The organism is Shimia ponticola, from assembly GCF_007995215.1.
GTDB lineage: Bacteria > Pseudomonadota > Alphaproteobacteria > Rhodobacterales > Rhodobacteraceae > Shimia_B > Shimia_B ponticola.
The window spans coordinates 1-57531 of the sequence record NZ_VCDK01000003.1 but is presented as its reverse complement, the minus strand read 5'-3'; the positions used below and the strand labels follow the sequence as shown (position 1 = coordinate 57531).

The 57531-nt window shown below is 57.8% G+C and carries 54 protein-coding genes and 2 tRNA genes (1 of these 56 only partly in view); 28 read left to right on the top strand and 28 right to left on the bottom strand.

The annotated features are described in order from the left end of the window. The 5 genes from alaS to guaB all read right to left on the bottom strand — a co-directional run. Window positions 1-2011, bottom strand: the 5' portion of a protein-coding gene (gene alaS, locus FE702_RS03745; RefSeq protein WP_147124933.1) for an alanine--tRNA ligase. 638 nt of this gene lie to the left of the window's left edge; the window shows 2011 of its 2649 coding nt (coding positions 1-2011); the start codon lies at window positions 2009-2011; its stop codon lies beyond the left edge, outside the window. A gap of 209 nt (window positions 2012-2220) precedes the next feature. Further along, entirely contained in the window at window positions 2221-3300 is a 1080-nt protein-coding gene (recA, locus tag FE702_RS03740; protein WP_147124932.1) for a recombinase RecA, read from the bottom strand. A 225-nt stretch (window positions 3301-3525) separates the two neighbouring features. Next, window positions 3526-5844 (bottom strand): ATP-binding protein, encoded by a 2319-nt coding sequence (locus FE702_RS03735; RefSeq protein ID WP_255449577.1) that lies wholly within the window; start codon window positions 5842-5844, stop codon window positions 3526-3528. Between the two features lie 98 nt (window positions 5845-5942). Next, complete coding sequence (locus tag FE702_RS03730; protein WP_147124931.1) at window positions 5943-7094, bottom strand: methyltransferase domain-containing protein; 1152 nt, start codon at window positions 7092-7094, stop codon at window positions 5943-5945. Continuing rightward, the gene (gene guaB / locus FE702_RS03725; protein WP_147124930.1) at window positions 7094-8542 is read right to left on the bottom strand and encodes an IMP dehydrogenase; all 1449 of its coding nucleotides are present in this window, start codon (window positions 8540-8542) and stop codon (window positions 7094-7096) included. Before guaB ends, FE702_RS03730 begins: the two co-directional genes overlap by 1 nt. Window positions 8543-8750: 208 nt before the next feature. Between guaB and FE702_RS03720 the strand changes: the two genes are divergently transcribed. The 9 genes from FE702_RS03720 to FE702_RS03680 all read left to right on the top strand — a co-directional run bounded on the left by FE702_RS03720 (window position 8751) and on the right by FE702_RS03680 (window position 18950). Continuing rightward, entirely contained in the window at window positions 8751-10832 is a 2082-nt protein-coding gene (locus tag FE702_RS03720) for an ASKHA domain-containing protein (RefSeq protein WP_147124929.1), read from the top strand. A gap of 216 nt (window positions 10833-11048) precedes the next feature. Then, a complete protein-coding gene (locus tag FE702_RS03715) occupies window positions 11049-12158 on the top strand; it encodes a LacI family DNA-binding transcriptional regulator (protein ID WP_147124928.1) in 1110 nt (369 codons plus the stop codon). Beyond that, entirely contained in the window at window positions 12155-13507 is a 1353-nt protein-coding gene (locus tag FE702_RS03710; RefSeq protein WP_186826975.1) for an ABC transporter substrate-binding protein, read from the top strand. The genes FE702_RS03715 and FE702_RS03710 overlap by 4 nt, the downstream gene beginning before the upstream one ends. Window positions 13508-13560: 53 nt before the next feature. Beyond that, entirely contained in the window at window positions 13561-14799 is a 1239-nt protein-coding gene (locus FE702_RS03705) for a carbohydrate ABC transporter permease (protein ID WP_147124927.1), read from the top strand. Beyond that, window positions 14796-16016, top strand: coding sequence for a carbohydrate ABC transporter permease (locus FE702_RS03700; protein WP_147124926.1), 1221 nt, complete (start codon window positions 14796-14798; stop codon window positions 16014-16016). Before FE702_RS03705 ends, FE702_RS03700 begins: the two co-directional genes overlap by 4 nt. Then, entirely contained in the window at window positions 16013-17275 is a 1263-nt protein-coding gene (locus tag FE702_RS03695; protein ID WP_147124925.1) for an MGH1-like glycoside hydrolase domain-containing protein, read from the top strand. The genes FE702_RS03700 and FE702_RS03695 overlap by 4 nt, the downstream gene beginning before the upstream one ends. Then, window positions 17275-18324, top strand: coding sequence for an ABC transporter ATP-binding protein (locus FE702_RS03690; RefSeq protein WP_147124924.1), 1050 nt, complete (start codon window positions 17275-17277; stop codon window positions 18322-18324). Before FE702_RS03695 ends, FE702_RS03690 begins: the two co-directional genes overlap by 1 nt. 61 nt (window positions 18325-18385) lie before the next feature. Next, window positions 18386-18459: transfer RNA gene (locus FE702_RS03685), tRNA-Gly, on the top strand. 23 nt (window positions 18460-18482) lie between these two features. Next, entirely contained in the window at window positions 18483-18950 is a 468-nt protein-coding gene (locus FE702_RS03680) for an acyl-CoA thioesterase (RefSeq protein WP_147124923.1), read from the top strand. Here FE702_RS03680 and pgi read toward each other — a convergent pair. From pgi to zwf, 3 genes are read right to left on the bottom strand one after another with little or no spacing between them, the layout of a single operon-like run. Beyond that, entirely contained in the window at window positions 18947-20533 is a 1587-nt protein-coding gene (gene pgi, locus FE702_RS03675; RefSeq protein WP_147124922.1) for a glucose-6-phosphate isomerase, read from the bottom strand. The genes FE702_RS03680 and pgi overlap by 4 nt on opposite strands. A 3-nt stretch (window positions 20534-20536) precedes the next feature. Then, window positions 20537-21208: a 6-phosphogluconolactonase gene (gene pgl / locus FE702_RS03670; RefSeq protein WP_147124921.1), complete on the bottom strand. Its 672-nt coding sequence runs from the start codon at window positions 21206-21208 to the stop codon at window positions 20537-20539. Then, a complete protein-coding gene (gene zwf, locus FE702_RS03665; protein ID WP_147124920.1) occupies window positions 21205-22653 on the bottom strand; it encodes a glucose-6-phosphate dehydrogenase in 1449 nt (482 codons plus the stop codon). The genes pgl and zwf overlap by 4 nt, the downstream gene beginning before the upstream one ends. Window positions 22654-22894: 241 nt before the next feature. Between zwf and FE702_RS03660 the strand changes: the two genes are divergently transcribed. After that, window positions 22895-23848, top strand: a complete 954-nt coding sequence (locus FE702_RS03660; RefSeq protein ID WP_147124919.1) for a radical SAM protein — start codon at window positions 22895-22897, stop codon at window positions 23846-23848. On the opposite strand, the gene FE702_RS03655 is transcribed toward FE702_RS03660, so the two are convergent. The 5 genes from FE702_RS03655 to FE702_RS03635 form a co-directional block, all read right to left on the bottom strand. After that, window positions 23845-24429: an HNH endonuclease gene (locus FE702_RS03655; RefSeq protein ID WP_147124918.1), complete on the bottom strand. Its 585-nt coding sequence runs from the start codon at window positions 24427-24429 to the stop codon at window positions 23845-23847. The two genes, FE702_RS03660 and FE702_RS03655, sit on opposite strands and share 4 nt — an antisense overlap. Before the next feature lie 185 nt (window positions 24430-24614). Continuing rightward, complete coding sequence (locus FE702_RS03650; protein WP_147124917.1) at window positions 24615-25283, bottom strand: alpha/beta hydrolase; 669 nt, start codon at window positions 25281-25283, stop codon at window positions 24615-24617. Next, window positions 25280-25924 carry a DNA-3-methyladenine glycosylase family protein gene (locus FE702_RS03645; protein ID WP_255449576.1) on the bottom strand — a complete coding sequence of 215 codons (645 nt, stop codon included), beginning with the start codon at window positions 25922-25924 and terminating at the stop codon, window positions 25280-25282. The genes FE702_RS03650 and FE702_RS03645 overlap by 4 nt, the downstream gene beginning before the upstream one ends. Then, a complete protein-coding gene (locus tag FE702_RS03640; protein WP_147124916.1) occupies window positions 25906-26646 on the bottom strand; it encodes a cobalt-precorrin-6A reductase in 741 nt (246 codons plus the stop codon). Before FE702_RS03640 ends, FE702_RS03645 begins: the two co-directional genes overlap by 19 nt. Continuing rightward, the gene (locus FE702_RS03635) at window positions 26643-27671 is read right to left on the bottom strand and encodes a cobalt-precorrin-5B (C(1))-methyltransferase (RefSeq protein WP_147124915.1); all 1029 of its coding nucleotides are present in this window, start codon (window positions 27669-27671) and stop codon (window positions 26643-26645) included. Before FE702_RS03635 ends, FE702_RS03640 begins: the two co-directional genes overlap by 4 nt. A 139-nt stretch (window positions 27672-27810) precedes the next feature. Here FE702_RS03635 and cobA point away from each other — a divergent pair, with 139 nt between their 5' ends. Genes cobA through FE702_RS03620 form a run of 3 tightly spaced genes read left to right on the top strand, consistent with a single transcriptional unit; the run spans window position 27811 to window position 31168 of the window. Further along, the gene (gene cobA, locus FE702_RS03630; protein WP_147124914.1) at window positions 27811-28665 is read left to right on the top strand and encodes a uroporphyrinogen-III C-methyltransferase; all 855 of its coding nucleotides are present in this window, start codon (window positions 27811-27813) and stop codon (window positions 28663-28665) included. Beyond that, on the top strand, window positions 28662-29942 hold the full coding sequence (locus FE702_RS03625) for a cobyrinic acid a,c-diamide synthase CobB (protein WP_147124913.1): 1281 nt from the start codon (window positions 28662-28664) through the stop codon (window positions 29940-29942). Before cobA ends, FE702_RS03625 begins: the two co-directional genes overlap by 4 nt. 11 nt (window positions 29943-29953) lie before the next feature. After that, window positions 29954-31168 (top strand): MFS transporter, encoded by a 1215-nt coding sequence (locus FE702_RS03620; RefSeq protein WP_147124912.1) that lies wholly within the window; start codon window positions 29954-29956, stop codon window positions 31166-31168. On the opposite strand, the gene FE702_RS03615 is transcribed toward FE702_RS03620, so the two are convergent. From FE702_RS03615 to cysS, 3 genes are read right to left on the bottom strand one after another with little or no spacing between them, the layout of a single operon-like run. Further along, complete coding sequence (locus FE702_RS03615; RefSeq protein ID WP_147124911.1) at window positions 31165-31893, bottom strand: squalene/phytoene synthase family protein; 729 nt, start codon at window positions 31891-31893, stop codon at window positions 31165-31167. The genes FE702_RS03620 and FE702_RS03615 overlap by 4 nt on opposite strands. 45 nt (window positions 31894-31938) lie before the next feature. Then, window positions 31939-33558 carry a citramalate synthase gene (gene cimA, locus FE702_RS03610; RefSeq protein WP_147124909.1) on the bottom strand — a complete coding sequence of 540 codons (1620 nt, stop codon included), beginning with the start codon at window positions 33556-33558 and terminating at the stop codon, window positions 31939-31941. A 45-nt stretch (window positions 33559-33603) separates the two neighbouring features. Further along, the gene (gene cysS / locus FE702_RS03605; RefSeq protein ID WP_147124908.1) at window positions 33604-34971 is read right to left on the bottom strand and encodes a cysteine--tRNA ligase; all 1368 of its coding nucleotides are present in this window, start codon (window positions 34969-34971) and stop codon (window positions 33604-33606) included. A gap of 205 nt (window positions 34972-35176) precedes the next feature. Between cysS and FE702_RS03600 the strand changes: the two genes are divergently transcribed. The 3 genes from FE702_RS03600 (at window position 35177) to FE702_RS03590 (ending at window position 38480) form a co-directional block, all read left to right on the top strand. After that, complete coding sequence (locus FE702_RS03600) at window positions 35177-35527, top strand: MmcQ/YjbR family DNA-binding protein (protein WP_147124906.1); 351 nt, start codon at window positions 35177-35179, stop codon at window positions 35525-35527. Between the two features lie 31 nt (window positions 35528-35558). After that, the gene (locus FE702_RS03595; RefSeq protein ID WP_147124904.1) at window positions 35559-36734 is read left to right on the top strand and encodes a pyridoxal phosphate-dependent aminotransferase; all 1176 of its coding nucleotides are present in this window, start codon (window positions 35559-35561) and stop codon (window positions 36732-36734) included. Window positions 36735-36920: 186 nt separating this feature from the next. Then, a complete protein-coding gene (locus FE702_RS03590) occupies window positions 36921-38480 on the top strand; it encodes a trimethylamine methyltransferase family protein (protein WP_147126113.1) in 1560 nt (519 codons plus the stop codon). Window positions 38481-38538: 58 nt separating this feature from the next. Here the strand turns inward: FE702_RS03590 and FE702_RS03585 are convergent, their stop codons facing one another. Next, the gene (locus FE702_RS03585) at window positions 38539-40359 is read right to left on the bottom strand and encodes an ABC-F family ATP-binding cassette domain-containing protein (RefSeq protein ID WP_147124903.1); all 1821 of its coding nucleotides are present in this window, start codon (window positions 40357-40359) and stop codon (window positions 38539-38541) included. A 40-nt stretch (window positions 40360-40399) separates the two neighbouring features. Next, window positions 40400-41131: a GNAT family N-acetyltransferase gene (locus tag FE702_RS03580; RefSeq protein WP_147124901.1), complete on the bottom strand. Its 732-nt coding sequence runs from the start codon at window positions 41129-41131 to the stop codon at window positions 40400-40402. A gap of 144 nt (window positions 41132-41275) precedes the next feature. On the opposite strand from FE702_RS03580, the gene msrB reads away from it, so the two are divergent. After that, window positions 41276-41683 (top strand): peptide-methionine (R)-S-oxide reductase MsrB, encoded by a 408-nt coding sequence (msrB, locus tag FE702_RS03575; RefSeq protein ID WP_147124899.1) that lies wholly within the window; start codon window positions 41276-41278, stop codon window positions 41681-41683. Here the strand turns inward: msrB and FE702_RS03570 are convergent, their stop codons facing one another. Continuing rightward, entirely contained in the window at window positions 41684-42145 is a 462-nt protein-coding gene (locus FE702_RS03570; RefSeq protein WP_147124898.1) for an outer membrane protein assembly factor BamE, read from the bottom strand. A gap of 99 nt (window positions 42146-42244) precedes the next feature. Between FE702_RS03570 and FE702_RS03565 the strand changes: the two genes are divergently transcribed. The 8 genes from FE702_RS03565 (at window position 42245) to FE702_RS03530 (ending at window position 47589) form a co-directional block, all read left to right on the top strand. Next, complete coding sequence (locus FE702_RS03565) at window positions 42245-42793, top strand: YceD family protein (protein WP_255449575.1); 549 nt, start codon at window positions 42245-42247, stop codon at window positions 42791-42793. A gap of 154 nt (window positions 42794-42947) precedes the next feature. After that, a complete protein-coding gene (rpmF, locus tag FE702_RS03560) occupies window positions 42948-43157 on the top strand; it encodes a 50S ribosomal protein L32 (RefSeq protein ID WP_147124896.1) in 210 nt (69 codons plus the stop codon). A gap of 31 nt (window positions 43158-43188) precedes the next feature. Further along, window positions 43189-44319, top strand: a complete 1131-nt coding sequence (gene plsX / locus FE702_RS03555; RefSeq protein ID WP_147124894.1) for a phosphate acyltransferase PlsX — start codon at window positions 43189-43191, stop codon at window positions 44317-44319. Then, complete coding sequence (locus tag FE702_RS03550; RefSeq protein WP_147124892.1) at window positions 44309-45307, top strand: beta-ketoacyl-ACP synthase III; 999 nt, start codon at window positions 44309-44311, stop codon at window positions 45305-45307. Before plsX ends, FE702_RS03550 begins: the two co-directional genes overlap by 11 nt. A 77-nt stretch (window positions 45308-45384) precedes the next feature. Continuing rightward, on the top strand, window positions 45385-45687 hold the full coding sequence (gene ihfA, locus FE702_RS03545) for an integration host factor subunit alpha (RefSeq protein ID WP_147124891.1): 303 nt from the start codon (window positions 45385-45387) through the stop codon (window positions 45685-45687). A 6-nt stretch (window positions 45688-45693) separates the two neighbouring features. Then, window positions 45694-46350: a MerR family transcriptional regulator gene (locus FE702_RS03540; protein ID WP_147124889.1), complete on the top strand. Its 657-nt coding sequence runs from the start codon at window positions 45694-45696 to the stop codon at window positions 46348-46350. 51 nt (window positions 46351-46401) lie between these two features. Then, window positions 46402-46478, top strand: a tRNA-Pro gene (locus FE702_RS03535). Window positions 46479-46515: 37 nt separating this feature from the next. Beyond that, a complete protein-coding gene (locus FE702_RS03530) occupies window positions 46516-47589 on the top strand; it encodes a 2'-deoxycytidine 5'-triphosphate deaminase (protein WP_147124888.1) in 1074 nt (357 codons plus the stop codon). Here FE702_RS03530 and FE702_RS03525 read toward each other — a convergent pair. Continuing rightward, window positions 47586-48116: an Lrp/AsnC family transcriptional regulator gene (locus FE702_RS03525; protein WP_147124886.1), complete on the bottom strand. Its 531-nt coding sequence runs from the start codon at window positions 48114-48116 to the stop codon at window positions 47586-47588. The genes FE702_RS03530 and FE702_RS03525 overlap by 4 nt on opposite strands. A 74-nt stretch (window positions 48117-48190) precedes the next feature. Here FE702_RS03525 and FE702_RS03520 point away from each other — a divergent pair, with 74 nt between their 5' ends. Continuing rightward, window positions 48191-49330, top strand: coding sequence for an MFS transporter (locus FE702_RS03520; protein WP_186826974.1), 1140 nt, complete (start codon window positions 48191-48193; stop codon window positions 49328-49330). On the opposite strand, the gene FE702_RS03515 is transcribed toward FE702_RS03520, so the two are convergent. The 7 genes from FE702_RS03515 to FE702_RS03485 all read right to left on the bottom strand — a co-directional run bounded on the left by FE702_RS03515 (window position 49327) and on the right by FE702_RS03485 (window position 56033). Then, a complete protein-coding gene (locus tag FE702_RS03515; RefSeq protein ID WP_186826973.1) occupies window positions 49327-49530 on the bottom strand; it encodes a hypothetical protein in 204 nt (67 codons plus the stop codon). The two genes, FE702_RS03520 and FE702_RS03515, sit on opposite strands and share 4 nt — an antisense overlap. 35 nt (window positions 49531-49565) lie before the next feature. Next, window positions 49566-50258: an SMC-Scp complex subunit ScpB gene (scpB, locus tag FE702_RS03510; RefSeq protein WP_147124880.1), complete on the bottom strand. Its 693-nt coding sequence runs from the start codon at window positions 50256-50258 to the stop codon at window positions 49566-49568. Beyond that, entirely contained in the window at window positions 50255-51037 is a 783-nt protein-coding gene (locus tag FE702_RS03505) for a segregation and condensation protein A (protein WP_147124878.1), read from the bottom strand. Before FE702_RS03505 ends, scpB begins: the two co-directional genes overlap by 4 nt. Then, complete coding sequence (locus tag FE702_RS03500; protein ID WP_147124877.1) at window positions 51027-52037, bottom strand: glycoside hydrolase family 3 N-terminal domain-containing protein; 1011 nt, start codon at window positions 52035-52037, stop codon at window positions 51027-51029. The genes FE702_RS03505 and FE702_RS03500 overlap by 11 nt, the downstream gene beginning before the upstream one ends. Window positions 52038-52040: 3 nt before the next feature. Beyond that, complete coding sequence (locus FE702_RS03495) at window positions 52041-53000, bottom strand: SPOR domain-containing protein (RefSeq protein WP_147124875.1); 960 nt, start codon at window positions 52998-53000, stop codon at window positions 52041-52043. 85 nt (window positions 53001-53085) lie between these two features. Next, window positions 53086-54822 (bottom strand): arginine--tRNA ligase, encoded by a 1737-nt coding sequence (gene argS / locus FE702_RS03490; RefSeq protein ID WP_147124873.1) that lies wholly within the window; start codon window positions 54820-54822, stop codon window positions 53086-53088. Between the two features lie 62 nt (window positions 54823-54884). Further along, window positions 54885-56033: a deoxyguanosinetriphosphate triphosphohydrolase gene (locus tag FE702_RS03485; protein ID WP_147124870.1), complete on the bottom strand. Its 1149-nt coding sequence runs from the start codon at window positions 56031-56033 to the stop codon at window positions 54885-54887. 80 nt (window positions 56034-56113) lie between these two features. Here FE702_RS03485 and FE702_RS03480 point away from each other — a divergent pair, with 80 nt between their 5' ends. After that, window positions 56114-56440 (top strand): HesB/IscA family protein, encoded by a 327-nt coding sequence (locus FE702_RS03480; RefSeq protein WP_147124868.1) that lies wholly within the window; start codon window positions 56114-56116, stop codon window positions 56438-56440. A gap of 33 nt (window positions 56441-56473) precedes the next feature. On the opposite strand, the gene FE702_RS03475 is transcribed toward FE702_RS03480, so the two are convergent. Further along, on the bottom strand, window positions 56474-56770 hold the full coding sequence (locus FE702_RS03475; RefSeq protein WP_147124866.1) for a hypothetical protein: 297 nt from the start codon (window positions 56768-56770) through the stop codon (window positions 56474-56476). A gap of 557 nt (window positions 56771-57327) precedes the next feature. Here FE702_RS03475 and FE702_RS03470 point away from each other — a divergent pair. Continuing rightward, the coding region (locus FE702_RS03470; RefSeq protein ID WP_147124864.1) for a hypothetical protein at window positions 57328-57531 on the top strand (204 nt) is incomplete at its 3' end.

The following is a 57531-nucleotide window of genomic DNA, read 5'->3' as shown; positions in this document are numbered from 1 at the left end:
AATAGGTGTCGCCGGCTGTACCTTTGCCGGAACCTGCCTCGCTCCCCATGGACACGACGCGCACCTCGTCTCCGTATTTCTCACCAAACAGCGCCTGCGCGCCCAAGGCACGTGCATCGTCGGGGGTCATGATCCGCGTTTCGACCGATGAGTTCTGTCGGATGTATGTGTTGACCTCTGCCTCTACCTGTTTGATCTCATCAAGGCTGAGCGCAGAGTTGTGGCTGAAGTCAAACCGTAAGCGGTCCTCGGCATTCAAGGAGCCACGCTGGCTGACGTGATCACCCAGGGCGTTGCGAAGCGCTTCGTGCAACAGGTGGGTCGCAGAGTGGTTCGCTCGAATGGCTGTGCGGCGGTCATGATCGACCTTCAGGGTGGCGGCCTGTCCAACTTCAACGTTCCCCTGAGTGACCCTGCCAGTGTGGATGAACACACCCGCGGCTTTCTTGGTGTCGTTGATCCGAACCGTGCCCGAGCCGGTTGTCAACGTACCAGAGTCTCCGACTTGGCCCCCGCTTTCGGCGTAGAATGGCGTTTGGTTCAGAATGATCTGGACCTCAGCATCAGCGGACGCGACGGATGCGCCGTCTACGACGAGGGCCTTGATCTGGCCTTCGGCGGTTTCGGTGTCATACCCGAGGAAATCGGTCACTCCGTGCTCTTCGGCGATGTCGAACCAAATGGCAGCGTCGGCCGCTTCTCCAGAGCCTGACCATGCGGCGCGGGCCTTGGCTTTTTGCTCTGCCATGGCAGCGTCAAAGCCATCTGTATCAACGGTCATCCCTTTTTCGCGCAACGCATCTTGCGTCAGGTCGAGTGGGAAACCGTAAGTATCGTAAAGCTTGAAAGCGGCTTCACCGGCCAACTGCCCGCCTTCATCCAGACCCGACACTTCGTCATCCAGCAGCTTCAAGCCGCGATCCAATGTCTGGCGGAAGCGCGTTTCCTCGCTCAGAAGTGTGTCTTCGATCAAGGTTTTGGCCTGCTGCAATTCGGGGTATGCGGCACCCATCTGTTGAACAAGGGATGGCACCAGACGGTGCATCAGAGGATCTTTGGCCCCGAGCAGGTGCGCGTGGCGCATGGCACGGCGCATGATCCGGCGCAGAACATATCCGCGTCCGTCATTGGACGGCATGACGCCATCGGCAATGAGGAAAGAGGTCGAGCGAAGGTGATCCGCAATCACGCGATGATGCGTTTTGCCCGGGCCATCAGGGTCGGTGCTGGACGCATCTGCCGAAGCTTCGATCAAGGCGCGCATTAGGTCGGTGGCATAGTTATCGTTCGTGCCTTGCAGCAGCGCCGCAACCCGTTCGATGCCCATGCCCGTGTCGATTGACTTGTTGGGCAGGTCTATGCGCGAGCCATCTTCGAACTGTTCATACTGCATGAAGACCAGATTCCAGATCTCGACAAATCGATCGCCGTCTTCTTCTGGGCTGCCTGGAGGGCCACCCCAGATGTGGTCACCGTGGTCGTAGAAAATCTCGGTGCAGGGACCGCAAGGACCGGTTGGACCGGCAGACCAGAAATTGTCATCCGTTGCGATGCGGATGATGCGGTCATCGCTCAGGCCCGCATGTTTCTTCCAGATGTTCACGGCCTCATCATCGGTGTGGTAGACCGTCACCAGAAGCTTGTCTTTGTTGATCCCAAGTTCCTTGGTCACAAGGTCCCAAGCAAAGGGGATCGCGTCCTCTTTGAAATAGTCCCCAAAACTGAAATTGCCGAGCATCTCAAAGAATGTGTGGTGGCGCGCGGTGTACCCCACATTGTCGAGATCGTTGTGTTTGCCCCCTGCACGGACACATTTCTGAGCGGTGGTGGCGCGCGTATAATCACGCGTTTCGACCCCGGTGAACAGGTTCTTGAACTGAACCATCCCGGCGGCTGTAAACATCAGCGTCGGGTCATTGCGAGGAACAAGCGGCGAACTGTCGACGACCGCGTGCCCGTTCTTTTCAAAGAAGTTCAGGAACGTGCTGCGAATGTCGTTCAAACTGGGCATAGGGATCGTCCGTCTGGAGTGCTGTCTTGGTGTTGTGGGTGACATATCCCTGCACCGCATAGGTGTCCACAAGCGTTGCGGCTGGCTGTTCGACCCTTTGTTGCCAGATTGACAGGATTGCAGGCGACGTACGTGATGAACCACGCACCAAACAGTAAAAAGGCCGCTAGAAGAGCGGCCCTTTCGAAATTCGTCAAATTGTCAGGCCATCAGGCCTCGAGGATGTCGTCATCCTCTTTCTCGGCACCGGGTGGCATATCAAAGTCCAACCCATGTGCCGCGCGGATTTTGTCTTCGATCTCGTAGGCGACCTTAGAATTTTCGCGCAGGAAGGTTTTGGCATTTTCACGCCCCTGACCGATCCGCTCATCGCCATAGCTGAACCATGAGCCAGATTTTTCGACGACCCCGGCTTTGACACCAAGGTCCAGAAGCTCACCCATCTTGCTGATGCCTTCGCCATACATGATGTCGAATTCGACCTGCTTGAACGGTGGTGCCACCTTGTTCTTGACGATTTTGACGCGGGTTGCGTTGCCGACAACTTCATCACGATCCTTGATCGCGCCGATCCGGCGGATATCCAGCCGCACAGAAGAGTAAAACTTAAGCGCGTTACCACCGGTCGTGGTTTCAGGGCTGCCGAACATGACACCGATCTTCATCCGGATCTGATTGATGAAGATAACCATGCAATTCGACCGGCTGATTGCGGCAGTCAGCTTGCGCATGGCCTGGCTCATAAGACGGGCCTGCAAGCCCGGAGCGCTGTCACCCATGTCACCTTCGAGCTCTTTCTGAGGCGTCAGAGCTGCGACCGAGTCCACAACTACAAGGCTCACCGCACCGGAGCGCACCAGCGTTTCCGTGATTTCAAGCGCCTGTTCACCTGTGTCAGGTTGCGAAATCAGCAGTTCGTCAAGGTCGACGCCAAGTTTGCGGGCATATTGCGGGTCAAGCGCGTGCTCGGCGTCAACAAAGGCACAAACGCCGCCTTTTTTCTGTTCTTCGGCGACGCAATGCAGCGTCAGCGTGGTTTTGCCCGAGCTTTCTGGCCCGTAGATTTCGATGATCCGACCTTTTGGCAGACCGCCGATCCCCAGCGCGATGTCCAGACCCAGCGAACCGGTTGAGGTCGCCTCGATTTCTTGTACGGCGTTCTCATCGCCCAGCTTCATGATCGAGCCTTTGCCGAACTGTCGTTCGATCTGTGCCAGCGCACTGTCCAGTGCCTTTTGACGGTCGGAATTACGCTTTGCGTCCATGCTCAGAAGATCCGCTGTTGCCATGATTTGGCTCCTTATGTCACGCGCCTATGCTGGCGGCAATTGCTGTCGATGTTCGCCTCTTGTTCCTGTCTTGATAGGGTCAAAAAGAGAACATATCAACTCAAATTGTACGAGAGCAGCGTGATGCAGCGCGGTTAACAGGGAGTTACCTCAGGTGGAAATTTTCCATCCCCTGTCGCATTCGTTCCGCACGGCACATGTGAGCCGTCTGCACCGGTTTGGCGATCAATGCAGCGCTTCCTGAACCACCGTGGTCAACTCATTGAGAGAAAACGGTTTGGCTAGAAAACGCGAGTTGGGAATTTTGGTTTGCCGATCCGCCAACACCTCTTGCGCATAGCCTGATACAAAGATGACTTGCGTGTCGGGATGCTCTTTCAACGCTTCCCGGACCCAAGACGGGCCATCCTGACCGGGCATGACCACATCGGTGACAAAGATATCCACGTCGAGTTCAGTATCCGCCAAAGTTCTCAAAGCAGATTCGGCACTGTCGGCCTCTAGCACCGTGAACCCACGCAAACGCAACGCGCGGGATGCGAAGGCGCGTACCGGAGCCTCGTCTTCTACCAAAAGCACGACACCGTCGCCTGTCTTGGAACTGGCCTCTGCATGCGCTCTGGCTTTGCTCGCGATAGGGTCTGTCCCTTCATCCCCTTCATGGACCGGAAAATAGAGCGTGAAGGTGGTGCCGTGATCAACGACGCTATCGACAAAGATGAACCCACCGGTCTGTTTGACGATACCATAGGCCGTAGACAGGCCAAGGCCGGTGCCCTTGCCCGTCCCTTTGGTGGTGAAAAAAGGCTCAAAGATCTTAGGCAGTTTGTCGGGCGGAATACCGATGCCCTGATCACGCACTTTGACCACCACATAGTCACCGGCCGGAACAATGGCCCGGCCCATGCGCTTTGCATCGGTCAGGCAGGCATGCTCAGTGATCAACCTGATTTTGCCTCCGTCCGGCATGGCGTCCTTGGCATTGACCACGAGGTTCATGAGAACCTGCTCCAGTTGTCGCTTATCCGCACGAATGGCGGGCAATTCGCCTGAATGGGTTTGCGACATCGTCACCGTCTCACCCATGAGACGGTTCAACAGATGCCCCATATCAGACAGCACATCACGCACATCGAGCACTTCTGGCTGGAGGTTTTGCTTGCGAGAGAATGCCAGCAATTGTCCGACCAAAGCCGCTGCACGGTTGGCGTTCTGATTGATTTGCATCAGGTCGCTGTAGTCCTGATCGGTGGCGTCATGGCGCAACAATAGAAGATCGCAATGACCCGAAATGGCCGTCAGCAGATTGTTGAAGTCATGCGCAACCCCTCCGGCCAACTGACCGATTGCCTGCATCTTCTGACTTTGCACGAATTGTTTTTCGAGCGATTTCAGCTCTGTTGCGTCGTTCAGGACGGCGATCAAAACGATCTCGTCGTTTTCCTTCACGCGATTGAACGTGACCTGCACAAAGGTATCGTCGTCACGATTGAGGACTTGCAGAAACTCGGCATGACCCAGATTGCGCCCGTCTGCGGCCTCTCGGACCCAGTCGGTCACCGACCTGCCAAGAGAGTCGAAGATTTCGGATATCTCGGTCCCAGTCCGCACGGATTGACCAATCAATTCCCGCGCCATCCGGTTGCTGGCCAAAACCTCACCTGATGGTGAGAATTTCAACAAAGCCACCGGCACCTCGTCGAAGAAGCTCCATCCATCCTTTGCGAATTCGGTATCCGGTACTGAGCCGGGCAATAGAAATATCTCTCGCCGACCCGCGCTGCCTTCGACATCGGCGACAAGACACCCGATCTTGCCGGTCGTTGTCCGCACCTCGTTCAGTTGACCATTTCGAACAGGCAGGTTGGAGAACATCCGATCAAGCGACTTGACCCGTTCGCCAACCAACGTCCGCATCGCGGTGTTCATGAAAAGAACCGCGCCAGATGAACTGACCGTCATCATGGGCAAGCTAAGGGTTTGTGCGCCGGTATCACCCGACACGCGGTCAACGATATCCTCAACCCGCCAAAGATAGCTGTCCCGCGCAAGAGCCGTCACGGCAACCCGGACATGCCCGCGTCTGGTTATGATGTCATCCCGCGCGGCCCCAAGAGCCAAAGCCTTGCTCTGCAGCTTGGCAAGGATTGGGCCGGGGTTCGCAAAAAGATCAGCAAGGCAATTGGCCAGTTGGTCGCTGTCATCCATTGTGACGCGGTCATCTGCGGCCCTGTTTCGCATGAGAATATTGCCTGCGTTATCCGTCAGAAAGCTGGCCGAGGCATCATTTTCGATCAGGCACGCGACGGAACGTACCACGCTACGCTGTCGCATCGAATACCAGGCGCGCACAACCTTGACCGAAAACGCAAGCGTCCCGAGCGACACAGCCATCACGAGAATAACAAGCGCCGGAAAGTCAGCGTCCATAAACAGGCTCGCGACCGCGACCATGGACGCGGCAATGAGCACGACGGTTGCCTGCGGTTCCAGACGACGTGTCAGCCGAAACAAACCAGATTGCCTATTCAGTGTCTGAGCCACGCGTCATCCCACGAAGATTCGTTGGCCCGTAACGTGCGGTGCCAACCCTTAACGCAGGATTAAACCACAACCGAATTGCAACCCAAAGTTGTTTTGCACTAGCCTTGGTAAATCGAAACGAAAAAGCCATCTCCGCCATCGAGCGGAATCATTTGGTGTGCCAGTGTTTTCGACACAGGCAAATGCGCGTCGATCCACTCCGCTTGTTCGGCGTTCTCGGCCGAGAAAAGCGAGCAGGTCATGTAAGACAGACGTCCCTCGGGCTTCATAAAACCAACGGCTGTTTGAGCAATGCCGCGCTGTAAATCTATTAGGTCTGTGAGATCCGTTGGTGTCAGCGTCCATTTGGTTTCCAAGGACCGACGCCAAGCGCCTGACCCGGAACATGGCACATCACAGACCACAAGATCGAAGGATTGCCCCTTTAAATCGGCGAGGCTGCTTGTGTTGATGTGTACCTGCGCCCGTTTTGCGCGCTCTGAGAAATCCTTCATCCGACGGGGATCTCGATCATGGGCCGTGACGCTGGCTCCGGCTGCCGCCATGGCCAAGGCCTTGCCGCCGCCTCCGGCGCAAAAATCCAAGACCCTAACCCCATGTAAGTCGCCGAGCGCGGCAATGGCGCGCTGAGATGACAGGTCCTGAAACTCGAACAGCCCCGCCTGCGCGGCGTCGAGATTGGCCAAGCCTCTGGCCGGGCGCGTCACCTGAAGTGCGGTCGGGACATCTTTGCTCGCCTGTATTTCAAATCCGGCATCCGACAGGTTTCTGGAAACAGCAGCGCTATCAGTGCGTTGCGCATTAACCCTCAACCATATCGGGGCCTGTTGGCGAAGGGCCTGAGCGATCATTCTTGCCTGACTGCCGTACTCAGCACAAAGCCTATCATATACCCAATCTTGCAGATCGGCTTGGTCCCCTTCCGATAGATTGTCCCAAGGGGTCAAAGGCGGGTCGTCCAACACGGGCGGCGCATGACGAGTGGCTCCGAATATGTCTGCCTCAGGCGTACCAGTGTCAGACATAAACCCGCGCACAAGCCCACGCCCGGTCAGCGAACCGCCCATTGCTGCATAGGACCGACGGCATCGCAGGCATTGAAACACGATATCACGCAGTGCCGCGCGATCCTTGGACCCCGCAAAGCGACTGCGTCTGGCCCAGCCAAGCAAGGCCTTTTCCGCAGCCGTGCCTTCAAGCACCTGGTCCAGTACCTCAATGGCGGCGGCTATCCGTGCGGCAGGCGTCATTACATAACGCGGTAGTTCGGGCTTTCGCGCGTAATCTGCACGTCATGCACGTGGCTTTCCTTCAGCCCGGCCCCCGTGATTTTCACGAAATTGCAGTCCTTGCGCATTTCATCGACAGTTGCACATCCGGTATACCCCATGGCGGCTCGCAAACCACCGACAAGCTGATGGATCACCGCGCCGGCAGACCCTTTGTAAGGCACTTGTCCTTCGATGCCTTCGGGCACAAGTTTGTCACTCGCCGCGTCTTTCTGAAAATAGCGATCCGCCGAACCGCGCGCCATGGCACCAAGGCTGCCCATGCCGCGATAGCTTTTGAAGCTACGGCCTTGATACAAAATGACTTCTCCGGGGCTTTCATCAGTCCCGGCAATCATTGAGCCCACCATAGCGCAGGATGCACCGGCAGCGATGGCCTTGGCAAAATCACCAGAGAATTTGATGCCGCCGTCAGCGATGACAGGCACATCACCCGCTGCGGCTGCGCAGTCCATAATGGCGGTCAATTGAGGAACACCAACACCAGCAACCATTCGGGTGGTACAGATCGAGCCGGGACCAATACCAACCTTCACGGCGTCGGCGCCTGCATCAATCAACGCCTTGGTCGCATCGCCGGTTGCCACGTTGCCCGCAACAACCTGAACTTCGTTCGATAACCCTTTGACGCGCTTAACTGCTTCGGCGACGCCGGCGGAATGCCCATGGGCCGTATCGATCACGATCAAATCGCAACCGGCATCAATCAACGCCTCGCTACGTTCAAACCCTGCATCACCGACCGTGGTGGCCGCTGCGACGCGCAACCGACCCAGTTGATCTTTGCAAGCATCGGGGTTCAGGACCGCTTGTTCACTGTCCTTCAGCGTCAAAAGACCGGTCAGCTTGCCGTTTCCGTCCGTCACCAAGAGCTTTTCGATCCGTCGCGCCTTCATGAGGCTGCGCGCTTCATCAAGGTCTGCCGGCTCGTTCAGCATCGCGAGACCATCAGATGTCATCATGACTGATACGGGTGTGGTTTCGTCGGTCGCAAAGCGCATGTCACGGTTCGTCACAATGCCCACGACCCGGCCTGAGTCGTCGACCACCGGGAAACCGGTGACACGATAGCGTTCCTGAAGTGCCTTGGCATCGGCCAGTGTTTGGTCGGCTTTCAGTGTGATCGGATTGTAGACGATCCCCGAGACAAAACGCTTCACGCGCCGCACCTCTTTGGCCTGCTCCTCCAGCGTCAGGTTGCGGTGGATGACCCCCATGCCCCCAGCCTGCGCCATGGCGATCGCCATACGGCCCTCTGTCACCGTGTCCATCGCAGAGCTCAGCAACGGAATGTTCAGAGAGATGGACTGCGTTACGCGCGTCCGTGTGTCAGCGGTTGATGGAAGAACCTCGGACGCCCCTGGCACCAGGAGCACGTCATCAAAGGTGAGTGCCTCGCGAATCTGCATCCGTGTGTCTCCTACGGTCATATCACTTGGCGCGTCTCTTTCGCATGGGCAGCCACTGGCGGAAAGAGGCAATCGGCCAATTGAGGACGAATTCGCCAGTCGCGGGCGACACAAAGTCAGTCGGACTGACGTTTCGCGACACTTCCGTGCCGCTTCCACGGTTTCCTTCACCGAAGTCGTCACTATGGTTGCAACACGATCAACACACATGATCCAAATAGAAGAGCACGACATGCCCAAGGACATTCCCAGCACGACCGATCCTCTCGTTGTCTTTACGCCATCAGGCAAGCGCGGACATTTTCCAGTCGGTACGCCGATCCTGACCGCTGCGCGGCAATTGGGTGTTGATCTCGACAGTGTCTGTGGGGGGCGGGGCATCTGCTCGAAATGCCAAATCCAACCTTCGTATGGTGAATTTCCCAAGCACGGTGTCACCGTCGGACAAGACGCCCTTAGCGAGTGGAACAAGGTTGAAGAACGCTACAAATCCAAACGCGGAATGATCGATGGGCGCAGGCTGGGGTGTCAGGCAACTGTCCAAGGCGATGTTGTCGTTGACGTCCCGCCCGAAAGCCAGGTCCACAAACAGGTCGTCCGCAAACGCGCCGAAGTCCGCGACATCACGCTGAACCCTGCAGCGCGGCTGTTTTATGTCGAGGTCGCAGAGCCTGACATGCACGACCCCACGGGTGACATGGAGCGTTTGGCAGCAGCGCTGAAAAAACAGTGGAATATCGATAATGTGCATGCCGATCTACATATTCTCCAACAGCTTCAGCCCACGTTGCGCAAGGGAAGTTGGAAAATTACATGCGCCATTCATCTTGGCGATGAGGAAAACCCACCGCGCATCATGCAGATCTGGCCGGGCTTCTACGAAGGCACGCTCTATGGAATGGCGGTCGATCTTGGCTCCACCACAATCGCCGCGCATCTGTGTGATCTCTCGACCGGTGAGGTCATCGCCTCCTCGGGCTTGATGAACCCGCAAATCCGTTTCGGCGAAGACCTCATGAGCCGCGTCAGCTATGCGATGATGAATACCAATGGCGATCAGGAAATGACGGCGGCTGTGCGCGAAGGCATGAACGCCTTGTTCACGCAAATTGCGACCGAAGCTGGTATCGATAAAACGCTGATCGTCGACAGCGTCTTTGTCTGTAACCCGGTCATGCATCACCTGCTGTTGGGCATTGACCCGTTTGAACTTGGGCAAGCTCCTTTTGCCTTGGCAACGTCGGATGCGCTGCGACTTCGTGCGCGTGATCTTGACCTGAACATCCATCCATCCGCGCGCATCTATATTCTGCCCTGCATCGCGGGGCATGTCGGGGCGGACGCCGCCGCCGTGGCCTTGTCCGAAGAGCCTGACAAATCCGATGAGCTTGTCCTTGTCGTGGATGTCGGCACGAACGCTGAAATCCTGTTGGGCAATCGTGAGCGTGTCTTGGCCTGTTCATCGCCAACCGGGCCCGCCTTTGAAGGCGCGCAGATCAGCGCAGGTCAACGCGCAGCGCCGGGAGCGATTGAACGCGTCGAAATTAACCCCGTCACGAAGGAACCGCGCTTCCGCGTAATTGGTTGCGACCTGTGGAGCGATGAGGACGGTTTCGCTGAGGCAACCGCTACAACGGGCATCACCGGAATTTGCGGATCGGGCATCATCGAAGCCATCGCAGAGATGCGCCTTGCCGGGATCGTGGATCAATCCGGATTGATCGGCGGTCCGGATCAAGTGGGCACGCCAAGGTGCGAACCGGATGATCGCACGTTCCAATACGTCCTGCACGATGCGTCCGCGTCCGGCGGGCCCAAAATCACCGTCACGAACCCTGACATCCGCGCCATCCAAATGGCCAAAGCGGCGCTCTACTCAGGCGCGCGGTTGCTAATGGACAAGTTTGGTGTGGACACAGTTGATCGCGTTGTCTTGGCCGGAGCCTTCGGCGCGCATATCAGCGCGAAACACGCCATGGTGTTGGGCATGATCCCAGATGCCGCATTGGACAAAGTGACCAGCGCGGGCAACGCGGCGGGCACGGGGGCGCGGATTGCCCTGTTGGATGTGGACAAGCGCCACGAGATTGAAACGACCGTGCGCAACATTGAAAAGATCGAGACGGCCATCGAACCGCGTTTCCAAGAGCATTTTGTCAATGCGTCAGCGATGCCCAACAGCGATGACCCCTTCCCCATCCTGAACTCGATCGTCACGCTGCCCGCAGTCAATTTCAATCAAGGCGGCGAAGCATCGTCTGGCGGCCGACGCAGAAGACGCAGGGCCTAAGGCGTTTTTTGCTCATCTTGGTGTATCTCGGATCACACGGCATCCCGCACGGGATGGGCTCGGACCCCGTTCAAAAGCCCTGAAGCGGCCAATTTCGACAGAAATTTTGCCAAGTCACTGGAAAGTAAATAACTTTTTTTCTTGCCGAAACCGGTTTCGAAGCTTTCTTCTTTAGGCACCTAGGGAGGAAACCAAGTGCAGAGCACGCAAAGTGCCATGGGATCCGGACGTCAAGCGAGGGTAACGATCGCGGATGTTGCAAGGCATCTGGGCGTTACCAAAAGCACGGTGAGCCGTGCCTTGAATGGTTATCCGGACATTGCCGAAGGAACGCGTCTGCGCATCTCGCGGGCGGCCGAAGCCTTGGGCTACAGGCCGTTGAGCCATGCCCAAGCCATCCGAACCGGACGCACGCGGTCAATTGGGCTCGTGCTCCAGATCGACTCAGAGGATAGCGCCCGCCCCTTTCTCGCCGACTTTATCGCTGGTGTGACCCAGGCAGCATCAGACGCCACATGGACGGTCACAATCGCTGCAGAACCCACCGAAGAGAAAGTCCGCTCCACGGTGGGAAGATTGATCGAAGAGCGTAAGGCGGATGGGTTCATCCTTCCGCGCACTTTGTGCTCTGATCCGCGCGTCGAACTGCTCCGCGACCAGGATGTCCCGTTCATCATGTTCGGGCGTACGGAGGACTCAAGAGGCTGCGCATGGTTCGACATCCAAGGCGAAGATGCCATGTCCGGCGCGGTCGCACGGCTGGCCGCATTGGGTCATACCCGGATCGCGCATATCCCGGGCGGCCCGCAGTATTTCTACAGCCAGTTGCGGATCGACGGATTTCAAAAAGGTCTCTCTGATGCTGGCCTGCCCTTTTCGCCCGACTTGATTGGCGCACCCGCCATGACGCGCAATTCAGGAGCTCGGGTTGCGCATGATCTACTGACACAAGCCACACCGCCAACCGCCATCGTTTGCGCGGTGGATCGCGCGGCGCTCGGTGTTTACGAGGCTGCCTCGGAATTGGGGCTCACGGTTGGGCAAGATGTGTCTTTGATGGCGTATGATGGCCTGCCTGAAGGTGCCTATGCCACCCCAGGGCTGACCACCTACGCCGTCGACAGCTTTGCGGCGGGGTCACGCCTTGCCGAGATGCTTATTCAACTCATCCGGGGCGCAGACCCCGAAGAGCTAAGGGAGCTGGCGCCGCCAACTCTCGTAGAACGGGGCTCGGACCGCCCCCCATCGCTGACGCCAGCGGAACTGGCACAGCGCGTTATCGACCATCACTCGAAACAACCAGTCCAATGGGAGGACAACCAATGACTTTTCAAACGCGAACGCGGCTGATGACCAGCGCGGCACTGGGCCTTGTGCTTGCTGCCACGGGCGTCAGCGCCGACACGATCCGCTTCTGGACCACAGAAGAACAGCCAGAGCGTCTGGCCAAGCAACAGGAAATGGCGGCTCAGTTCGAGGCGCAGACCGGCACCGCAGTTGAGGTGATCCCGGTCACAGAAAGTGATCTTGGCACGCGTGCAACAGCTGCTTTTGCCGCTGGCGATCTGCCGGACGTGATTTACCACACGCTGCAATACGCTCTGCCGTGGGCCGAGGCTGGCATTCTGGACACCGAAGCCGCGACGGAAGTGGTCGACGGTCTGGGCCGTGACACCTTTGCCCCTGGCCCGCTGGCGATGGCGGCTGTTGACGGCGGCGTTGCATCGGTCCCGGTGGACGGCTGGACGCAAATGCTCGTTTACCGCGCAGACATGTTCGAAGCCGCTGGGCTTGAGCCACCGACCTCTTATGCGAACGTGGAAGCGGCTCTGGAAGCTCTGCACAATCCACCCGAGATGTATGGTTTCGTGGCCGCAACCAAGGTCGACGAGAACTTCATGTCGCAGGTCCTTGAGCACGTGTTCCTTGCGAATGGCGTAAGCCCTGTGAACGCCGATGGCGCAGCAGAGCTTGATCTTGCGGCAACGACCGAAGTTCTGGACTTCTACAAAGCCATCGCAGAAGCATCCCCTCCGGGTGAACTGTTCTGGCAGCAATCGCGTGAGCTGTACTTTGCAGGTCAGGCCGCGATGATCATCTGGTCGCCGTTCATTCTGGACGAACTGGCTGGCCTTCGCGACAGCGCCCCGCCGACCATCAACGATGACCCAACCTCGTCCGAACTGGCTTCGAAAACTGGTATCGTGACCAACTTCTCGGGTCCATCAAACCCAGATGGCGCAGCATGGGGTGACGTCCGTTATTTTGGCATCACCAACGATGCAGACACCGACGCAGCGATGGAGTTCGTGAAGTTCTCGATGGACGAAGGCTACGGCCAGACACTGTCGATCGCACCTGAGGGCAAGTTCCCAGTGCGTGCGGGTACCGCAGACGAGCCGACGAAGTTCAAAGACCTCTGGGCAACACTCGACGTAGGCATCGACCGTCGTGCACCATTGGGTGAGCTTTATGCCCAAGAGATGATCGACGAGATCGTCGGTGGTCTGGACGTCGCTCAGCGTTGGGGCGTAGCCGAAGGCCAGCTGGCATTGGCATCCAAAATGATCAACAGCCAGGTCGTGAACCGCGTTGTGCGTCAGTACATCGACGGTGAAATCGACGCTGCAGCCGCCGTGGCCGCGATGAACGAGCAGCTGGCCGCGATCGAATAAACGATCTTTCGCTCCGGGCATGTCCCGGGGCGAACCCTCCGCAGGAGATGTCAATGCAAACCGCTCATCCACCCAAAGGCACCGGACCGCTGCAAAAGCGCGAAGCGCGTTTGGCGTGGTCGCTTTTGCTGCCGACGATCACAATCGTCTCTTTGGTTGTGATCCTGCCGTTGCTGGCCATTTTCTGGATCAGCTTCAAACCGATTGGCTTGGCGGATCTGCGTCCGGTCGTTCCCGTTGTCCGTGAGGACCTGCGGAATGCAGGAGATCCTGATCAGGCCGTCCGCTACCGCATTCAAAACCGCAGTCAGGACGAGCCAATCCTAAATGTGGAATTCACAGACATAGTGCCGGACGCCGCGACACTTGGTGAATTACCCGAGCAGTGCGAACTGTCAGCCAGCCAATTGACCTGCACTATCGGCACGCTGGAACCCGGCGAACGTTTGACGCTGATGATCCCAGTGACGTTGGACGGCGATGCTGACGCGCTCGAAGATGCGCTGGAGGATGACACCGAGCCTCGCGCAACCGGCGATGCAGACAACATCCTGACGAATACCGAATTCACGCTGGAAAACTTCACCCGCATTTTTGATGCGGATGAGTTCGTCACAGTCATGTGGGCCACGATTTTCTACACGGTCTTCGGCACGGTCGGCGCGCTCGTGGTTGGATTGTTCGCGGCTCTTTTGCTGAACAAAAGCTTTCGCGGTCAGGGGGTGTTGCGGGGCCTTTACCTGTTTCCTTACGTGGCCCCGATCATTGCGGTCGCCTTCACATGGGTGAACCTGTTTGATCCGTTTTCGGGATCGATCAATGCGCTGCTCATCCAGATGGGTGTCACCAATGAGACGATCAACTTCTTTGGTCAGCGCCCCCTCGCCTTGATCATGGTCACTGTGTTCGAGATCTGGCGGTACTTTCCGCTGTCGTTCCTGTTCATCCTCGCGCGGATGCAGTCGATAGACACCGACATGTACGAGGCCGCTGATATGGATGGCGCCTCCCCGTTTCAAAAGTTTTGGTATCTCAGCCTGCCAATGTTGCTTGGCATCCTGTCGGTGCTGTTCCTGCTGCGCTTCATTTGGACGTTCAACAAGTTTGACGACATCTTCCTTTTGACCGGCGGGAACGCGGGCACACGGACACTGACCGTCAACGTTTATGAGCAGGCCTTTGCAATCTCAAACATCGGTGCGGGCGCGGCTGTGGCCGTGGTCATCTTTGGCTGCCTGCTGATGTTCAGTTTCTTCTTCTTCCGATTCATCAGCCGGGAGGAAGGGCTATGAAGCTGTTGCGCAATGGGTTTGTCACCGGCCCGATCATCGGTGCGCTGTGGTTGTTTATCCTCGCGACGACCGTGTCTGTGGTGATGTCCTTTGCGACGGGCAACGCGTATCGACCCACTCTCTTTTTCAGCCTGATCCTCGGCGGTGCGCTCAGCATGGGGGCGATTATGCCCTTGGCACGCGCGCCGATTGTCGGGGTCGTTATGGCGGTCGGGTTGGCCATCATCGGGCTGGTCGGGGGCCAAGTTGGTGCGCCAATAGTGACGAACCAAGGCGCAGGCCTGCAGGCTGTCGTAAACGGTCTTCTCGGCTTCATCTTCGGATATTCGACGGCCATGATTTTCGCCGGGATTCCACGGGGATCTTTGACACGCCATGAAATGGAAGAAGCGTGGATCAGGTTCCTCACCGGGTTTGGCTACATCTTTTTCACGGCAATCGTCCTGATCCCATTCTACGTGATGGTGATGACGTCGCTGAAGTCGCAGTCGGCGCTTCTGCAAAACCCGCTCGATTTCTCGATTGAACTGGACAAAGGCTGGGCACTGTTCCGCAGCTATCATGAGTTGTTCCGCGACTTTAACTTTGGCACCTACATGTGGACGAGCTTCTACGTGTCGGTCCTGACGGTGATCATCACGCTCGCGTTTTCAATCCCGGGCGCCTATGCTGTCGCGCGGCTGCAATTTCGCGGTCGTGCAGCGTTTTCGCGGTCAATCCTGCTGATCTACATGGTGCCTATGATCGTTCTGGCGCTACCGATCTACATCGCGTTTTCGATCACCGGGCTGCGCAACACCATTATTGGGATTGTTCTGATTTACCCTGTCACGACGATCCCCGTCGCGCTTTATATGCTCCAAGGCTACTTCCGCGGCTTGCCTGCCGAGGTCGAGGAAGCAGGCCTGATGGACGGTTTGAACCGCCTGCAGGTGATCTGGAAGATCACGCTGCCGCTTGCCCTGCCCGCGCTTGCTTCGGTCAGCCTTTATGTCTTCATGATCGCGTGGAACGAATTCCTGCTCGCCTTCATGCTGCTGGATGATCCGTCGATCTTTACGCTGACGCGTGGCGTCGCAATGCTGAACAGCTCTGAAATCCCAAGAGAGCATCTGATGGCCGGGGCCGTGATCGCCACGATCCCCGTCATGGTGTTGTTCCTGGGCCTTGAAAAATTCATGACCAAGGGCCTGACGGCCGGGAGTGTAAAAGGATGAATACGCAAGTGTCTCCTTCTATGGACGAACAAGCGCGCGCAATTTTGCGCGGCAATGACCGGGGCGGATATACCGTCCCCACAGCGGGCCTTTATCCCTACCAATGGAACTGGGATTCCGCCTTTGCGGCGTGGGGGTTTGCGACGTTTGATATTCCCAGAGCGTGGCAAGAATTTGAGACGCTATTTGTTGGCCAGTGGCCTAACGGAATGGTGCCCCATATCCTGTTTCACAAACCCGATCCTGGGTATTTCCCGGGACCAGACGTCTGGGGCGGAATTGGTCCCATCCCGTCTTCTGGTATCAGTCAGCCGCCAGTGGCAGCGAGCTTTGCCAAGCGGGTCTATGAGGCGGATCCAGAGGCAGGACGCGCGCCGTTGGCGGCCCTCTTTCCCAAGCTCTTGGCATGGCATCGCTGGTTCATGGACTGGCGGCTGGATCAAGGCGCGGTCTGCGTCACTCATCCATGGGAGGCCGGGCGCGACAACACTCCGGACTGGGATGGTGCAATGGCTGGCATCGATCCGACGGGTGTTGGCGAATACACGCGCCGCGACACGTCGCATGTTGATCCGGCAATGCGGCCCACGAAATATGATTACGACAGATACATCTGGCTCGTTCAACTTGGCCGCCGTCTGAATTGGGATGAGGCCGCTCTGCTGAAGGAAAACCCATTCCGCGTGGCTGATCCGACGATGACGTTCATCCTCTTGCGCGCGCAGCGTGATCTGGCCGATCTGGGTCGGGCGTTGGGTGAGGATGTGAGCGCCATCGAGGAGGACATTCAAACCCTTGAAAACGGCGCCTCCACCCTCTGGAACCCTGACCTGAAATGTTATGACGCACGCGACGCACGGTCCGGCGCATGGGCCAATTGCGTGTCGAACGCTTCGTTCCTGAATTGGTACGCAGGTATCGATAACCCGGCCATGGTCGAGCAATACGACCGGATCACGAACCTCTGCACCTATCCGGTGCCAAGCCACGATCCGGCTTCCGACCGCTTTGACGCCAAACGCTATTGGCGTGGGCCTACATGGGGCATCATCAACTCTTTGATCGCCATCGGCCTGAAGGAACGCGGGCTCACCGACCGTGGCGAGGCACTGCGACAAGCCACGGCGGATGTCATTGCACGGCACGGCTTTGCCGAATATTTTGATCCCCACACCGGCGAAGCCGCCGGTGGCGGCACATTCACCTGGACGGCGGCCATCTGGCTGGCTTGGGCATCGCCCTCACAAGGAGCCACGTGATGGGTGCAATCAAACTTGAAGCCGTAGAAAAGTGGTTCGGCTCTGCTCAGGTCATTAAGGGTGTCGATCTTGAGATTGAAGATGGCGAGTTCGTGATCTTCGTTGGACCGTCTGGCTGTGGGAAATCTACTCTCTTGCGGATGATCGGCGGGCTGGAAGAGACATCGCGCGGGGCGATCAAGATCGATGGACGGGACGTGACGCCAGAGCCCCCTGCCAAGCGCGGGTTGACGATGGTGTTTCAATCCTACGCGCTCTACCCGCATATGTCCGTGCGTGAGAACATGGGGTTCTCGTTGAAAACGGCGGGTGTGCCAAAGGCCGAGGTCGCCGAAAAGGTGAACGCCGCAGCCAAAGTGCTGAAACTGGATGCCTATCTGGATCGCCGCCCCAAGGACTTGTCAGGCGGTCAGCGTCAGCGCGTTGCCATCGGACGGTCGATTGTCCGTGAACCAACGGCCTTCTTGTTTGATGAGCCACTCTCAAACCTAGACGCGGCTCTCCGGGTCGAAATGCGCTATGAGATCGCAAAGCTACACCAATCCCTTGGCGCAACAATGATCTATGTGACGCATGATCAAGTCGAAGCGATGACGCTGGCTGACAAGATCGTGGTTCTGGAATTCGGAACCATCGCGCAGGTCGGGTCCCCGCGCGAGCTCTATGAAAACCCAGCCAACCTTTTCGTCGCTCAATTCATCGGCTCGCCCAAGATGAATGTCATCCCCTGCACGACGGCCAACGGGCAGTACAGACTGTCTGGAGGTCGCGGCGGTGCTTTTTCCGGCCTGCGCGCCGCAGAGCATCTTGGGATCAGGCCAGAGCACATCGGGGTTGGCGATACAGGAACCGGCGCCATCGACGGCACGGTCGACGTCGTCGAATACCTTGGCGCGGATTGCTTTGTCATTCTGGATTGCGGCGAAGTTGGCCAGATGACCGTCCGCGTCGGTGGCGAAACCGAGTTGAAACCCGGTGAGACCGTCGGTCTGGAATTCCCCCAAGAGCGCCTGCATTTCTTTGACGGCGAAGGGCTTGCGGTGCGCTGATCCAAGATCAAGTCGTCGCTTGACGGCGGTTGGGCCGGAGCGTATCCACCGCGTCCAGAGCGCGGGTATGGTGAAAAGGTATCACGCGAGCTTCCCAAGCTTAAGTTACGGGTTCGATTCCCGTTACCCGCTCCATACCGCGCCGATGAGGGACACCCATGACGCCCTTTCTGACCCCTCTAACCCCCGAACAACTTCGTGAAGAAGGCATTCCAAGCCCTTGGAATTTCGGAATGAAAGATCGCGTGCGCTTTGGTGAACTTGATGTTCTGAACCACGTCAATAACGCGGCCTACCTGCGGTGGTTCGAAAACTTTCGCATCCAGTATTTCAGGGATTACGGCATCTCGGATTACGGCGACGAACGTCCCCGGATCGTACTGCGCAACATCGGCCTAGAGTTTCTGGGCGAGGTTCTATTGAACGATGAATATGTGGTAACGGGACGCACGATCAGCATGCGTCGGACGTCTTGGGCCATGGAATATGGCGTTTGGGTCAACGGACGGCAGACGACCGGCGGAAATGCCGTCCTGGTCCTGCTGAATCAAGACGGCAAAAAGATCGCTTTGCCAGAGGCTTGGCGCAAATCCTTCGTGTTGCGCGACGGTGCCGAGCAACTTTAACGCAGGTAGTCTACCAGTTGCTGGGTGGAAGCGTCTTTGCCGTCTGCAGGCTCGGTTCCATCCATGATCGGACCCAACGCCGTGGCAAGCTCCTTACCCAATTCGACGCCCCATTGGTCGTAGGAATTAATCCCGAGGATCACGCCTTCGATAAAGACCCGATGCTCATAAAGCGCAATGATCTGCCCCAGGACGTACGGCGTGAGCTTTGGGATGCAAAGCGTTGTACTTGGGCGGTTTCCAGGAAACACCCGGTGTTTCGCCTGACGCTCAAGCTCTGCGCCTTCGAACATGTCTGCCACCTTTTCACGGGCCTCATCCAATGTCCGCCCGCGCATCAACGCTTCTGACTGTGCCAGACAATTCGCCTGCAGCAGACGGTGCTGGTGGGCCAGTTCTGGTTCATGTCCTTCGGCGGCAATGATGAATTCACACGGGACGACCCGCGTGCCTTGGTGGATCAGCTGGTAGAACGCGTGTTGACCGTTGGTGCCCGGCTCACCCCAGACAATGGGTCCAGAGTGATAATCGAGCGTCTCGCCGTCCATCGAGACGGACTTGCCGTTGCTCTCCATTTCGAGCTGTTGAAGGTAGGCAGGCAGACGCGCAAGGCGTTGTTCATAAGGCAGAACAGCGCGTGTTGCGTAGCCGCAAACCTGATTGTGCCAAAGCCCAACCAGAGCCAGCATCAGGGGCATATTGTCGGCACCGTGTGCTGCGCGCACATGCGTGTCCATAGCCGCGCCGCCCGCGAGGAAGGCATCAAAATCATCTGCCCCGATGGCAAGCATCAAAGACAGACCAATTGGCCCCCACATGGAATAACGACCGCCAACCCAATCTTCGAAGCCAAACACCCGCTCCGCCGCGATCCCAAACGCAGCCGTCTTGTCAGCAGCTGTGCTCAGTGCTGCAAATTGTGCTCCGGTGTCAGAAACGGTTTTTGCCATCCATGCGCGCGCAGTCTCAGCGTTTGTCATGGTTTCGATGGTCGTAAACGTCTTGGACGCCACAATCACGAGTGTCGTCTCGGGGTCCAGGTCCGCCAGCGTGTCGGCGACGTGCGCCCCGTCCACGTTCGAGACGAAATGACACCGCGGTCCATCAGCGTAGGGCGACAGCGCCTGTACGGCCATTGCAGGCCCAAGGTCCGAACCGCCAATGCCGATGTTGATAACATCGGTGATCTTGCCGCCCTGCCCCTGAAATGCGCCGCTTCGCACGTCGGACGCAAATGCACGCATCCGAGCAAGCGTCTCGCGCACTCCGGGGATAACGTCTTCACCGTCGACAAGCACGGGTTCCGAATGACTGCGGAGTGCCGTGTGCAGCACTGCGCGGCCTTCGGTTTCATTGATGGCCGCACCATTGAACATCGCATCCCGCTTGGACGTCCAATTACAGGCGTCAGCCAGCGCCAAGAGCGCAGCGCGATCTGCTGTGTCGATATTGGTCTTCGAGTAGTCAAACAGAAGCCCGTCTGACCTCACCGAAAAATCAGAGGCACGATCCCCTTCAGCCAGCAGATCAATGATCTTGCGGTCGGATTTCTTGGACCAGTTGGAAATCAAGTCATGGAACATGGATCAAGGGGCCCAATGAACTGTTGCGTTGCGCAAGACGACCGAAATTGGCGCCTCTTGGGGTGACAGAGTCTGCGCAGCATCCAGCGCAGCACGTTTTTCGTCGCCAGTGATTACCACATGCGTTGTCATGGCGCCGGCCAAGACCGATGCCGTCAGGGTGATCCGGGGTTCTGGCGCGCCCGGCGCGCGCATGGCCATCAAGGCAGGCGCGGTTGGCTCAAGCGCCGCTGCCAGATTGTCAGCACCCGGAAAGAGTGAGGCGGTGTGCATATCGGCGCCCATACCCAACAACAGCACTGAAATCGGCATTTCTCGCTCAACGGCTGCAATCAGATCTGGCAAGGCGTCCTCCGGGGCGTCAGCCTCGGCGTAAAGCGGGACATAATGCGCCTCGGCAGCGCGGTTTTGAAACAGCCGCGCGCGCAAAAGGCCAGTATTCGAACGCGGACTGTCCTCTGGTACCCAGCGTTCGTCGCTGAGCATGACATGCACGCGGTCCCAATCAAGCGCCGCGGCGCACAGATTGTCAAAGATCGGCCCCGGCGTCGTGCCGCCCGGCACCACGAAACTGGCAGTGTCGTGGTGCAGCAAACAGCTTTCCAGATCGCCAGCCAGTTGGTTGGCGAGGTCGATCATCATCATGTCGCGGTCTGCGTAGGTTTCCAATTTCATCCCTTCACCTCGCGCCATTGGCGATTGTCACGATGCATCAGAGCATGAGCGTCCAGTGGCCCCATGGATCCGGTGTCATACGGTTTTGGCACGTCATTGCGCGCCTCCCACCCCGCAATCAACGGATCGGTCCATTCCCATGCGGCTTCGACCTCATCTCCGCGCATGAACAGAGTCTGATTTCCGCGGATCACATCCATGATCAGTCTTTCATAGGCTTCTGGTGCTTCGGCCTCCGGTCCCAATGCCTCGGCAAAGGTCATATCCAACGGCACGTTGACCAAGCGCATGCCGCCGGGTCCCGGTTCCTTGATGGTCACATCAAGCGTGATGCCTTCGTTTGGCTGAAGCTGGATCGCCAGCACGTTATTGCCATCCTCGACCGGCCCAAAGATCGAATGCGCGATCGGCTTAAAGACAACAGCGATCTCAGAGGCACGCGTGGTCATGCGCTTGCCCGTCCGCAGGTAAAACGGCACGCCCGCCCAACGGAAATTAGCGATATGCGTTTTGAGCGCGACAAAGCTTTCGGTATGGCTGCGTGGGTTTTCGGCGTCGTCACGGTAGGACGGCGTTTCGTCGCTGGCATCGTACTGTCCCCGCACCATTTGATGCGGCTCGACAGGTTGCAGCGCCCGGATGACCTTCAGCTTTTCGTCCCGCACGGCGTCCGGCTCGAATTGGCTCGGTGGTTCCATGGCGATCAGACACAGCAGCTGCATCAAGTGGTTTTGCACCATGTCGCGCATCGCGCCAGAACGGTCATAATAGGTGCCACGCCCGCCGACCCCCACGGTTTCGGCGACAGTGATTTGGATGTGATCGATGTATTTCGCGTTCCACAACGGCTCGAACAGAACATTGCCAAAGCGAACCGCCATCAGGTTCTGAACTGTTTCTTTCCCAAGGTAATGATCAATCCGATAGATCTGACCTTCGTCAAAGAAATCCGACAGTGTCGCGTTCAGAGCCTTTGCAGTTTCAAGGTCGCGGCCAAACGGCTTTTCCACGACGATCCGACTGGTCGCATCAGTGATGTCGTGTTGGTGCAGTCTTTTTGCCAGATCGCCAAACAGGCTGGGTGCGACCGAGAAATAGAACGCATTGACCAATTGCTTGCGAACTAGCCCAGCCAGCTCGGGCCAACCGGCATCCCCTTTTGCGTCGATTGCGACATATTCAAGCTGAGCAAGAAAGGCTGGAAGCTCATCCTTGTCTTGAAGGTCAGGACCTCCAAATTCGGCAATGGCATCCTTGACCAGGTCGCGGAAACCGTCGCTGTCTATGTCGGAGCGCGCCGCGCCAATGATCCGCGATGTCGACGGCATTTGTCCCGCGATAAAGCGGCGAAACAGACCCGGCAGGATTTTGCGCCGTGCGAGGTCCCCTGTGCCGCCAAAGATCACAAGGTCGAAGTCGTCGACCGGAATGACTTTGGATACCATGCGAAGTCTCCGTGCTTGTTCGACCGCCAATTCAGCGATCTAGAAGATCATAAACGCCGCACTCAAACTGTTAGCGGTAACGGCGCGTGCCTTGTGTGGCATTTTTCACGGTCTGTCTAGACGACTCGTCAATATTCACAAAGCCGTGGGGCCAAAGTGCTGGTCTTTTCACTGCTGCAACAACATCGTAGGCAGTCGGAGCTATCCGAGTAGACCGGATACGAACGCCGGGGAGTGATAAATGAAAGATATGCCAAACGCCGCCGCCAATGTTGGCAAATTCATTGACCCTCTGGTGACCGCCAAGGGCGAAGAGCGCGCGCGTGTGGCATTGAGCAATCCTCAAACGCTTTGGTTCAATACCGGAACGCTGTGCAACATCGAATGCGTGAACTGCTATATCGACAGCAGTCCGACCAATGATGCGCTGGTCTATATCACGGCTGACGAAGTGCAGACCTATCTGGATGAGGCCCAAGAGCGTGATTGGGGTCTGCGCGAGATCGCCTTTACGGGTGGCGAGCCCTTCATGAACCCCGAGATGATCGAAATCCTGCGTCGCTCCCTTGCCGCAGGTTATGAAGTTTTGGTCCTAACAAACGCCATGTTGCCGATGATGCGCAAAAAGATGCGCGAAGGATTGCTGGAACTGAATGGTGACTTCCCGGGCAAACTCACGCTGCGCATCTCGCTCGACCATCACCAGAGGTCAGAGCATGATCAAATGCGTGGCGATGGGGCCTTTAACAAATCGCTAATCGGAATGGATTGGTTGCGCGACAACGGGTTTCAGATGGCGGTCGCGGGACGCACCATCTGGGGGGAAACCGACGCCGAGGCGCGCGCCGGGTTTGCCACGCTCTTTGAGGAACGGGGCTATGCGATTGATGCCTCACATCCCGGCCAGACGGTCCTGTTCCCAGAGATGGACGAAAGCGTCGAGGTGCCAGAGATCACCACGGCCTGCTGGGGTATCTTGAACAAGTCACCAGACGCCATGATGTGCGCGTCATCGCGCATGGTTGTAAAGCGCAAGGGTGCGGGCAAAACCAGCGTCCTAGCCTGTACATTGCTGCCCTACTCGCCCGAGTTCGAACTTGGCAGCACTCTTGCCGAAGCTGAGCGGGACGTTGCGTTGAACCACCCGCACTGCGCCAAGTTCTGCGTTCTCGGCGGGGCCAGCTGCTCGGCCTAGGCCTGCAATTCGCTGTCCCAATAGAGGAAGTCCATCCAGCTTTCATGCAGGTAATTCGGAGGAAACTTGCGCCCCATGTTGCGCAACTCTTCTGACGCCGGTTGACGCGGCGGCTTGAGCAGCGACAGGCCTGACTGTTTAAGGCTGCGCGATCCCTTTTTCAGGTTGCATCTGGAACATGCCGCAACCACGTTTTCCCAGCTTGTGACCCCACCCCGCGCGCGCGGGACAACGTGATCGAACGTCAGGTCGCCTTTGGCGCCGCAATACTGGCAGGAGAATTCGTCCCTTAGAAAAAGATTAAAGCGCGTGAAGGCCACGCGCTTTTGCGGTTTGACATAGTCTTTGAGGACAACGACCGAAGGTATCCTGATCTGGATCGACGGGCTTCGGACATATTCGTCATACTCTGCCACGATATCCACGCGGTCGAGCCACGCCGCCTTGATGGCATCTTGCCACGGCCAAAGCGATAACGGGTAATATGAAAGAGGACGATAATCCGCGTTTAGAACAAGGGCTGGATGCTGCTTTAGCGCCGTCGGTTGGCGCACAAAATCAGTCCTGAATTCTTCTGCCATGCGGGACTCCCCCTCCGCTCGCGACACACCGCCTCGGCACGGGCCTTGATTGGCAACTTAGGACCCGCGTCCTTGCTTACAACTGGACTATATAGGGGCTTTTGAAGCTGGCAACCCCCGCATGTAGACCAATCACAGCCTGCGACGCTGTGCATAAAAACGGACTGCAACAGGGATGTGACAGATCAGCTATAGCCCAGCCGATCACGCATGAAGGCCAGCGCCACTTGCAACCCGTCGGGCGCAATTCCGTGTGCCGTACCTTTCATGATGTGGGCGTAGACATCCGTAAACCCGGCGTCCTGCAAACCTTGGGCGGCGGCAGGCAGGCTCTGAGGCGGAACAACATCATCCTGATCGCCATGCACAAGCAGCACGGGCATGCGCGATTGGGTTTCATCGCCAAGAAGTTCAGGCTCGAGCAAGCGACCGGAAAAGGCGACGATCCCTGCGATGGGATCTTCACGCCGCGGCGCGACATGAAGCGACATCATCGTGCCTTGCGAGAACCCGAACAGCAGAACCTGTTCCGGCAGCAGATCGTGATCGACCATCAGGGCATCAAGGTAGGCGTTGAGATCAGCGGCAGCAGCGCGCAGACCTGCGGCAGCGTCCTCTTCTGACGATCCGTCAATCCATGGGATCGGAAACCATTGATATCCAAACGGCATGCCCGGAATGCTTTCGGGCGCGTCGGGAGACACGAACATGGTATCTGGCAAATGCTCGCCAAGAGGATCAGCAAGCCCGAGCAGATCAGCCCCGTTCGCACCATAGCCATGAACAAAAACGACAGCGGACCGCAGCTCGCCTGAGACTGGCTCTCGGATTTCAGATTGCAGAACGCGTGTCATGTGACCCCCTCGCGAGATTTCTGGTGTGCGTAGTAGGCCCATAGGATGCGCGCGGCAACCGATCTCCACGGGTGCCATGCGACAGACATTTTGCGCAGCTCCGCCTCGGTTGGGCGCGTCGGCAATCCATAGAGCATACGCGCGCCCTCTTGCAGCGCCAGATCACCGGCGGCAAAGGCGTCGGCGCGACCCAAAGAGAATTTGACGTAAATCTCCGCTGTCCATTGGCCGATACCGGTCACTGCCGTGAGCTGCTGAATAACTTCTGCACTGTCCAGTTTCCGCAGGGCTGCAAAGTCCAACCGCGCGGCGGCCAGTGCGCGTGCATATCTGATCTTGGGTCGGCTCAGCCCCACCGATTGCAAGTCGCCATCCGTTGCGGTGTCGATCGCCCGTTCCGATGTTAACCCAGCCGTCTGCATCCTTGCCCAGATCGCAGATGCCGATGCTACAGAAACCTGCTGCGAGACGATGGCCTGAAGAAGCGTCTCGAATCCATCTGATTTCAGGCGCAAGGGTAGCGGCGCGACAAGCTGATAGGCGCGTGCCAAATCCGGATCGCGTGCGGCCAACCACTCTGCGCCTTCGAAAACGCAGCCGTCGTTAACGATCACACGCTCTTTCAAAGGTTCAGAACCCACTGCATAGCCTCATGAACCGTTCGCACGGTTTCGGCCCCGGTTGGCTTGGGACGATTGATCATGATCACCGGTATGCCCAATTCGCGTGCGGCCGTAAGCTTGGTCGAGCTGGCCGAACCACCGGCGTTTTTGACAATCAACCAGTCTACGCCCAGCTTTGAAAAAAGTGCGATCTCATCATCCACTGTAAACGGTGGACGCCCGACCAGGAATTCTCCACCTTCAAAGGGAAACGGCTGCGTTGGCGGATCAATCTGACGACAAATCACGCGCCGCCCACTTAAATTCTGAAATCTCTCCAAGGTTTGCCGACCTGTTGCAAGGAACACCGTTGCATCGGATGCGATGAGGCCTGCAGCCTCTTCTTCTTGGTCGACAAAATACCAAGTGTCGCCCGACATCGCCTGCCATGCTGGTCGCAATACTTGCACATATGGGATGCCAATCCGGGTGCAGACCTCAAAACTGCGCCGGGATATCCGATTGGCGAAAGGATGCGTCGCGTCCAGGACAGCGCGGACCCCATGGTCATGAAGATAGTTTTCAAAACCCGCCGCTCCGCCAAACCCGCCCACACGAGTGGGCACAGCAAGCTTGGTTGCATCACGGGTCGCTCCTGCAAGCGATGCAATCGTATCGATCCCATGGTGTGACAACTCTTTGGCAAGGGCGCGGCCCTCTTGTGTGCCAGCTAACAAGAGGATTTTGGTAGGCTTAGTCATGCCTTCGCCAATACGGTACCAGCCCGATCAATGACAACTACACTGACGTCGGTATCCGGCACGATCCGTTGCGCATTTTCTCGTGCCGTGGTGGCGACCCATTCGGCCATCGGCGGACCGATCCGAGCGAAGGCATCGAGCGCTGTGTTCGCCTGCCCTGCCTCGGCGCCGAAGCGGTGGGCAAGATCGGCAAAATTGACCTGTGACCGTGAGGAATGCAAATCCATGGCCCCTTGGGCAAGCTTCGTCAGCTTGCCAATGCCGCCGCCAATCGTCAGGCGCGGGATCGGATGGCGAGCCATGTATTTCAACATGCCGCCAGCGAAATCGCCCATGTCCAGCATCGCGTGATCAGGCAACCCGTGAAGGGTCTGCACCGTTGCTTCGGACGTCGCACCAGTACAGCCGGCCACGTGCTCGAGCCCATCGGCGCGGGCGACGTCAATACCCCTGTGGATCGAGGCGATCCACGCCGCACAGGAAAACGGACGCACGATGCCCGTTGTGCCGAGTATGGACAGACCACCCTTTATTCCCAGACGCGGGTTCCAGGTCCGAAGCGCAATCTCTTCTCCTCCGGGGATCGAGACCTGCACCGTTGCAGAAAACCCCTCTCCAAAAACCGACTGCATGGCTTGCGCAATCATCTCACGCGGCACTGGATTGATCGCAGGATCGCCCACAGGGACAGGCAAACCTGGCTTGGTGACCTGCCCCACACCCTCACCCGCCTTGAACCGAATACCATCGCCGCCCGGGGTGACACGCGAAATCACCAGCGCGCCATGGGTCACATCTGGATCATCGCCAGCGTCCTTTGTGATACCCACCTCGGCCCAGCCTTCCCCATGCGCGAGGTGGGCGATGGCAAAAACCGGCGTTTCACCGCGCGGGAGCGTGATCTGGACCTCTCGCAGAACCTGATCGGGGTCTCGCAACACCTGACACGCCGCCTTGGCTGCGGCGGCAGCGCAGGCTCCGGTGGTCCAGCCACGCCTAAGGTCTTGATCCGGTTTGCGTCCCATTGCGCGGACTATATGAAGCGCTCGACCCGCCGTCGACACTGACTTGACCTCTATTCGCTCTGCGAATTTTGGCGCAACGCGGCGCACTTACGTCGTTTGTCCACTTAACAGGGCCGAAGATCAGGCGTATCACGGCGCCATGACAAATACCCTGCCCGCCCATCCAGACGCCACATGGCCCGAGCTTTTGCCCGGATGGGTTTGGCTTTGCGGAGCGGGACCCGGTGATCCCGGACTTTTGACGCTGCATGCGCTGAACGCACTGCAACAGGCAGATGTCGTGATTTACGACGCCCTTGTGGGCGATGGCATTCTGCGCTGGGCGCCGCAGGCGGAATTGATCTATGCGGGCAAACGCGGCGGCAAACCCTCTCCGAAACAGCGTGACATCTCGCTGAGGCTGGTGGAATTGGCACGTGCCGGCAAACGCGTCTTGCGGCTCAAAGGCGGCGACCCCTTTGTCTTTGGGCGCGGCGGAGAAGAGGCGCAGACCCTTGTCCAACACGGGATTCCGATGCGCATCATTCCCGGCATCACCGCCGGGATCGGTGGTCTGGCCTATGCCGGCATCCCTGTCACGCATCGTGATGTAAACCAGTCGGTGACGTTCGTAACAGGCCATGACCAATCCGGAGAAGCGACCGGCTCGCTGGATTGGGAAGGTATTGCGCGCGGGTCACAGATGATTGTGATTTACATGGGTATGAAGCATCTCGCTCATATCACCGAGCGGTTGATGGACGCCGGACGCCCGGCCTCGGAACCTGTGGGCATCGTGACCTCGGCGGCGACGGCGGACCAGCACGTGTTGGAAACAACTCTCTCACAGGCGGTCGAAGACAGCGCGCGTGCCGGGCTACAGCCCCCAGCGATCATCTGCGTTGGTCGTGGCGTTTTGATGCGTCAGGCCTTGGACTGGCAGGCCATCGCGCAGGGTCAACCGGTGCGGGATGTTGACCCATTGGGCCGTGGAAGACCGGCTGAAAGCGCGTGAAAGCGATTCTGATTGCCGCGCCGCAATCCGGCAGCGGTAAGACCACCGTCACACTTGGGCTCTTGCGCGCCTTGGCCAAGTCCGGTGCAGACATTCGCAGCGTGAAGCTCGGCCCAGATTACATTGATCCTACCTTTCACGCAGCAGCAACGGGACAGCCTGCCCTGAACCTCGACCCCTGGGCGATGTCACCCACGCTGCAACATGCGGTTCTTTCCGGCGCGAGTCCTCTGGTAATTGAAAGCGCCATGGGGCTGTTTGACGGCGCTGGGCAGTCCGGCAAGGCATCAGCAGCTGAGGTCGCCAAGGCACACGATATCCCGGTGTTACTGGTTATCGATTGCGCGCGACAATCACACTCTGTCGCCGCTATGGTTCATGGTTTCACCCGCTTCGATCCCGACATTCGTTTTCACGGTCTGATCTTGAACAACGTCGGCTCTGAGCGGCATGAGGTGATGCTGCGCAACGCGCTCTCGGCACAAAACGTCCCGATCCGTGCGGTCCTCAGACGCGATAAAACCCTCGCTCAGCCCAGTCGCCATCTTGGCTTGGTCCAAGCATCAGAGCGGGAGGATTTGCCGATTTGGTTGGACCGGTTGGCTGATTGGTTATCCAACGCCGCCGATCCAACGGATTTGCTGGCCGACTGGCAGCCACCGAGTGAGCGAAGAATTCACATCAATCCACCTGCGCAAAATATTGCTATCGCTCAAGATATTGCATTCTCATTCATGTATCCGCACCTTGTTCGGGCTTGGCAAAACGCAGGTGCGCGCATCGAACACTTTTCGCCGTTGCGGGATGATGCTGTCCCGGAGTGCGACCTTGTGTTCCTGCCGGGGGGATATCCTGAATTACACGCAGGTCGATTGGCGTCCAATGAGGTCTTCTTAAAGTCTCTGAGAAATGCATCGGAACACACTGATATTTATGGTGAATGTGGCGGATACATGGCCCTTGGCGACGGGATAGAAGACAGTCACGGCGATCGCCACCAGATGGCCGGATTGCTCCGCCTTGAGACAAGCTTCGCGCGCCCGACGCGGCATCTGGGGTATCGACGCTTGTCCGCATCTTCTGGACCGATGGCGGGAAACTGGACGGGGCATGAATTCCATCATTCCAATACCTTATCCTCGATTGGTGATCCACTTTTTGCCGCAGAAGATGCAGACGGCACCACGCTTGCGCCGATGGGTTTGAGGCGTGACCGCGTCTATGGGTCCTACGCGCACGTCATCGCGCCACTGGACGAAAACAACAGACAGGCGTAGGCGTTTTGCGCATGACGACAGCCGTAGATGACACCCGCGCAAAGCGTAACGTTTGGGTCCTTGTGACCGCGCAGGCCGTGCTTGGTAGCCAGATCACAATGATCTTTGTCATTGGCGGTTTGGCAGGCCAAATGATGGCACCGAACCCCTGCCTCGCAACCCTGCCGATTTCGCTGATTGTCTTTGGCTCCATGACGACCGCCCCATGGCTGAGCCGCGTGATGCAATGGCAAGGGCGCAAGATGGGCTTTCTGATCGGATCGACCGGCGGACTCATCGGCGCGCTGATCGGTGCCTATGGCCTGTCCATTGGGAATTTCTGGGTGCTTCTGATCGGCTCTTACATGACTGGCATGTATATGTCGGCGCAAGGTTTCTATCGCTTTGCGGCGGCTGACACGGCGTCCGACGAATACCGCCCCAAAGCCATTTCCTACGTGATGGCTGGCGGCCTGTTGTCTGCGCTCTTGGGACCGCAACTCACCAAGGTGACCAATGACCTTTTCGCGGTTCCATTCCTCGGGACTTACTTGATTGCTGCCGGCATCAACCTGATTGGCATGGTGCTGTTCTTTTTGTTGGACATTCCAAAACCTCAGAAGTCGACAACCCAGATCGATCAGGGCCGCAGCACTTGGGAAATGCTGAAAACTCCACGCATTGCCGTGGCCGTGATCTGCGCGATGGTGGCCTATGCGCTAATGAACCTTGTCATGACGTCCACACCGATTGCTGTGGTGGGCTGTGGCTTTACCCCGGGGAACGCCGCAGACATCGTGTCAGCCCATGTCATCGCAATGTTTGCGCCGTCCTTCTTTACAGGACACCTGATCGCGCGCTTTGGCGTGGACCGCATTGTGGGCATTGGCCTTGCAACCCTGGCGTTAGCAGGCATCGTGGCGCTGTCAGGCGTTGAATTGGGCCATTTTTTCCTCGCGCTGGTGCTTCTTGGTATCGGTTGGAACTTTGGCTTTATCGGTGCGACCGCGATGCTGACGGCGAACCACACCCCTGCAGAACGTGGACGTATCCAAGGCGTCAATGATGCCATTGTCTTTGGCTGTGTGACGCTGGCATCTTTGGCCTCTGGCGGTTTGATGAATTGTGCTGGCGGCGATGTGGTTGAAGGCTGGAACGCCGTGAACCTCGCAATGGTGCCGTTCCTTGCCCTTGCGGGTGGTTCGCTGATCTGGGTTGTCTTTAACGGACGCCGCGTGGCGGCTTAGGCCCCAAACACGGTCGCCTTGAGCAATAGCATCGACCGTTGATGTGGCGCAGGCTCTTCGAGCCGGTCCAAGACGGCTTCGGGGGCGCGGGCGGCACGTCGCAAGATCGATTTTGCCAAAAACGCCTCACGGCATTCTGGTTGGCGTGAGCTTGGGCGCAATGCTTTGAGCCCCAACTCAATGAAAGCCACCAAATCATCGCGTGACGCGGTCGGTAACGGGCGCCGCCCATGCGCGATCAACGCTGGCACGGCCACAAGAAACCGCGCCAAACCCACACCAAAACCTTTGTCGCTCAGATCGGTATCACGTCCCATGCAAAGCGCCGCGGCAGACATCAACACACCAGACGTGTCTTCAAGATACCTGCGCAAATCATCCCAGCTTTCGAACGGATCGCGGTAGACGTCCCACCGGCGTGCGGCAATGGCCCGATCGGCCAGACGCGCAGCATCCGGTGTCATGACTTCGGCCAAGGGTGTCGTGACCTCATGCCGCCTGACGGAATGACCTTCGGCAATTTCTTCAAGTACGTCGCGCCACCATTGCAGTCGCATCTCGGCGATCATCGCTTCCTGGGTGACCCAAGGCGCGCGGGCAACTTCGACATTCATGGCATAGATCGGCATTAAAACCTGACGCGCGGCCAGCGGCACAGACATCGCTGCCTGAAACCGCTCGGGGTCGCCACGCTCAACGATGCGGGCGCAAGCTTCAAACGACATATGACAGGTCCCTTATCGCGGGTGCTGGAAGCGTTCGCATATAAGTCATGCGTTTGCCCCGGACTCCTGAAGCAGTTTCCACTTGATCGAGTCCAGCAGCGCCTCAAACGACGCATCAACGATGTTCGCACTGACGCCCACGGTGGACCAACGACGGCCTTGCCCATCTTCGCTGTCGATGATCACGCGCGTGACAGCTTCTGTTCCGCCATCCGTGATGCGAACCTTGAAATCGACAAGCCGCATATCCGCGATGCAATCCTGATACCGACCCAAGTCCTTGGACAAGGCTTTGGACAGCGCGTTCACTGGGCCACGGTCGTTACCGGTTTCGTCATGGCTTTCGCTTACGCTCAGCTTTTTGTCGCCATCGACCTTCACGACAACGACGGCCTCAGAGATGCTGACCATCTCGTCATACTTGTTCTTGCGCCTTTCAACGGTCACACGGTAGCGCTTGACCTCAAAGAACTCGGGCAATCGACCCAACTCATCCAGCGCCATGAGCTCGAACGACGCCTGCGCCGTATCATAGGCGTATCCCGCCGCCTCGCGCGCCTTGATCTCTTCCAATATACGGCCGAGCGCGGCGTCATTTTTCGGCACATCAATCCCGGCATCTGCGAGTCGTTTGCGCAGGTTCGACTGCCCCGCCTGATTTGACATCGGGATGACCCGGTCATTACCAACGACCGCAGGATCAATGTGTTCGTATGTCGACGGGTCCTTCAGCAACGCCGACACATGCAGCCCGGCCTTGTGCGCAAAGGCCGATGCGCCGGTAAAAGGACGGTTCCGTTGTGGCACGCGATTGAGTATATCATCCAGCTGCCGCGAAATCCGTGTGAGCGACGGCAGGCTATCCAGCGAAACACCTGTTTCAAACTGGCTTGCGAAAGGTTCTTTCAGCAAGAGAATGGGGATCACACTGGTGAGCGAGGCATTTCCACACCGCTCACCCAGCCCATTCAGTGTTCCTTGAATTTGTCGAACACCCGCCAAGACAGCCGCAAGCGTCCCAGCGACCGCGTTTTCGGTGTCGTTATGCGTATGGATGCCCAACTGATCACCCGGTACGCCACGGCTAATCAGGTCAGAGACGATGTCGCTGATTTCCTGTGGCAACGTCCCGCCATTGGTATCGCATAGCGCCACCCAGCGCGCGCCAGCATCCAGCGCGGTTTTGATGCAGGCCGTTGCGTATTCGGGGTTGGCTTTGAACCCATCAAAGAAGTGTTCGGCGTCAAAGATCGCTTCGCGACCATCGGCCACGATATGCGCCACTGATGCCCGGATGCTTTCAAGGTTTTCCTCAAGCGACACGCCAAGCGCTTCGGTGACGTGATAATCATGGCTTTTGCCAACAAGGCAGACCGTACGCGTTCCAGCATTCATGACAGCTGCAAGAACATCGTCATTTTCGGCCGATCGCCCGGCCCTTTTGGTCATGCCAAAGGCCGTGAACTTGGCGCGGGTTTGCGGCGGGTTCTCGAAAAATTCGCTATCAGTCGGGTTCGCACCGGGCCAACCGCCTTCGATATAGTCGATCCCAAGCTCATCTAAGGCGCGCGCGATTGCGTGCTTTTCAGTCGTCGAGAATTGCACACCTTGCGTCTGTTGCCCGTCACGCAGGGTCGTATCGAAAAGGTAAAGCCGCTCAGCCATGGTCGTATCCCTCCCGCGGCAGGCCCAACGTATCGAAGCCAGTGCTCACGCCAGCCCCTCCAGTTTTGCAGCATCGAAGCCGGCTCCGGGCACAAGCTCAACACCGGCTTTCGACATCCGCACCTCGATCCCGGCCTCGACCAGCGCCGACTTCAACCGATCCACTTCGCTGAAATCCTTGGTTTCCATGGCCGCCGCGCGCGCTTTGGTGAGTTTGTCCTCTAAGCCACTCAAGTCCACATCAGGCGCTGCGTCCCATCCACCAAGTTCAGGTGTCAGTAGGCCGATCAAATTAGCCGATGCCAGCAATGCCTCCGCATCGTGCGCCTTGGCCAGTTCCCGCAGACGCGCCAAAGCACCTGCCGTGTTCAGATCGTTTGCGACCGCAGCCAAAACCTCTGCATCGACCGAACCCGGCGTGACGCCATCTGTCAGTTTACGCCAATCCCGAAGGGTCGCTTCGGCCTCGGCACGTTTGCGATCTGTCCAGTCCATCGGCTTGCCGTAATGGGTCCCCAGAAACACCATCCGAATGACCTCACCCGGCACGCCCTGATCCAACAGGTCGCGCACCGTAAAGAAATTGCCCAATGACTTGGACATTTTCTTGCCTTCGACCTGCAACATCTCGTTATGCATCCAGACGCGTGCAAATTCGCCCTCGGGATGCGCACAGCAGCTTTGTGCGATTTCATTTTCGTGGTGCGGGAATTGAAGATCATTTCCGCCGCCATGAATGTCAAAGCTATCCCCGAACAGGTCCGCAGACATTGCCGAACATTCGATGTGCCATCCCGGACGCCCCCGCCCCCATGGGCTGTCCCATCCCGGGACATCATCTGTGGAAGGCTTCCAAAGGACGAAATCCATAGGGTTCCGTTTATACGGGGCCACTTCGACCCGTGCGCCTGCGATCATGTCATCGACGGACCGCCCCGACAAAGTCCCGTAATCTGCGTAGCTTTCGACCGAAAACAGCACGTGGCCTTCCGCGGCATAAGCGTGACCCTTTTCGATCAGATCCGAAATCATCGCAATCATCTGATCGACATAGGCAGTCGCACGGGGCATGAGGGTGGGTTCCAAAGCACCCACGGCCGCCATGTCATCCAAATACCACTGAGTGGTTTCTGCCGTGATCTGCGCAATGTCGCGACCGGTGGCTTCTGCCCGGTCAATGATCTTGTCGTCGATATCGGTGAAGTTCCGGGCGTATGAGACATGACCTGCCCCATAAACGTGACGCAACAACCTGAACAAAACATCAAAGACGATCACCGGGCGCGCATTGCCGATGTGTGCACGGTCATAAACGGTTGGGCCACAGACATACATGCGCAAGTTCTTTGGATCGATCGGTTCAAAGACCTCTTTTTTGCGGGTCTTGGTATTGCGCAAGGTGATCTGTGTCATGGAATAGGCCTATGTCGGACGCGCCTGAGCGGTGCAGGCTGATTAACCGGGGTGTGAAGCTTGGGAAAGGTCAGACAACGTCGAATTTTGCCCGAAGACGGGCTGCGGGACAGTTCAGCAACAAATACAAATCAGACGGGTCATATGGATTGGATAGAGGTTTTAGGCCTTTGCGTCCAGATCGACCGCAATTAGCCTGCAAGACATGACACGGGATTTGACAGATGGGGTCTGCTCGGCCCTGCCGGGCGCTGAATGGGCCGATCACCGGGACGGGTCACATGACGCCTGGAAGGTTGGCGGCAAGATGTTTGCGACCATCGGAATGATGAACGATGGCGTCAGCGTCAAAACACCTAACATTGAAACAGCGCAATTTCTGATCGAATTGGGGCGCGCTATCAAGGCCCCGTATTTTCACCGCTCTTGGGTGCGCATTCCGTGGGGTCATGTGCCTGATGACGAGCTTCAAGATCGGATTTTGACGTCGTACCGTCTGGTCAGACAGAGCTTGCCCAAACGCGTGCAGGCCCAGTTACCCGCTTTGCCGGATTGAGCTGAAACATCGACACCAAAGGATCGCACGCATGCATGTGTCACGGACGCTGACCTCACTGACGGATGATGGCGACGATGGCTGGGGCCTGTTCTATGAGGCGCGCCGCCGCGTGGCTGCAGGTGAACCGATTGTCGAACTGACCATCGGCGAACATGACATCAAGACCCATCCGTCGATCCTTGCGGCCATGCACGCTTCGGCCACCGGCGGTCATCTAGGATATGCCAGCGTGCCTGGGACCCCTCAATTGCGTGACGCAGTTGCGCGGCGGGTTACGGAACGCACTGGTGTCGAGACGTACCGCGACAACGTTGTAATCACTCCAGGTGGGCAATCAGCGCTGTTTGCAAGCCATTTGGCGTGCCTGTCTTCGGGCGATGTCGGACTGTTCCTCGACCCTTACTACGCAACCTATCCCGGTTCGATCCGCGGCAGCGGCGCGGTCGCTCGTGCCGTTCCATGCCATGCACAAAACGGGTTTCAGCCGCGACTCTCAGACCTTGAGGCGGCGGCAAAGGGAGCAAAATCGCTTTTGATCAACACGCCGAATAATCCGACTGGCGTTGTCTATTCCAAAGAAACCGTGGCGATGCTTGGACAATTCGCAATCGATCACGATCTTTGGCTCATCTCTGACGAGGTTTACGACACGCAGGTTTGGGACGGCGCTCATGTTAGCCCAAGGGCCCTGCCCGGTCTGCAGGATCGGACATTGGTCATTGGGTCCATGTCAAAAAGCCATGCCATGACTGGTAGCCGTGTTGGCTGGGTCGTCGGCCCCAAAGATGTGATTGCCCATCTGATTAACTTGTCGACGCACACGACTTATGGCGTGCCGGGTTACATTCAGGATGCTGCGCTCTTTGCCTTGGATCAGGGTTTTGGGCTGGAACACGAAGTCAGCGCGCCATTTGCGCGGCGGCGCAAGCTCGCTCAGGACCTATTGGCAAAGCAGAATACCTTGGGCCTCGTTTCGTCGGGTGGCGCCATGTATCTGATGTTGGATGTTCGCGCGACTGGTCTTGATGGAGAGGCATTTGCGCAGGGATTGCTTGATAATCATCGGATCGCCGTCATGCCGGGGCGCAGCTTTGGTCAGGCCGCGGCAGGACATGTCCGCGTGGCCATGACCGTCGATGACGAACGCTTTGAAGGCGCTTTGAAAACCATGATCGACTACGCGCAAAACCTTGGTCGCGATTAGACAAGCGTGTCGCAAACAATCTGCCATCATGGCGGTATGTTTGCCGGATTCCAGACCGGGCTTTGCCCGATAACATTGACGGCGCGCACAATTGGCGCATCCCGTGGGCGCGCCGCGCGGGGCCGCCCCTGATCCTGTTTCGGACACCGACTTCAGGATAAAAGAAACAGGGATAATCCAATGAACATGATCGACAAACCTCGCACATCCGGCCGTGCAGGCGGGCGCGCCGCGCGCCGTGCTGCCCGCGCAGCCCCATTGACCGACAACCTGAAACCCGTGCGTCCGGGTCTGAGTGGCGGGACCTATAGACCCCTGACCGATGCTGGCGTGCAGCGCATCCATGAGGCCGCTTTGCAGTGTCTTGAGGAAATCGGCCTTGCCGATGCTCCGCAATCCGGCATCGACATTATGGTCAAAGCCGGAGCGATCCTGGGTGATGATGGGCGTCTGCGCTACCCGCGCGCCTTGGTCGAAGACGCCGTTGCCATGGCGGCAAAGACGATCACCCTGTATGGCCGGTCACCCGCATTCGACATGGAGCTTAGCGGCACGCGCGTTCACTATGGGACGGCAGGTGCGGCTGTTCACATGGTCGACATCGAAACCAACGACTATCGCGATAGCACAGTCCAAGATCTCTATGATGCCGCCCATCTGGTTCAGCACCTTGAGAACATCCACTTTCTACAAAGACCGATGGTCTGCCGTGACATCACCAACAATGATGAGTTGGACTACAACACCATCTACGCCTGCTGCCGTGGAACACTGAAGCATATCGGCACGAGCTTTGTCGAACCGCAATACGTGCCCCAAAGCCTTGAGATGCTGCACATGATTGCAGGCGGCGAAGACGCATGGCGCGCGCGGCCTTTCGTGTCGAACTCGAACTGTTTTGTTGTGCCCCCTATGAAATTCGCGACCGAAGCCTGCGAGGTCATGGAGGCCTGTATTCGGGGGGGGATGCCGGTCCTGTTGCTGAGCGCGGGCATGGCTGGCGCGACGGCTCCTGCGACGTTGGCTGGTGCGATCGTTCAGGCAACCGCCGAGTGTCTGGCCGGGCTTGTCTATGTCAACGCCATCTCGCCCGGGCATCCTGCCATCGTAGGGACTTGGCCGTTTGGTTTGGATTTACGCACAGGGGCGATGTCCGTTGGTTCTGGCGAGCAAGCTCTGCTCAGCGCCGGATGCGCACAGATGCATCAATTCTACGGTGTGCCAGGCGGCGCCGCCGGGGGTGCGTCCGACAGCAAGCTGCCAGATATGCAGGCCGGTTGGGAGCAGATGTGTTCGAACGTCATGACGGGACTGTCAGGTTTGAACATGGTTTATGAAGCCGCCGGAATGCACGCTTCGCTTTTGGGCTTTTGCCATGAAAGCCTGATCCTAGGGGACGATTTGATCGGTCAGGCGCAACGCTGTGTGCGCGGGATCGAGGTCACTGAGGATACCGTCGCAGTTGAAACCATCCGGAGCACCGTTTTGGGCTCTGACGGCACTGGCGGACCAGGCCACTATTTGGGCGCGGATCAGACACTGACCTTGATGCAAAAAGACTTTGTATATCCGACGCTTGGCGACAGAACCTCACCCAAAGAATGGGCGGAGAACGACAAGCCCGATTTGATCCAAAACGCGATCAAACGTAAAGAAGCGTTGTTGTCCACGCCAAGCCCAGCGGCCTTTGATCCACAATTGGATCGGTCGCTGAGAGAGGCGTTCAACATTCACCTGCCCGTCTAAAAAGCTCGGCGCAGGACCCCGTGCAGCAGCCAAGCCTCCGCATGCGCGGTGGCTTTTGCTATTTTGCTGCTTCGGCTTTTTCTTCCAGCGACAGCCACTCTTCTTCAGCGGCGGCCAAGGCCTCTTGCCGTTCCACCAATGCGTCTGTGCCCTTTTGAAATTTCACGGGCGATTGGGTGAACAGGTCCGGCTGCGCGAGGAATTCCTCAAGCTTGGCGATTTCGGATTCCAGGCGCTCAATCTCTGAAGGCAGCGCCTCAAGGCGGTGCTTTTCTGTAAAGGACAAACCGCTTTGTTTGGGGGTCGGCGCTGCTTCCTTGGCGTCAGACTTCTTCGGCTTGCCTGAGGGCGATGCCGTGGTTTCGGCAACGTCGCGTTTTTGCGCCTGATAGTCGGACCAACCGCCTGCATAGACTGTCAGCCTGCCGCCCCCTTCGAACGCGATGGTTTGTGTTGCCACGCGGTCCAAGAAATCACGGTCGTGGCTGACCAGAAGGACTGTGCCAGAGTATTCGCCCAAGATGTCTTGCAATAGGTCAAGCGTCTCGACGTCGAAGTCGTTTGTTGGCTCGTCGAGGATCAAGAGATTGGACTCTTTCGCCATCAGCTTGGCAAGCAAAAGCCGTGCCTTCTCTCCGCCAGAGAGCGAGCGCACTGGCGCGCGGGCCTGCTGATCGTCGAACAGGAATTCTTTTAGATATCCAACCACGTGCTTGGGCGTCCCGCGCACCATGATCTGATCAGACCGCCCCGAGACAGCCAGCCCCTGCTCGGAGAGGAGCGCCTCCCAAAGGGTCATGTCGGGATCAAGAGTGGCACGGGTTTGATCAAACACCGCCACATCAAGGTTCGTGCCAAGCTTGACCGAGCCTGTATCCGGCTCAAGCTGGCCAACCAGCATCTTGAGCAGCGTGGTTTTACCGGCCCCATTCGGACCGACAAAGGCTACGCGGTCGCCGCGTTGAACCGTTAGGTCAAGATCCCGCACAACGGTCCGGTCGCCAAATGTCTTGGAGATACCGCGCGCCTCGATGACCTTTTTCCCGCTTTTCTGACCTGCCTCGAAGGACATCGCTGCGGTGCCTTGGCGTTTGATCTGGCTGGCACGTTCGGCCCGCAACGCCTGTAGCGCACGGACGCGTCCTTGATTCCGCTTACGTCTAGCGCTGATGCCTTCGACAGCCCAACGGGCTTCGGCCTTGATTTTGCGGTTGAGCTTGTGGCGCTGTTCGTCTTCCTCTTCCCACGTCTTGTCGCGCCACGCCTCAAAGGCTTCGAATCCCTTTTCCTGACGCCGCACATCGCCGCGGTCGATCCAAAGCGTTGCGCGCGTCAGGGCATTCAAAAAGGCACGGTCGTGGCTGATCAGGACATAAGCCGCGCGGGTCGATTTCAGTTGGTCCTCCAGCCAACCAATTGCCTCGATATCAAGGTGGTTGGTCGGCTCATCTAGCAACATTAACTCGGGCGCTTCAGCCATCAGCTTGGCCAACGCCGCGCGCCGTCTTTCTCCTCCGGACGCGGTGGCAATGGGGCGCTCAGGGTCAAATTTCAGCCCCTCCGCCGCCATTTCGACCTTATAGGCTTCGCTTGGGTCCAACCCGCTTTGCGCGAATTCGCCCAAGGTCATGAAGCCTTTCATGGACGGGTCCTGTTCCATGTAGCCGACCGAATGACCGGGTGGAACAACCCGCTCTCCGCTGTCGGCCTCGACCAACCCAGCCATCACTTTCATCAGCGTGGATTTGCCTGACCCATTGCGCCCAACCAAGGCAACACGGTCGCCTTGCTGTACAACAAGTGACAGGCCGTCAAATACTGGGTTCCCGCCAAAGGTGAGTGAGATTTCGGAAAGCTGAAGAAGTGGTGCGCGTGCCATGGTGCGGCGCTAAGGCTGTGTCAGGCGAAGGTCAAGCAAGTCAGCCAGCTACGGCCCGAAGCAAGCGTTTGCGCGCAGGCGGGATCGCCGCGATCTCAAGCCCTGTGAAGACGTGCAAAGTGTTCAAATCGCAGTCCACCACCGCATGGTCACTGACCCAGCCGCCCATGGACAGATAAGTCTTGAGCAATGGCGGCATGGTGGTCATGGCAGATTTTCGATCCGGCTTGCGCCGCAGACGTTCTGCAAATCGAAAGACCTGTGGTGCTTTGACCCTTGGCAGCCACCGCTTCGGCGCCAGGTGTCGGTCGGCCAGCACAGCAAAGGCGTCATGATACCGGGCGGCATCGGTGCCATGAAAGGATGAACAGCCAAACAGCATTTCGACGGCGTTTTCATCCACGTACCGGGTCATGGCGCCCCAGGCGACGCGCAAGACGTCTGGATCTGTGACGTCGGGATGGATACAGAAACGGCCCATTTCAACCATCGGAGCATCGAATGCCTCAAGCGCCGAAAGCTCATAATACTGGGCCGAATAACTGCGTCCGATCTCCCTGCCGCCGGACAGAGGCAGAAACCTGAAGCAGCATACAAGCCGGTCTTCACTCTCATCCGAGACCAGAACATGCTCGCAGGCCGGGTCGAATTCATCGGCATCAACGCCCTGTCCCCCGCGAAACACAAGGTGACGCAGGCTTTGTGCCGCCGCGAGATCATGGTGATCGCGGGCCATGCGCGCCTTATATCGCCCACGTATGAGTGTCCGCATGAACAAATCCTTCATGGCCACCGCGACTTCACGCCTGCGCGCGCTGACCGCAGCACCTCTTGGACCAAAGAGATGGGCGACTTACATCTACGTCAACCCCTTCGACGGGGAATGTGAGACCACAAGGACGGAAAACAGAACCATATGGACAAAGTTGTCAAATCAGACACCGAATGGCGCGCCCAACTCAGCGACTTGGCCTACAAAGTGACCCGCAAGCACGGGACGGAACGTGCCGGTACGCACGAGGATTTTCCAGGCGGTCCCGGTACATTTGCCTGTGTCTGTTGTGGAGCACCATTGTTTGACAAGAGCACCAAGTTTGACAGCGGTACCGGCTGGCCAAGCTTTTTTGCGCCAATGCCTGATGCACCGGTCGGCGAAAGCGTCGACAATAGTTGGTTCATGCGTAGGACCGAGGTGCATTGCGACCGGTGCGACGCACATCTGGGCCACGTCTTTCCCGATGGGCCACAGCCCACTGGTCTACGCTATTGCATCAACGGCGTTGCCTTGGAATTCCACAGCGACAATGACGAAAACGCTGACTGATCAGCCGTCTGAACCGCCCAAGAGACGTCCAGCATCAAATCGGCCGATATTGCCAAGAAGCTGGCGCAGGAAGGCAGTGTTTTGAACGCTGCTTTCCGTGACACGGCGTGACAGCGGGACAACACGGCCATCTTCGAGCGTAAAACGCTCGATGTTGGTCACGACCCCGTCGCCGTCAAAGCTGATTGCAACCAGTTGACGATCGATTACAGCGGGTTCGAGAACGCCAAACTGTCTGCGTTGGCTGGACAGGTAGTAATAGGCGCTGTCTGTCAGAACACCCGAAGTGGACGGACGGCCAATGACGTCTTCGACGGTCGCGCGCGTATCTGCACCGACGATGACCGACTCAAGCTCAGCATCCGTGGGCGCGTAGCCATGATTTCGGATCTGTGCGACACAGCCGGCCAAAGCAGCAGCAGCGGCCAGTATTGCGACTTTACGGGTTACTGTGCCTATCATGCCTGCTCTTCCACCAACGCGGGTCAATTGATCGCTGCCTTTTACTGACAATTGCGGCGATGTAACAGGACCTAAGCGATGTGATCAAGAAGAAGGCAAATGATGGGCACTGGCACGCAAATTGTTGAACTTGCCAAACTGCGCGGCGCAGGTCCGCACAGGTTTGAGATTACCATGACCGATGCCGAGCAAGATGCCGTGGCAGAAACTCTGGATTTGATATCTTTGCGCAAACTACGCGCTGCTGCTGAACTTTCCGGTCTGGGCAAACGCGATTGGAAGCTTGTGATGACATGGGGCGCGACGGTGGTGCAGACCTGTGTGATCACGACAGATCCGGTCACAACGCGTTTGGATCAGACCGACCAACGTGTTTATCTGGCAAACTTTCAGGTCCCGCAGGATGAAGAAGCCGAAATGCCGGAAGACGACACAACCGAAGGCCTGCCTGACACGCTGGATCTGCACGGCGTCTTGACGGAGATGATCGCCCTTGCCTTGCCTGAATACCCTCGGTCGGAAGGTGCCGCATTAGGACAATCCGTCTTTGCCGAACCGGGCATCGCCCCGATGACGGATGAGGACGCCAAACCCTTTGCTGGCTTGGCCGCGCTGCGCGATCAGCTGGGAACGAAGGGCGACGAATAAGCACTTGCCATCGGCAAATCTATGCGTATGTTGCGCCCCTCGTTTGCAGGGCTTTGTTTGTGCTTGTGTGTAGCGCCAACTTCACTATAAGCCGCGCAAACTTATCAGAAATTTGGCTCGCCGTAGTGGCTGGCCCCCGACCCGAGGTTGAGACATGGCTGTCCCACAGAATCGCGTGACCCGCGCCCGCCGCAACAATCGTCGTTCCCACGATAGCCTTGTTGCTGCAAATCCTAACGAATGCCCGAATTGCGGTGAGCTGAAGCGCCCACACCACGTCTGCGCGTCGTGCGGCCACTACAACGATCGTGAAGTCGTTGCCATGGCGGACGAAATCGATCTCGACGACGAAGACGCGGCCTAGAACACTCGTCTTTCAGGCCGGAGCTTAGGGAATGGCAGAGCCACGCGCCAATAAAGACTTAGCGTCTGCGCGGCCCGCTTCGGCTGACACCCAAAAAACGCATGTAATTTCCGTGGACGCCATGGGTGGCGACCACGGTCCTTCGACTGTTGTCAAAGGTCTGGCGCGCGCGGCCTACAAGAATGGCGACTTGCGCTTTGTGCTGCATGGGCCGGAAGACCAATTGGCACCGTTGGTAGCCAAGCGCAAAATCTCGGACATTACGACCATCGTGCACGCAGACGGCGTTGTCGCGATGAAGGACAAACCCAGCCATGTCATGCGCCATGGCAAGGGCACCTCGATGTGGTCCGCTATCGAATCCGTGCGGTCCGGTCAGGCGGACGTGGTGGTCAGCTGTGGCAACACCGGCGCGCTTATGGCGCTGTCCATGGTGCGCTTGCGCAAGTTGCCTGGCGTGAACCGCCCCGCTATCGCGATCATGTGGCCCTCGTATTCCAAAGCAGGCTTTAGCGTCATGCTGGACGTGGGGGCTGACATCCGCGCCGACGCCAAGGACCTGATGCAATATGCCTTGATGGGTGCTGCATATGCGCGCAATGGGCTTGGAATCGCGCGGCCCCGCGTCGGTGTGCTCAATGTCGGCACAGAAGAGCATAAAGGTCGCTCAGAGCTTCTTGAAGCCGTCCATCTCATCGAAGGACAGGCGCAGTCGGCAAATTTTGAGTCGCTGGGCTTCGTCGAAGGCGGACAAATTCCTTCGGGCAACGTCGATGTGATTGTGACAGACGGCTTCACCGGAAACATCGCCCTCAAGACTGGCGAAGGCACCGCTTCGTTCGTCTCTGACTCGCTTCGGTCTGCATTCAAACACTCCCCGCTCTCGCGGCTTGCCGCTTTGATGGCCTACACATCCCTACGACGTTTGAAACACCGTATCGATCCACGCCGCGTGAATGGTGGCGTGTTCCTTGGCCTCAACGGCACAGTGGTCAAATCGCACGGCGCGGCCGACCCGACCGGGATTGCAGCCGCCGTTAATCTGGCGCACCAATTGTCTCGGTCCGGCTTTCAAGACCGCCTAGCGGTCCGGGTTGCCGAAGCCGGTGGCTTTGCAAATGCAGGCCAAAGCGAAACAAAGGACACACACGATGGCGCTTAGAGCGGTTTTGGTTGGTTTTGGTCATGCCCTGCCCGAGCGCGTCGTGGAAAACGCTGATTTCGAAGCACCGATCGACATTCATGGAACGACGGTGTCGCTTGAAACGAACGATGCGTGGATCAAAAGCCGCACAGGAATTGAACGGCGGCACATCGCTGCCGAAGGTCAACATACTTCGGACCTTGCAACCGATGCCGCTCTTGCTGCTCTGAAGGACGCAGGTGTTGAGGCCGAGTCGATTGATGCAATCATCGTTGCGACGTCGACGCCTGATCTGACTTTTCCGTCAGCAGCGACAATGGTGCAAAACAAGCTAGGCATGACGGGCGGATTTGCCTTTGATATCCAAGCGGTTTGCGCAGGCTTTGCATTTGCAATGGCCAATGCAAACGCGCTTATTGTGTCGGGTCAAGTAAAGCGCGCCTTGGTGATCGGCGCGGAAACCTTCAGCCGAATTATGGATTGGACAGATCGCGGGACGTGTGTGCTCTTTGGCGACGGCGCCGGTGCCGTTGTTCTGGAGGCGCAAGACCAATCCGGAACCGCGTCGGACAGGGGTATCCTGGCGACCGAACTGAATTCGGACGGGCGCTATAAGGATATCCTCTACGTCGACGGTGGCGTATCCACGAACTCGACCGGTGCGCTGCGCATGCAAGGCAAAGAGGTCTTCCGCCACGCTGTCGAAAAGCTTGCCGGTTCGGCCAAAACCTCGCTTCAGGATGCGGGCCTGACGACTGACGATATCGACTGGATCGTCCCGCATCAGGCAAACCTGCGCATCCTCAAATCTACTGCCGATAAGCTGTCTGTTCCCATGGATCAGGTCGTCGTGACCGTTCAGGATCATGGCAACACCTCTGCCGCATCGATTCCCTTGGCCCTGTCCGTGGCACGCGCAGATGGACGACTGAAGGACGGGCAAGTGGTCGTTACCGGTGCAATTGGCGGCGGATTGGCCTGGGGTTCGGTTGTCTTCCGCCTTTAACACCTGCGTGCAACCCCCTGTTATTGACCCGGCCTTTTGCTGTGGCCTATGGTGTTGGGAATGATCCGGGGGGACCGATGACCGATAAAACTCTTACGCGCGCCGATCTCAGCGAAGCCGTCTTTCAAGAAGTGGGCCTATCGCGCAATGAATCCGCGCAGCTGGTCGAAAGCGTGTTGAACGAAATGTCCGATGCGCTCGTGCGCGGCGAACAGGTCAAGATCTCGTCCTTCGGCACCTTCTCGGTTCGCAGTAAAACGGCGCGCATGGGGCGCAATCCAAAGACCGGCGAAGAGGTTCCGATCTCGCCCCGGCGTGTGCTGACATTCCGGCCGTCCAACATGATGAAAGATCGCGTCGCGGCGGGCAATAAAGGCTAAGCTGACATGGCGAAGTCACGCGAAGCATTTCGCACCATCTCTGAGGTTGCCGATGCTCTCGGCACTCAGCCGCATGTTTTGCGCTTTTGGGAAAGCAAGTTCTCACAGATCAAACCGGTAAAGCGTGCCGGAGGACGTCGCTATTATCGACCTGCCGACATGGCCCTACTCGGCGGCATCAAACAGCTTTTGCACGAAGACGGGCTAACCATCAAAGGCGTGCAAAAAATCCTGCGCGAACGTGGCGTGAAATACGTCGCCGCCTTGGCAGAAGGTGCGCCGATGGAAGTCGACGCAGAGACCATCAAACCCGACGAAAACGTCGTGCCGCTGCGCAAATCCACCAACGACAAGGGCAAGGTCAAGACGCCCAAGCCAGAAACCGAAATAGATGAGGCGGAGATCGTGGCAGACGCCAAAGACGATCAGCTTGGCTTGTTCGATAGCGATCCTGAAACGCCAAAAGACGAACCGGTCGCAGCGCAGCAGCCGCCAGAAGATGCATCTGATGTTGCTCAATCCGATGCGAACATTCTACTTGAAATCAAAGAGCTATCGACAAAAGCTGCCGCACTGGATGATATCGAGATACCGCCTTTGCAGACCATTGCTGATCGCTTGAGCGCGCTTCGTGATCGCATGGCTTCCGACGCGCGTGGATAGGCCGATTCCGCCTTGCCCCCGCAGCGTTTTCAAGTATACGACACCCTCAGTCGGGCTATGGCGCAGCCTGGTAGCGCGTCCGTCTGGGGGACGGAAGGTCGCAGGTTCGAGTCCTGCTAGCCCGACCATCGCTACCTCTCCCAGCAAATGTAATTGCGACTTCTGATGACCGGTGTCCTACCCAGCCAACTGATCACTGCCATGGTGGATCGCGGTGAAATCGCGACAGACCGTCCTTTGGTCACAGGACAGGTCCAACCTGCCAGCCTCGACTTGCGATTGGGAACCGTAGCCTACCGCGTGCGGGCGTCGTTTCTGGCAGGACAAGGCAACACGGTTCAGGATCGTCTCGCTGATTTCGAGATGCACCGGATCGACCTCACCGATGGGGCCGTTCTTGAAAAGGGCTGTGTCTATGTGATCCCACTGATGGAACACCTCGCCCTACCCGCCGACGTACAGGCCGTGGCAAACGCCAAGAGTTCGACCGGACGATTGGACCTGCTGACACGCACGATCACTGACGGCGGCGAAGAATTTGACCGGATCAACAGTGGCTATCACGGGCCGCTTTACGCAGAAGTCTGCCCCAGATCGTTTTCCGTTCTGGTGCGTCCCGGCATGCGTTTGAACCAAATCCGGTTCCGCCAAGGGCAAGCCGTGCTGGATGATGATGCCTTGCGTGCATTGCATCACGACACGCCGCTGGTCTCTGGCACAGCGACCATTGCGGACGGCTTAGGGTTTTCCGTCGATCTGCGACCGGCGCAGGGCGATTTGGTTGGCTACCGGGCCAAGCCCCATACTGGCATCATTGATCTAGACCTGATCGGTCATTACGACCCGGCCGAATTCTGGGAAGACATTCGCACCACCGACGGGCGCATCATCCTCGATCCTGGCGCGTTTTACATTCTCGTCAGCCAAGAAGCCGTGACCATCCCGCCGATGTATGCCGCCGAAATGGCTCCTTACCTTGCCATGGTGGGCGAGTTCCGGGTCCATTACGCGGGTTTCTTTGATCCCGGTTTTGGCCACGATGCCGCCGGCGGGTCAGGCTCGCGCGGGGTGCTCGAAGTCCGCTGCCATGAGGCCCCTTTTGTTTTGGAACACGGGCAAATCGTCGGGCGCCTGGTCTACGAGGAAATGGCTGAACGGCCAGACACCTTATATGGGGCGGACCTAGCGTCAAATTATCAGGGCCAAGGCCTGAAACTGTCCAAGCACTTTCGCGCCTAACGGATAAAGGGCCCCTCACCTAAGTCCTCGGTTTCCTTTGCCTGAACGGTGCGCTCCATATGTGTCGACAGGACCATGTAGCTGCGGGTGCCTTGTACGCCTTCGATATCGTAGACCCGTGCAAGAAATCCCTCCAAGGCCTCGGGTGACGCGCAGCGCACCTTAAGAAGAACACAGGTGTCGCCAGTAACCGAATGCAGTTCTTCAACCTCTGGCAATTGGGTTAACGCCAGCATTGCACCGGTCTTTCCCCACCCTTTCGTGTCCACGTGCACAAAGGCCAACAAGGGCTTCCCAATCTTGTGACCATCTAGGACCGCGACAGTCGCTTTGATGGCCCCGCTGGCGCGCAACCGTTTCACACGCTCATGTACCGCCGGTGCAGAAAGCCCAACCTTATCACCGATAGCGGCCAGGCTTTGCGTCGCATCGCAGGACAGTTCGCTTAATATTTTTCGGTCAAACGCATCTATCCCCTCGCGCCCGCGGGCCGTCCGCCGAATGTCTTCTGTTTTTGTCTCTGTCATAGCATCACAGGCTTTCCTGAACCGTTTTTGCTGACTACGCCATGTGCAGAAGCCTGTCAGGGGAAAAATCAAAAGTGCAAAATCCCGTTCTGCTGCTCACATGCTCAATCGGTGTGATTGGTGCCAATTCCCTGTTGTTGTCGCCGATTGCGACGTCCGTAGCTGATAGCTTTGCCGGTGCGGCAGCCGCTGATGTTCTCATAGGTGTGTCTGCCTACGGGTTGGGCACAGCCAGTTCTGCACTTGCGCTCGCCCCCTTGTCAGACCGCCTTGGTGCAGACCGCGTGGTCGCAGCCGCGCTTATGTTGCTATCGCTGAGTTTGGGGCTGACCGCCGTGGCGCCTGCGCTGGTTGTTCTTTGGGTCGCTCAGGCGATGGCCGGTGTGGCGGCTGGAGCTGCGTTGCCTGGGATTTACACACTGGCAGCGACAGTTTCGCCGCCGGGACGCGAGCTGCAGACCATGGGTCGGGTGTTGACCGGTTGGACACTTTCTCTGGTGGCTGGCGTCACGCTGTCAGCAATTTTGACCGATCTTTTGGGTTGGCGCGCAGTTTTCGGAATGCTTGCTACCCTGTCATTGTGTTTGACGGTGACGGCGCATCGCACAGAGTTCGGAAACATTCAGCGCGGGCGGGCCACATCGCCATTGACTGCCTTGCACGTGACAGGCCTCGGCCGGGCGCTGTTATCGGCGTTTCTCACGATGCTGGCGTTTTATGGAACCTACACGTTCGTTGGAGTCCATTTGAACGACGCCTTCGGTCAGACCGCGTCTGCGGCCGGTCTGGTCGCGCTTGCCTACGGTGCCGGCTTTGGCTGTGCCGCTTGGGTTGACCCGCTTCTGGAACGGATCGGACAAAAGCCAGCCTCACTCAGAGTCTTCGCGGCTCTTGCGGCGGTGTATACAGCTCTCAGCTGGGTCAGTGGCGTCTACGCGGTGATTGTTGGCGTCGCATTTATTTGGGGGATCTTTAACCATCTTGGTTTGAACCTGATCGTCACGCGGCTCAGCGCGCTTGATCCTGAGCAACGCGGCGCAATTATGGGGCTGTATTCCTGTGTGACTTATGTGGCTGTCACACTCGCAGCGATCGGATTTGCACCGGTATATTCAGCGGGTGGATGGGCTGCCTGTACGGCAGCCTCAGCGTTTCTGGTGATCCTCATGGTCGTTGAGGTTGCACTGCCCAAAGCCCGTAGATTGCAGGCTTAAAGCTTACCAATCCGACGCCCCACCTTCATGGCCTGCTTCGTGTTCTTCTTGCGCTGTTTCATGGCCTGCATCTCAGCGCGGTCTTCTTCGCTGACGCCATGACCGCCTTGGCCGCCTTGGCCGCCATTCTGGCGGCGACGGCCTGCGCCTGTGGCCATGTCAAAACCTTTGTCGATGCCTTTGTTCAGCAGTTTACGCATCACCATGCGCATAACCATTTGCAAAATTCGGTCCATCAGTCTGCCTCATCCTCTGGGTCAATCACGGGTGGGTCTTCTGAATCGTCAGTATTGTCATCAAACATGGTGATTTGATGGTCATCTCCGGCCTCTTCCTCGGGCAGTTCAGAGCCCGGCGGCGGACGGTTATCCAACAGCCCGGCTGCGCGCAGTTCTTTCAGGCCGGGCAGGTCTCGCGCCGCTTCTAGTCCAAAATGGTCAAGGAAGGCCTCGGTTACAACAAATGTGACAGGACGACCCGGCGTCATACGGCGGCGTCCAAGTCTAATCCACTCTAACTCCAACAGCTGGTCAATTGTGCCCCGGCTGACGCTGACACCCCTTATTTCCTCGATCTCGGCACGTGTGACTGGCTGGTGGTAAGCGATGATCGCGAGAGTCTCGATCGCGGCGCGGGACAGTTTCCGCGTCTCAACGGTTTCCTTCTGCATCAGGAACCCAAGGTCAGACGCTGTCCGGAACGCCCAAGCGTCACCAACCTTAACAACCTGAACACCGCGACCCTCATACCGTTTGCGCAAATGCGCCAAGGCTTCAGCAGGGTCTGAGCCATGCGGCATCCGACCCGCAAGCTCTCGGATTGACACGGGCTCGGCGGTGGCAAAAAGGATCGCCTCGACCATGCGTTCCTGTTCGGCAATCGGCGGAGCCTCAAACAGGCTTTCGCGCGGCTCGGCTGCTTCGGTCATGCACGCGCTCCCTTTTGCCTGATTTGAATGGGGGCAAAGGTTTCTCCCTGGCGTAGTTCAACCTTGCCTTCCTTGGCCAGCTCCAGTGTCGCGGCAAACGTCGCCGCCGTGGCCGAGCGCCTGCGCGTAGGATCACCGGTCCAATCCTGAGGCAAAAATGACATCAGATCCGCCCATTCACCGGCATATCCGATCATGCCACGCAATCTGTCCAGTGCCTGTTCCATCGTCAAAACACTGTCGCGATCAAAGACAAACGGGCGGAATTCGTCCTTTGTCCTGATGCGCGCATAGGCTTGCATCAAATCAAGTATGGTGGCCGTGTAAGTTACCTTTCGCACGCGGGTCACATCCTCGGTGATGCCTCGTGCAAAGAAATCGCGGCCCAAACGGTCACGCGCCATCAAACGTGCAGACACGTCGCGCATCGCCTGCAAACGCTCGAGCTGAAAGGCAAGGTGCGCAGCCAGTTCCTCACCCGATGGTCCCTCTTCGGTCGGGTCAGGCGGCAAGAGAAGCCTTGATTTCAGGAACGCAAGCCAAGCGGCCATAACGAGGTAGTCTGCCGCCAGTTCTATCCGAAGTTGTTTGGCCTTCTCCACAAAGGCCAAGTATTGTTCAGCGAGGTTCAGAACGCTGATTTTGCGCAAGTCGACCTTTTGTGTGCGCGCAAGCGTCAACAACAGGTCAAGCGGACCCTCATAGCCGTCCACATCAACAATCAGCGCCTCTGCCGCAACGCGGTCGGCAACCGCCGTATCAAAAATGCTATCCGTCATGGCATCCCTGCTGCATCAACGCTGCAAGGTCGGCGGTGAGCGCCGCGATGTCAACGTCATCGGCATTGCGCCGATAGGTCAGCGCATGATCCGCACGGCGTTGACCGGCGTCGCTCAACGGGCCGATTGCTGTGGCAATGGCCACCATTTCCGCAAAATCGCCGTTACAATGCAGGATCAGGTCACACCCGGCTTGCGACGCAGCAAGCGACCGTTCAACCACATTGCCGGCCAAGGCATTCATCGAGATGTCATCGGTCATCAAAAGGCCGTCAAAGCCGATTTCGTCACGGATGATCTGATGCATGGTGCGGGACGTTGTGGCTGGGTGATCCGCGTCCAGCGCCGAAAACAGGACATGAGCGGTCATACCGAGTGGGAGATCAGCCAAGGCTCGAAATGCGGCGAAATCCGTTTCTACCAATTCATTCTCAGGCGTTGTGACTGTTGGAAGCTCATGGTGGCTATCCAATTGGGCGCGTCCGTGACCGGGAATGTGCTTTAAAACCGGAAGCACCCCGCCAGCCACCTGCCCCTCAGCAACAGCGCGGGCGGACAAGACAACATCGTCGACCGAGTAGCCGTAACAGCGGTTCTTAAGAACGGGGTGTGTTTCGTCGGTGGCAATATCCGCAAGCGGCGCACAGTTGCCATCGATACCGAGCGCTTGCAGCTCATCTGCAATCAAACGGCTGCGCAGGTACATGGCTGCCGCGCGATCGCTGGCACCTTCGGCCTGATCCAACGCAGGCAAATACTGCGTGCCCATGGGCGGGCCAAAGCGTTGAACGCGCCCGCCTTCTTGATCGATAAAGACCGGAGCATGCCACCCTACAGCATTGCGCATATCAGCGGTCAGCCGCCGCGTTTGTTCTGCCGTATCGATGTTGCGCGCAAACAGGATAAAGCCCCATGGCTGGGCATGCCTGTACAGCGTTACCTCCTCGGGTGTCAGAACCGTTCCCGAAGCTCCAAAGATGAATGCTCCCGACCGAGCCACGCGTTACTCGGCCTTAACGGGAATGCACAAAGCGTTCTGGGCGACCAATTGCGTGCAGAAGCGGCGCGCGTCAGGCAGACCGTCAAAGCCTTGAGCGCGAAGTCGATAGAATGTGCGTCCGCCCTTGGTCGCCTTCTGGATCACGCGCTTTTTGCCGACCATGAAGTCGCCAAATCGTGCGTTCAGGCGGTTCCATTCTCGCTCAGCCGCTTCGACACTGTCGAGTGCGCCCAGTTGCACAAGCCGTGTTCCTGCGGGAATTTCTGCAGCAACAAGATCGACAGACGTGCCTGCCACTGGCGCGGGCGACGTGTTCAGTGCCGCAGGACGCGCTTTGGGACGCAACGACCGGGTCAAGCCGGGTCCAAGATCAACAGCTGCAGGCGCAGCCGCTGCTTCTGTGACGACGTCTGGTGCGTCTTCAACAGGTTCCAATGGTTCAAAAGGTGTTGCGCCGCTCGCCAATTGATCAGCAAGCGCAAGGATATCCGTCGATCCAGCATCCTCTGACAAAGGTTCAACGGCGACAGCCATCTCATCGGTCGGTTCGGCCTCCACACTTGGCGCAACATCAACGCGAGGCGCCAATGTGAGTTGTGTTGTCGGCAAATCCTCGCTCGCCAATCCAATCGGTGAAGGGGCCAAACGAACAGAATCTCTCGGTGCTCCGGCCACGCCGGTTGCCGCCACCTCATTGACTGTCAATCCCTGGTGGTCTGCGGCCTTGCCGCCCGGCTCTTCTGGCTGGGTCCGCATTGGCCCGTCCAAGGCGACGACCACGGGTACGTCACTGACATCCCGGGCAAAGAGCTGGTAGCCCCAAACCAAGACGCCAATGATCAGACCGAGTGATATGACACCGCCCAGCACATTGATCAGTGTGCCCGCGCCAACTGCATAGGAATTTTGTTGGTACCCATCATTGGATACGCCGTGGAAGGAGGAATAATCCGCCTCTGCCATGTCGCCTCACTGCCCACACGCCACAGGTGGGCGCGCTACGGGTCTTGCTAAACTCTGCCTCGACCCGCCGCTTGCGCCTGTTTGGTCAGCGCATTTCGTCGACAGGTGTCACGCCAAGAATACCCAATCCCGCCGAAATAACAACGGAAACGGCCCGCGCGAGCGCAATTTTCGCCTGTGACTGTGGAATGTTGCCTTCATGCAAGAACCTGAGCGACGCGTCCTCGTTGCCACGGTTCCAAAGCGAATGGAACTCTGACGCCAGTTCGTAAAGGTAAAACGCGATCCGATGCGGTTCATTCGTACGCGCGGCTATTTCGACCAGACGCGGCCATTCGGCGATTTTCTTGGCGACGGCCAATTCCGCTTCGTGTGTCATGCCGGTCAGGTCCGCTGATGCCAGCGTGGCGTCATCAGTCTCAAATTCTGCCTTGCGCAGAACCGAATTCACCCGCGCATGGGCGTATTGCACGTAGAACACCGGATTGTCCTTGGATTGCTCAAGCACTTTGTCGAAATCAAAATCCAAGGGCGCGTCATTCTTGCGCGTCAGCATGTGGAAGCGGGTCACATCAGGCCCGACCTCTTCGATCAGGTCGCGCAGCATGACAAAAGTCCCTGCCCGCTTGGACATCTTGAACTCTTCGCCGTTTTTAAAGAGGCGTACGATTTGCGTCAGCTTGATATCCAGCGGCACGGTATCGTCGCTCAGAGCCTTGACCGCAGCCTTCATCCGTTTGACGTAACCGCCATGATCGGCCCCAAAGACGTCGATCAACATTTCGAACCCACGTTCGATCTTGTCGTTGTGATAGGCGATGTCCGGGGCAAAGTAGGTCCATGCACCGTCCGACTTTTTGATGGGCCGATCAACATCGTCGCCAAAATCCGTCGACTTGAACAGTGTTTGCTCCCGCGCTTCCCAGTCCTCGGGCAGCTTACCCTTGGGCGGTTCAAGCGTGCCGGTATAGATCAGGCCCTTGTTTTCAAGCTTTTGCAGGCAGGCTTCGATCTTGCCCGTGGGATAGAGCGACTTCTCAGAGAAAAAGACGTCCATCTTGATCCCCAGAAGCGCGAGGTCTTCCCGGATCAAGTCCATCATGGCGTCGGTTGCAAAATTGCGGATCGGCTCCAGCCAGACATCTTCGGGCTGGTCCACATAATCTGCTCCGACCGAGTCCTTCAGCTGTTGGCCGACCGGGACAAGGTAGTCGCCCGGATAGGTGCCGTCTGCGAAGGCGACCTCCTGCCCGTGCGCTTCGAGGTAACGCAGGTATACCGACCGCGCGAGCGTATCGATCTGGCTACCGCCGTCATTGATGACGTATTCGCGCGTGACCTCGTATCCGGCATAATCCAGCAGCGACGACAGCGCGTCGCCAAACACGGCCCCACGCGTGTGCCCGACATGCAATGGTCCTGTTGGGTTGGCAGACACATATTCCACATTCACGCGGGTGCCCTGCCCAAGGTTCGATTTTCCGAAAGCGGTTCCCGTGCTCAGCACTGTCGACACCACGGACTGCCACACAGACCCATCCAGACGCAGATTCAGAAAACCCGGCCCCGCAACCTCGGCACTGGCAATCCGGTCATCTGCCGTCAGGCGCGCAGCCAATGCCTCGGCAATGTCGCGTGGTTTTTGCTTGGCAGGTTTTGCCAAAACCATGGCTGCATTGGTTGCCATGTCGCCATGTGCGGCATCGCGCGGCGGCTCGACAGCGACATTGTCAAAGCTCAGCCCCTCAGGCAGATCGCCTGAGGCAACCAGGTCAGTCAAAGCGTCGATCACCAGGATGCGGATATCGGCAAAAAGGTTCATGCGTGCCTCTTTCATCGGTTGCGCGCGTCTTATGCGCGTGCGGCAGCCGCTGCAAGGTCACGCTAGCCCAACAGTCGCGCGTGTTCCTGCATGGCAAATCGGTCGGTCATTCCGGCAATGTAATCGGCAACAAGCCGCGCCAACGCATCCTCGCCCTGGGCCGCTTCAACTTCTGCGCGCCATTCTGGTGGCAGGTGTTCGGGCGATCTCATGAAGACCGGGAACAAATCGTTCACAATTGCGGTGACTTCTGCGCGCTTATCCATGACGGACGGAGCGCGATACATGCGTGTGAAAAGAAAGTGGCGCAGCACCTTCAATTCTGCCCAGAGGTCATCCGAAAAACGGATCACGGGCCGACCCAGATCACGGATATCTTGGGCAGACTGGGCCTTTGAGGCCGCAAGCAAGCCCGCTGATGTTTCAAGGAGATCGCGGACCATCACCGCAAAAACACGGCGAAGTGCCTCATGGGTGCGGCGGCTTGTTTCCAAACCGGGGTAACGCGCATCAACGTCTTCCAGACACGGCCCCACAATCGGAAGCTCTGCGATGTCGTCCAGGGTAAATAGCCCTGCGCGCAACCCATCATGCAGATCGTGGTTATTGTAGGCGATATCATCCGACAGCGCCGCCACCTGCGCTTCGCCGCTGGCATGGGTGTGCAATTCAAGATCGTGTCGCGCGTCATATTCGGCCAGCGCAAAGGGCAATTCACCGGTCACCGGACCGTTATGCTTGGCGATGCCTTCGAGGCTCTCCCACGTCAGGTTCAATCCGTCCCATTCCGCATAGTGACGCTCAAGAGAGGTGACGATACGCAAGGTCTGAGCGTTGTGGTCAAACCCGCCGTAAGGCTGCATGAGCATGTCCAAGGCATCTTCGCCTGTATGACCAAACGGCGTGTGCCCCAGATCATGTGCCAAGGCGACTGCTTCGGTCAGCTCGGTGTTCAACCCAAGATCCTGCGCGATCGTCCGGCCAACCTGCGCGACCTCGATGGAATGCGTCAGACGCGTACGATAATAATCGCCTTCATCCTCAACAAAGACCTGCGTCTTGTGCTTGAGCCTGCGAAAGGCGCTAGAGTGAATGATCCGATCTCGGTCTCGTTGAAAACAGGATCGGTGGCCTGCGCCGTCTTCTTTATACAATCGACCGCGCGACTGATCAGGATCAGCCGCGTAGGACGATACACGCGGGGATGCCATCTGCCACTGGCCCTCTCTTGTGCCTCGTTGCAGGTGTCATATATTCATTCCTGAGAAACGGAAATGCTGGACGGCCATCAATGTTGACGCTCCCTCCAAAAGTCACTGAACGCGCCTTTGAACGGCTCGCCGAGATCGGTGCATCCGAACAGGGAAAGGCACTTCGCGTGGCCGTAGAAGGCGGCGGTTGTTCCGGGTTTCAGTACCAGATCGACCTGGACGCGCCCGCGGATGACGACATGGTTTTGGAAGGCTCAGGCGAAAAGGTCGTTATCGACAGTGTTTCCCTGCCATTTCTCGCAGACGCGACAATTGACTTTACCGATGAACTCATCGGGGCGCGTTTTGTCATTGAAAACCCGAACGCATCGTCCAGTTGCGGCTGCGGAACGTCTTTCTCAATGTAAGCACCATCGAACATGGTACTTCGCAGGCGGCCCTCAGGCCGCCTTTTCTTTTTCTACTGCAACATTATCGGCTGCGTCGTTGGCGTCTGTTTCGTCGGACACAGTGTCTTCATCCTTACCCGGTGCAGGCAAAGCCAGCGCTTCGTCCGGGAATTGCTCGGGTGTCTCAAAGGCAATCTGGCCGCTGGCCGGGTCAAACGTCACTTTCGGTTTGACTGGCAATGCGTCGATGGCCTCGTTCAGTTCAGAGACAAGCCTGTCGAAGGTCTCTCTTTGAGTTTCAGACTTAACGGGCGTGGTAGTCTTGGTGCCGAATAGAAATCGCAGCATATGTCAGGCTCCCTTCGGGTTTCACTGTAAGCTGAGCGGTCTATGGCATGGAGTCTTGCGCAAGGTGTTGGTGCATCTGCGGGTATTTTTCCCCGACGCCCGCACAAAATGCGGGCAAAAATCGGTATTCGGCCTTTCTGACCGGCAACAGGCGCGATCAAAAACGGCAAAAGATTCTAAATATATTTTTCTTTTTTCGAGCCAGCGCCGGTCTTTGTGAGCGCTTCCTACCGTTTTGCAACATTTTCACACAGTCGCCCGACAGCCACTTCACTTGCAAATCACGCCAAAATTGCACGCATGTCCACCCAGCGCACAGCACCACACAGTTTTGCACAGGTCAGACCGGCAAAGGCGCTTCGACACCGAATTCAAGGGAATGGTTCCGTCAATTGACGCACATTTTTATGTGAATGGGCTGTGCCTTCACAACTCGGGGGTGGGCTCCCAACTCTTCATCATCGGACGGCGGCACCGACCACCGCCACAGTGTTCCGAAAGAAACTCAACCCGCCCCACCGACCAAATTCGGGGCACATGACTAAAGGAAAGAACCCATGTTCAAGCATTTCGCAATCGCCGCTACCGCCATCGCTCTGACCGCAGGCGCAGCATCCGCCAACAACTCGCTGGGCATCCTGGAAGACATCGATGACCGCGCCTCGTTCGTGAACATCGACCAGGTCCGCACCACCGGTGAAGGCTTTGTCCAGATCGAAAGCCTGAGCGGTGACGTGCTGGGTATGGCCTCGGTGAATGCC

Excerpts from the sequence above, each read along its gene's own strand:
- recA (WP_147124932.1), bottom strand. The coding sequence starts at position 3,300 with ATGGCAACAGCGGATCTTCTGAGCATGGACGCAAAGCGTAATTCCGAC.
- FE702_RS03730 (WP_147124931.1), bottom strand. The coding sequence starts at position 7,094 with ATGACGCCTGCCGCACGGATAGCCGCCGCCATTGAGGTACTGGACCAG.
- guaB (WP_147124930.1), bottom strand. The coding sequence starts at position 8,542 with ATGCAGATTCGCGAGGCACTCACCTTTGATGACGTGCTCCTGGTGCCA.
- FE702_RS03720 (WP_147124929.1), top strand. The coding sequence starts at position 8,751 with ATGATCCAAATAGAAGAGCACGACATGCCCAAGGACATTCCCAGCACG.
- FE702_RS03715 (WP_147124928.1), top strand. The coding sequence starts at position 11,049 with ATGGGATCCGGACGTCAAGCGAGGGTAACGATCGCGGATGTTGCAAGG.
- FE702_RS03710 (WP_186826975.1), top strand. The coding sequence starts at position 12,155 with ATGACTTTTCAAACGCGAACGCGGCTGATGACCAGCGCGGCACTGGGC.
- FE702_RS03705 (WP_147124927.1), top strand. The coding sequence starts at position 13,561 with ATGCAAACCGCTCATCCACCCAAAGGCACCGGACCGCTGCAAAAGCGC.
- FE702_RS03700 (WP_147124926.1), top strand. The coding sequence starts at position 14,796 with ATGAAGCTGTTGCGCAATGGGTTTGTCACCGGCCCGATCATCGGTGCG.
- FE702_RS03695 (WP_147124925.1), top strand. The coding sequence starts at position 16,013 with ATGAATACGCAAGTGTCTCCTTCTATGGACGAACAAGCGCGCGCAATT.
- FE702_RS03690 (WP_147124924.1), top strand. The coding sequence starts at position 17,275 with ATGGGTGCAATCAAACTTGAAGCCGTAGAAAAGTGGTTCGGCTCTGCT.
- FE702_RS03680 (WP_147124923.1), top strand. The coding sequence starts at position 18,483 with ATGACGCCCTTTCTGACCCCTCTAACCCCCGAACAACTTCGTGAAGAA.
- pgi (WP_147124922.1), bottom strand. The coding sequence starts at position 20,533 with ATGTTCCATGACTTGATTTCCAACTGGTCCAAGAAATCCGACCGCAAG.
- pgl (WP_147124921.1), bottom strand. The coding sequence starts at position 21,208 with ATGAAATTGGAAACCTACGCAGACCGCGACATGATGATGATCGACCTC.
- zwf (WP_147124920.1), bottom strand. The coding sequence starts at position 22,653 with ATGGTATCCAAAGTCATTCCGGTCGACGACTTCGACCTTGTGATCTTT.
- FE702_RS03660 (WP_147124919.1), top strand. The coding sequence starts at position 22,895 with ATGAAAGATATGCCAAACGCCGCCGCCAATGTTGGCAAATTCATTGAC.
- FE702_RS03655 (WP_147124918.1), bottom strand. The coding sequence starts at position 24,429 with ATGGCAGAAGAATTCAGGACTGATTTTGTGCGCCAACCGACGGCGCTA.
- FE702_RS03650 (WP_147124917.1), bottom strand. The coding sequence starts at position 25,283 with ATGACACGCGTTCTGCAATCTGAAATCCGAGAGCCAGTCTCAGGCGAG.
- FE702_RS03640 (WP_147124916.1), bottom strand. The coding sequence starts at position 26,646 with ATGACTAAGCCTACCAAAATCCTCTTGTTAGCTGGCACACAAGAGGGC.
- FE702_RS03635 (WP_147124915.1), bottom strand. The coding sequence starts at position 27,671 with ATGGGACGCAAACCGGATCAAGACCTTAGGCGTGGCTGGACCACCGGA.
- cobA (WP_147124914.1), top strand. The coding sequence starts at position 27,811 with ATGACAAATACCCTGCCCGCCCATCCAGACGCCACATGGCCCGAGCTT.
- FE702_RS03620 (WP_147124912.1), top strand. The coding sequence starts at position 29,954 with ATGACGACAGCCGTAGATGACACCCGCGCAAAGCGTAACGTTTGGGTC.
- FE702_RS03615 (WP_147124911.1), bottom strand. The coding sequence starts at position 31,893 with ATGTCGTTTGAAGCTTGCGCCCGCATCGTTGAGCGTGGCGACCCCGAG.
- cimA (WP_147124909.1), bottom strand. The coding sequence starts at position 33,558 with ATGGCTGAGCGGCTTTACCTTTTCGATACGACCCTGCGTGACGGGCAA.
- cysS (WP_147124908.1), bottom strand. The coding sequence starts at position 34,971 with ATGACACAGATCACCTTGCGCAATACCAAGACCCGCAAAAAAGAGGTC.
- FE702_RS03600 (WP_147124906.1), top strand. The coding sequence starts at position 35,177 with ATGACACGGGATTTGACAGATGGGGTCTGCTCGGCCCTGCCGGGCGCT.
- FE702_RS03595 (WP_147124904.1), top strand. The coding sequence starts at position 35,559 with ATGCATGTGTCACGGACGCTGACCTCACTGACGGATGATGGCGACGAT.
- FE702_RS03590 (WP_147126113.1), top strand. The coding sequence starts at position 36,921 with ATGATCGACAAACCTCGCACATCCGGCCGTGCAGGCGGGCGCGCCGCG.
- FE702_RS03585 (WP_147124903.1), bottom strand. The coding sequence starts at position 40,359 with ATGGCACGCGCACCACTTCTTCAGCTTTCCGAAATCTCACTCACCTTT.
- FE702_RS03580 (WP_147124901.1), bottom strand. The coding sequence starts at position 41,131 with ATGCGGACACTCATACGTGGGCGATATAAGGCGCGCATGGCCCGCGAT.
- msrB (WP_147124899.1), top strand. The coding sequence starts at position 41,276 with ATGGACAAAGTTGTCAAATCAGACACCGAATGGCGCGCCCAACTCAGC.
- FE702_RS03570 (WP_147124898.1), bottom strand. The coding sequence starts at position 42,145 with ATGATAGGCACAGTAACCCGTAAAGTCGCAATACTGGCCGCTGCTGCT.
- FE702_RS03565 (WP_255449575.1), top strand. The coding sequence starts at position 42,245 with ATGATGGGCACTGGCACGCAAATTGTTGAACTTGCCAAACTGCGCGGC.
- rpmF (WP_147124896.1), top strand. The coding sequence starts at position 42,948 with ATGGCTGTCCCACAGAATCGCGTGACCCGCGCCCGCCGCAACAATCGT.
- plsX (WP_147124894.1), top strand. The coding sequence starts at position 43,189 with ATGGCAGAGCCACGCGCCAATAAAGACTTAGCGTCTGCGCGGCCCGCT.
- FE702_RS03550 (WP_147124892.1), top strand. The coding sequence starts at position 44,309 with ATGGCGCTTAGAGCGGTTTTGGTTGGTTTTGGTCATGCCCTGCCCGAG.
- ihfA (WP_147124891.1), top strand. The coding sequence starts at position 45,385 with ATGACCGATAAAACTCTTACGCGCGCCGATCTCAGCGAAGCCGTCTTT.
- FE702_RS03540 (WP_147124889.1), top strand. The coding sequence starts at position 45,694 with ATGGCGAAGTCACGCGAAGCATTTCGCACCATCTCTGAGGTTGCCGAT.
- FE702_RS03530 (WP_147124888.1), top strand. The coding sequence starts at position 46,516 with ATGACCGGTGTCCTACCCAGCCAACTGATCACTGCCATGGTGGATCGC.
- FE702_RS03525 (WP_147124886.1), bottom strand. The coding sequence starts at position 48,116 with ATGACAGAGACAAAAACAGAAGACATTCGGCGGACGGCCCGCGGGCGC.
- FE702_RS03515 (WP_186826973.1), bottom strand. The coding sequence starts at position 49,530 with ATGCGTAAACTGCTGAACAAAGGCATCGACAAAGGTTTTGACATGGCC.
- scpB (WP_147124880.1), bottom strand. The coding sequence starts at position 50,258 with ATGACCGAAGCAGCCGAGCCGCGCGAAAGCCTGTTTGAGGCTCCGCCG.
- FE702_RS03505 (WP_147124878.1), bottom strand. The coding sequence starts at position 51,037 with ATGACGGATAGCATTTTTGATACGGCGGTTGCCGACCGCGTTGCGGCA.
- FE702_RS03495 (WP_147124875.1), bottom strand. The coding sequence starts at position 53,000 with ATGGCAGAGGCGGATTATTCCTCCTTCCACGGCGTATCCAATGATGGG.
- argS (WP_147124873.1), bottom strand. The coding sequence starts at position 54,822 with ATGAACCTTTTTGCCGATATCCGCATCCTGGTGATCGACGCTTTGACT.
- FE702_RS03485 (WP_147124870.1), bottom strand. The coding sequence starts at position 56,033 with ATGGCATCCCCGCGTGTATCGTCCTACGCGGCTGATCCTGATCAGTCG.
- FE702_RS03480 (WP_147124868.1), top strand. The coding sequence starts at position 56,114 with ATGTTGACGCTCCCTCCAAAAGTCACTGAACGCGCCTTTGAACGGCTC.
- FE702_RS03475 (WP_147124866.1), bottom strand. The coding sequence starts at position 56,770 with ATGCTGCGATTTCTATTCGGCACCAAGACTACCACGCCCGTTAAGTCT.